Below are 57,671 nucleotides of genomic sequence, written 5' to 3'. Positions count from 1 at the left end.
GCCTATTATTACCAGGAAACATTAATTTCGGTATTAATAGAAAATGGCATTGAACCGGGGAAAATACTACAAAAACCCATTGAAGAGCTATTTAACTTTATTTTAAATAAAGAGGGGATAGTACCAACAAGCGAGTTGAAATCGAAGTCTATTTTTTAGCTGTTATAAATTTATTGTTAAAATATTCTTAAGATTGTAAACATAACAACATAAACTTTTGTTATATTTTTTAAGAGCATATAAATGCCAACACATATGAAGAGAATACTGGTAGTAGATGACGATATTGAGGTTTTAGAAACCATACAATTAATACTGGAAATCGGTGGGTTTAAAGTTTCGGCACTGAATGATGGTGAGGAAATTTTTAACAGAATTGAAAAATTTAGTCCTGATTTAATCTTACTGGATATTTCTCTTGGGCATATAGATGGACGCGTGCTATGCGAACAGCTCAAATCAATTGAAAGCACCTCTAAAATTCCAATTTTACTGATTTCTGGTTTATACGATCCAAAAGACTTTACCACATTAAACTACGGGCAAGACGATTTCTTATCAAAACCATTCCAAATGGATGTATTGCTTAAAAAGATCACTAAAATTCTTTCACTGGAAGAAGACAAACCAAGCTTTCTTTTAAATTAAGTTAATCCAACATTAAAAATATTTAGCCAGAAGAATTTTAAGTTTTCCTGGCTTTTTTATTTTATAAAAATAAATTCACCTTCCCATTGAATAAATTTAGTAATCATGATACCAAGCAATGAATGGCTAAAAACCTGGAACGAGAAACGTGCTTCGTTAGCCTGTCCCTATAACTTGAATGATTATTTTGAGGAAACAACCGTTGCTGGCAAAAAGATAGATCACCTCGAACTGGGAAGCGTTTCTATTCCAACAGGAGAAATTTTGGTTAGAGATCCGCTTGTATATGTCCAAAAAGATGCTGAGCCGTATTTAATTAAAGTGCCTAGAGGCGAATTTCCGGTAACTGCAGCTGTAGTTGTTCCCGACGATGAAGATTGTGCCAGGTATGCTGCCGTTAAAGTACAATTTACAGCTTATGATGCGATACGATTTGAAGAGGCACTAATTGGCACAGAAGATCTTGCTGATTTTAACGAAGGAGAATTTTTTGGTTTTAATGTAGATGCAGGCTTAGCTTGTGTGCTGGATAAAGAAACGTTAAACCATTTCTGTGCATTTCAAGACAGGTTTAATAAAGAACATCCTGGTAAAAACCTCTACGATGATTACTTCGCGGCACTTTTTGCAAGTAATTATGCAGAGAATCCTATTCATCAACGTGAAGGTGGCGATTGGATCAACTGGAAAATACCCGGAACCGATTACCATATTCCGTTTTTTCAAAGTGGTTTTGGTGATGGTACCTACCCTGTTTATTATGGCTTTGATGTTGAAGGCAATATCTGCTCGCTGATTATTCAGTTTATTGATATTGAACTGGCTTATGGTGAGGAGAGGTAACTTTTCAATTCACAATAATGAGGATGGATCAAAAAGTTAAATTCGATACGGATTGTTATATTGAACCGCCCGATGAATCCTAATGTGTGGACACATCTACATCAGCCTGTATTTGTTTTTAGCACATATTCCTAAGGCGATCGTCATGCTGCCCCGAAGCTTCGGGATCAGCATCTTTCCTGCTAATAACTGGTCGTGATTCCTTAAGAATAATGGTTTTTGGGCACAAATGTTGATTTTTTTCCGCTCTTTGCCGCGGGGGCATGGTACTTTGGAGCCAAAGTACCCAAAGCGCTTTGTCAATCCGGCAATGGGCCTTTTACACAATCCTACACGCATCAAAAAAACAGCGGCACTTTGTTTTGTTCGTTAGGACAGGGTGAAAGTTTTTGCAAACATGAAACACAAAATCACTGCGTGTTAGGTTTGATAGTGCCATTTGTACTGTTGTACTACTGTTTTTTTGATTTCCCGGCCCTTGGGATTGACAGCGTTCTTCGGTTAAAACAATGTGTTATTTGAGGAAGCTAGCAAAACGCCTAAAATTAACCTCAAAAAGATGTGTCCACACGATAGGATGAATCGGGACAAGTAGTCGAAATGCTCTGCCAAGGCTATTTAATCTAGGTCCTTCGACAGGCTCAGGATGACAATCTATATTAAAACTACACAGAATCAAACACGGACATGGAATAGACGGCATGAGGGGATACCTTTCCCTACTTGCACAGCACTACCTGATCTAAACCCGATGGCACGAATGCCCGATCCTTCAATCGGCAGAAGGTACAGCGGGACTAACAAGAATTGAAATACTGACTTTGCTTTCCAAATCATGATTTACAACTGTGTAATAATAAAAACAACGAGTGACCTGTGAGACACAGACCACGGAACCGAATTTAGCCATAAGAGGAAAAAAGGTCTTCGACTCCGCTCAGACTGACAATGGCTGTGCTTAACTTAACAACATACAGATTATGGAATAAGCGCATGAGTGGAAACCCATCCTACTAGCACATCACTACCGGATCTAAGCCTGATGGGACGATCCCGACGTAAGTCGGGAGAGGTACAGCGGGACTAACAAGAATTGAAATACTGGCTTTGCTTTCCAAATCATGATTTACAACTGTGTAATAATAAAAACAACGAGTAGTCTGTGAGACAGGCTCAGGAACCAGTAACGATGAACTTATAGGAACTGTCATTTTGGCAAACAAATTCTTTTGGAACAACCCTTGTTATGCAGGATGTAGATTAAACAATTTATTTACATATGAGCATACAGGAAAAAGGAAATATCTCCATACATACTGAGAATATTTTCCCGATAATTAAGAAGTTTTTATACTCTGATAACGAAATTTTTCTTCGTGAGTTGGTTTCTAACGCAGTAGATGCAGTTCAGAAAATTAAAAGACTGGGTTCATTAGGTCAGTTTAATGGCGAAGTTGGCCAACCATTGGTGCAAGTTGCGGTTGATAAGGATGCAAAAACCATTACCATTAGTGATAATGGCTTGGGAATGACTGCCGAAGAGATTAAAAAGTACATTAACCAGGTTGCATTTTCTGGCGCAAGTGAGTTTGTAGAGAAATTTAAAGATGCTAAAGATGCCAACGAAATCATCGGTAAATTCGGTTTAGGCTTCTATTCGGCCTTTATGGTTGCTGATTTAGTGGAGATTCAAACTTTATCGTACCAGGATGGCGCTGAGCCTGCACGTTGGGTTTGCGACGGCAGTACAGAATTTGAAATTACCGAAGGCACTAAAACTACTCGTGGTACGGATATTATCCTCCATGTAAACAAAGATTCGGAAGAGTTTCTAGAAGAAAGTAAACTGCAGCAAATTCTTGATAAATATGCTAAATTTTTACCAGTGCCAATTAAGTTTGGTACCAAAACAGAATCGGTTGAAGATGGCGTAGATGAAGAAGGTAAAGCAAAGTATAACGATGTTGAAGTAGATAACATCATCAACACCACCAATCCCATCTGGACAAAAGCTCCTGCAGATTTGTCAGACGAGGATTATTTAAACTTTTACCGGGAACTATATCCATTTAGTGAAGAACCATTATTCTGGATCCACCTAAATGTTGATTATCCTTTTAATTTAACCGGTGTACTGTATTTTCCTAAGTTGAAAAACGATTTCGAAATGCAGCGCAACAAAATCAAATTGTACTCTCGCCAGGTATTTATTACCGATGAGGTTAAAGATATCGTTCCTGAGTTTTTGATGTTATTGCACGGTGTAATCGACTCTCCTGATATTCCTTTAAATGTATCGCGTAGTTTCTTACAGGCCGACAGCAACGTTAAAAAGATCAACAACTACATTACTAAAAAGGTTGCTGATAAATTAGGTGAGTTATTTGCTAAAGACCGTAAAGCTTACGAAGATAAATGGAAAGACATTGGTCTTTTTGTAAAATACGGTATGATTAGCGAAGAGAAGTTTTACGATAAGGCTAAAGATTTTGCTTTAGTGGGCAACACTAAAAACGAGCTTTTCACACTTCCTGAATATAAAGAAAAGGTAACAGCCTTACAAACGGATAAAAACGGCACTGTGGTTTATTTATATACCAATGATGCTGCTAAACAAGATGCGTTTATCCAATCGGCCAATAAGAAAGATTACGATGTTTTAGTGCTGGATTCGCCGATCGATAATCACTTTATTAATCAATTGGAGCAAAAATTAGAGAAAACATCTATTAAACGTGTTGACTCGAGTGTTGCGGATAAATTAATTGAGAAAGATGAGCAGAACGAGCATGTTTTAACTGAAGATCAGGTAAAAGAAGTAACTACTATTTTTGAAAAAGCCATTACCAAACCCGGTATGCATGTAGAAGTTGTAGCTTTACACCCTGACGAATTACCAGTGACTATTACCATGGATGAATTTATGCGCAGGATGAAAGATATGGCTGCAATGGGTGGTGGAATGGGCTTTTATGGCCAAATGCCCGACAATTACAAAGTCGCCATTAATGGAAACCATAAATTGGTAAGTAAAATTTTAAAAGCTGAAGGAGAAGAGCAGCGCAACCTGGCTAAACAAGCGGTAGATTTAGCCCTTTTAGCACAAGGTATGTTAACTGGTGCAGAATTAACAGCTTTTGTAAGCAGAAGTGTAGAATTAATTTAATCAGGAAATCCTGTTATCGTTTAAAGGGAGAAATCGAATCGGTTTCTCCCTTTTTCTTTTGCGGGAGGGCATAAAAAAAGTCTTGATCAGATCAAGACTTTTAGGTAAAAATTTTCGGGACTCTTAGATTAAATTAATATTGTTAGCTTGTTGTTGCTACATTAGTTTTATGATCTACATTGAAATAATCTTTGTGATCTTCGATCATTTTAGCAATGGTAGCAGCTTTGGTATCGGTTATTTTAAATTCGAATAATGGCTCTTGATTTTTCTTTGATCTCACCATTTTCTCTGTGTAAAAGCGGTACACTAAACCATTGGTTAGTAAGCCATATTTAGCTTTTGTTTTACGGAAGTATTTAGATAGACGTGAATCGTGAATATCTAAATTATCGTTGTGGTGTTTACATTCAACAAGAATTGTTGGTTCTCCATCTTTCATAATGGTGTAATCAACTTTTTTACTTTTTTTAACCCCGAAGTCTAGAACAGCTTCAGATTGAACCTCAGAAGGATCAAATCCTAAGATTTGGATAAAAGGCATAACTAACGCATTCCTTGTTAAATCCTCAGATTGAACTTGTGGAAGCATTTTCTTAATTCTTACGGCAAACTGCCCGATTTCGTCTTTCAATTCCATGTTGTTATCTATTATAGGTGGTTAGTTTTTTAAATTGTATTGGTTAAATACCGAATTTGCAGTGATAATAATTTGATCTAAACTTTGTTTATCAAAAAAGTTTCTGTTCAACATATCAACCATATAAGTTAATTTATTGATATCAGTTGTACGCATGGTAAACTGAAAACTTTTCAAGCCATCTTTTATAGCCTGCTGAACGTAGTTACGTACAACCAAAAAAGATTTTCTGAATGCGTATTCGCCATCTAACTGGCCCTTAACAGGGTTTCGTCCATCAAGATTGCTATATTCATTTTGCATTCTCTGGTACATATCTGCGTTGATTCCCTGATTATTTAGAATCCCCTTGTAATAGATTTTATTAAGTAAATACTCGTATTCGTTGTTTTTCATGTGGAGGCTTTGTAGATGTAGGGAGAATATTTCTTTGCTTTTCGGTATTTTTGTCTTTTTTGTTTTTTAATAAATCTTTTAACCCAGTATTGTATGGCCTGTTTTTAATTTTATTATCCACAGGCTACACAAGATTGGGCAGGCAGATGTTTTTCACAATTAGTAGTTTTCACTGCTAATTATTTTGTTTTTGGCAAACAGTATAAAGATTATTAAAAGAAGGGGATTAGATAATTTTTTTACATGAACCACCCAGAATATTACACGAAACCTAGGTTTATTTTAGACGAAACCTGGAATAAGTTTTTTTGGTGCAATTGTTAATTCAATTCATTTTTATTTAACTTGCATTCAAATCAAATAAAACACACATATTTATACTCATGAATCTAAAATGCGTTGTTATAGACGACGAGCAACATGCAATTGAAGTATTAACTGACCACATTGCGGAAATGCCTGGCTTAACAGTTTTTAAAACTTTTACCAGTCCTGTCCAGGCACTTACTGAGATCAGTACTGAGGACGAAATTGATTTATTGTTTATGGATATTGATATGCCAGGAATCAATGGGTTGGAACTGGCTAAAAATATCAGAGAAAAAGCAAAATATTTGATTTTTACTACAGCGCATCCTGATTATGCCTTGCAAGCATTTGATGTTCAATCAGATCAGTACTTATTAAAGCCTATTTCGTTTGCAAAATTTGCATTAGGTATTGATAGGATTTTAAAAAAAGAAGCCAGTAATACCAAAGCTACGACGAAGGAAGCTGATCAGGTAGCGGCCCTTTATATTAAAGGCGACCACAAATATGCTTTTTCTAACATCGCCATTGATGAAATACTTTACATCAAAGCACTACAGAATTATATACAGATTATTACTAAATCTGAAATCCATACTACCTACCTTACACTTAAGGAAATTGAAAAGGCCTTAGAAAACCACGCATTTATCCGTGTTAATAAATCGAACATTGTAGCTAAAGCGGCAATTAAAAAAGTAGATGGAAATATAATCCGTTTGGTAAATAACGAGATGATTCAAATTGGCGAAGGTTATAAAGAAACTTTCTTCACTTATGTACAGAGCAGTTTGTTAAAATCAAATCGAAATCAATAAACTACTAAAGGTCTACGATCCAACTAGTCATTACTACCGTATGACTTTGGTCACCCGTTGGTGTGGTTGTATAATTATTTTGAGCTTTGATGTTTTTATAAACGAAAACAGTTTTTTTAGCAAGTTTAGTTGTGTGTTGAGCTTTCATGATATTAATATTTAATGTGATTATTAATTGTTGTTATTAATTTCTGTAAAGATGCAGCGTTAAATTAACCACAACCATTTTTTTACACAAAACCCCAATTTTAGGAGATAAAAACCCTATTTCAATAGATTTAAAGCGAAAAAATGACTTTTTCAACGTTCAAAACATTATATAAAAATTATAAACTCCACCTGCTTATCTGGAGTATTTACATCATATATGAAGTATTTATTTTAGGATATGCATCGAAACAATTCAAACCCCCTGGTATTTATCTTCTCATATATTTAACTAATATTTCTATTTTCTACCTTCATACATTTTTGCTCAAGAAAGTATTAAGTAAAAAGAATACCTCCCTCAGAATTGCAACCATTCTATTACTGATTGCGGCAATGTTAGTAATCTACATCGCAACAAGTTATGTACTCTTATTATTATTTCAAAAAATTGGGGTCATAGAATTCGACATGGCAAATTTTGTCCCTCGTGATTTCATACTATCTTGCATGTATAGATCCTTATATTTTATCGGTTTCGCAACGGGTTATGTTTATCTAATCAAATCATTCCAGGATCAGAAGAAAGTAGAAGCATTAGAACGACAGAACCTGGTTACCCAAATAGAAAAACAGGCCTTAGAGAATGATCTGGTTCAATCGCAAAACAATTATCTGCGCAGTCAGATCAATCCACACTTTCTATTTAATACTTTAAACTTTATTTATAACGACGCCCGCAAAAAGGCGCCCATGGCAGCAGATGCAATTATGAATCTGGCCGAAATGATGCGTTATGCCCTAAAACGTCCTGAAGCATCAGAGATGGTTCCACTAAGTGAAGAAATTGAGCAAATTGAACACCTGATCAATCTCCATAAACTCCGAACGGCTAACACCATTAATCTGGAACTTGAAGTGACGGGCGATATGTTCGGATTAAGATTTCCACCGCTTATCTTATTAACTTTGGTTGAAAATATATTCAAGCATGGAAATGTTTCGCACTCTACTCAACAAGCACTTATTAAAATAACTTACGAAAAAGATAGCCTTAATATCAGCACCATCAACATGATTAATGATAATAAAGGCAAGCAGACTGAAAGCCATCATGTAGGGATTGACAATATTAGCAAGCGACTTAGTAATTTTTATGGTAATGATTATATATTCAGGTATTACAAAGATCCACTTAACCGCTATATTACTGAAATAGCTGTAACTGTTGTTAATCCATTGGCCAGGTTAAACCGTTAAACTTTCATTGCATTTTGACGCTGAATATCTTTTAGCAGAAAATAGTACATTACCATTTCATGCGTTCGCTGATCTTTACTGAAAAGTCGGTTTACATGCATATGCATTAAATCGGTCAATAGTTTTATTGCATTTTCAGGAGCACATTGTTTCAGAATTTTGATAAACGATTCTGAAAACACTCCAAATCCCTGCTCCTGTTCTGCTGTTAACGCCGTCCATTCTGTTTTTCGAAACTCCTGATAATGGTTATTTAATTGTTTAAAATCAGCTGCATCTAATCGATGCTCTTCATTAAAGTTATCAGACATTAATCTCACAATCTTATTAATGATCAGCTTATCTATAATATTAGATTCGATAATCTTAGAAACCAAAAGGCTACACAATTTATATTTGTTGAAATCACCGGTCTGGGTTTCTAAAAGCGATAATACAAATTCACTATCTATAGCGAAATGCTGTTCAACATCTTCAATCATATTGCCACCATAACGCTCCAACTCACGTTTATAGGTTTTAATCTGCACGTCGGACACCAAACCTGAGTTTAAAAACAATTCCAGATCATCCATGAGTTTTGATGTTAACAGCTGCCCATCCCTGGGATTATTTAGTTGAACCCTAAACCTGATGTGGTTTCCATTTTCATTGTAACGGATAAAAAACCACGATTTTACCTGATCTGTATGAGTAGTTAGGAAGGGCGCAATTACTTCCGTCAAAATTTGATCGCTACGTTGCTGGTGGCAATAAATTTCGAAATACAGCCATTCTTTACCTGGCAGAAAAAGTCGCGTTACCCCGGCATTTGCTGATGTTTTAGCCAAACCGCGGTAAATTTGTTCGCCATGACCTATACTTAAAACAAACTGAGCTAAATAGGGTTTAGCTGCTTCATCAACCACGATACTATTTTGAGGCAATAACATTTCTTCAATGTAAGTACTGCCATGCTTTTGCATGTATTGCAGAAAGGCATTTATATCATCATCGTTTTGTAGGGCAAAGCATAAGGTTTGATCGGACATACCTGCTTTAAAATATTCGCTAACGCCTAAATTACCCAGGTACGATCTACATTCGGCGATGGATAGCAACTTTTGAGCGGGCCCTAAAAGGGATTCTTTTTTAATTTTCCATTTATTTCTGCTTAAAACTATATTTTGATATTGTAACCTTGGATAATAATCCAAATCAGGGAAAATAGTATCGAGCGGAAAGGAAAGATTGGTTTGTAAACCTTGATGTTGCAAATCGCACAATAACCTAAATACAGAAAGATCTGAACGGATATAGTTATAGGCAGAAGCCATTCTTGGCACCAGCCGTTTATTTAAATGTGCAGAGCGAAGAATAATCTCTGTGCCCCGAACTGAAATTTGTATATCATTTAAGGCAAGTGGCGATGCTGAGGTATCAAAATTTAAGATTGATAGTTGATGGCCATAAATCAATTTGCGCCTGTTCACATTATCTACATTCGCTTCTACCATGTAGGCCACATCGAAAAATAATACCTCAGGGTTTGCTTCTTGTTCTGCGGCCGCAATGTCTTTAGCATACTGCGCTACATCATCGGCTGCCATTGTAAATCTTCCACTTAAAGCATTTGATGTTGCTCCGCCTATCTGTTCGATGAAAATCAAATCATCATGAACAGACATTACCATGCTGAATGAATTGGGTAAAGATGCTAATTTCTCGTTCTGCTTTAAGGCAAGTTTGTTCAGATAAACAGCTTTACCTTTTTCGAAGTTTTGTTCAGTCAGGTAGGATTTTAACGCCGCTTTAATATTTTCTACCTCCGCTTTTTTCGGTGGTTTATTATTGAAGCGTGTGACAAACTCACTGTTTTGACCGGCTTGCTCCAACTCATCGTAGCCTACACCCATTTCTGGATCTAGGGCCAATAAAAGCGGCACTTCCTGATCTTCGAATTTCTTCTTAAACCTAACCTGGAACTGGCTCAGGGCATCACGATCTTTTGACGGCATTATATTATGAAGCATATTGATCAAGCCTGGAATAGCCTGAAGCGAACGTTCATGAATACCACCGGATAAAGCTGTGCGTTGCGCGATAAGATATTTTGGCAACTCAGCCGTAGCGGTTAGGCCTAAACGTTCAAAATAATCATCTCCTATAATATTGGGATCGTAGTTGGTAAAAACAAGCTGTAAATCGTGCATATCCTGCAGCAAACCAAACAGATTTTCAATTTCAGCATCATTTAAATTCAATTGTTTTACCAGATCGTTAAGCCTAACTGGCTTTAAGCAAGCAGCTAATATTTGCTTTACAAAGTCATCCTGATCTAACTCGGCCAGTTCAAAAACGCCATCGGTACAGGCTATATAACGAATACTGTTGGGTGTTAAATAATAACTGCTGTTACTAAATAAAAGGCAATTCTTTTGCAACAGTTCTGCCAATGGCAACTGAATATTATTCTTATAAGGCCAATCAACCAGTTCGTGTATTTTTTGGGTTTCTTCAATTACTATTTTGCTTTCTGATGGTTTAAAGGCATTGTTTAACAAACTGAAACCAGCAAAAGTGCCATAAGGTGTTGACCGGAATTTTGCACGGTTAAAATATTTCCAGATGGTAAAATAAACCTTAGGTGGAAGATCTTTCAGTTCGTTTGCCTTTACTTCTTTTATGGTTTCGTAAAAAGCTGCGGAAGATATGGAAATGGCCAATTTTAATTCCTCCCAACAATCTACCAGTTCAGATTGATATGAAAATTTAGGTGTTCTAAAAATTACGGTTGGTTGGATATTCAGCTTCATTGCATTTAAATGATAGGCGAAAATTACAAAGATTAATTTAAAAAGTGATCAATTGGCAGTTTTCAGTTAGCGGTAGCCAGTTCCATACTGCTATCAACAGTTCTATAGTTGCAGTAGCAAGCTCTGTTAATTTGGATTACAAATCCTGACCAACAATGACCAACATCGATTACAAATCCCCGACCCACATATTAAATATAAAAATTAAAAAGCCATCTTCTTTTTAGGAAGATGGCTCACCGAGATGTTATTATTTATATTTTATTTTTTGGTCACTTTAAATTCAGTTCTTCTATTTTTTGCTCTTCCTGCCGGATTGTCTTTTTTCTTGCGTTTCACTACTATTTCGTTTGGTGCAATCGGCATCGATTCTCCATAACCTTTTGAAGTTAATCTGGCAGCAGCAATACCTTTACTTTCTAAATAATCGGTACAAGATTTTGCTCTTCTGTTCGATAGATCTAAGTTATACTCATCTGTTCCAATGTTATCGGTATGAGAGCCCAGTTCGATTTCCATTTCAGGATTATCTTCCATAATCGGGATCAGGAAGTCTAATACTTTTTTAGAAGGCTCGGTAAGTTCGGCACTGTTAAATTCATAATAAACATTATCCAAAGCCATTGGGATTCCCAATTTGAAAGGGCTTAAGCAATAATCTTTATAAATCAAGGTATCTGCTTTTGCCAGTTCTTCGTAAGGATAGTTTTTAGTAATTGCGAAATAATTATCTTTTGCAAAAAGCAATTTGATCGGTCTTTTCGAATCTACTTTAAACCTGTAAATACCATCAGTACCTGTAGTTATTTTCTGTAATCCTTCGGCATTGGTTAAAGTTACATTGGCACCCGCTAAAGGTAATTTAGTTTTACAATCGGTTAAAAGGCCTGCAATAGAAAGGAATTCTTTTTTCACTTCAAACAATTCTAAACAGCAAGATGATTCGCGATCAGAACTAATGTAGCCTTTTGTTCCTTTATCATCAGTTGCGGTAAAGTAAAGATCATCTTTTGATGAGTTGAATGGATAGCCCAGGTTTTTAGGGTTTGACCAATTTACCAGATCGCCCTCTGACTCAAAGAAATCAAGGCCACCGAAACCAACTCGCCCATCGGTACTAAACAATAACTTTTTGGTTAAGGGGTTGTAGTATGGTGCACGCTCGTCATCTTCGGTATTAATGGTCGGGCCAAAATTTACCGCCTGACCTAACGAACCATCTTCTCGCACAGCACAATACCAAAGATCGAATTTACCATAACCACCACTTCTATCAGACGAGAAAAGAAGGAATTTACCATCGCTGGTGACAAAAGGCTGTGAAGAATTAAAATCTTTACTGTTTACCTGTAAACCAACAGGTTGTGGATCTGACCATTTATCACCAGTTTTTTTAGCGCTATAGATAGCATATTTTTCTTTATCTCTCCAGGTGGTAAAATACACTGTATTTCCATCTGGCGTAAAGCTGGCCGCCGCAATCTCTATATTTTTAGGAAAATTAATATCAACCTCTTTTACAGCAACATCTGTAGCGGTCAATTCGCCTTTAGCTGAATAAAGGTTATTAATAAACGGATTGGTTTTAGTTGATACCTGAACTTCTCCAGCATCAGTTTTAACTATATCTTTTTTACTTCCTACGGCAACAGGGCGCGATGAGGTGAAATAAAATTCGTTGTTAATTTTAACAGGAGCGTAATTAGAACCTAATCCATTTACGTTAGCTGGCATTTTTTTTGATTTGAACCAAACGTGGAAAACGCATTTCTTCGATCGCAAATTTGCATGATTCGATTTCCTTTTGGGCATCTTTTACCAAAGCATCACCAGGATTTTTTTGTATAAACTGCTGAAAGGCATCAATTGCCAGGTTAAATTTTTTGTTTGCCCTTAAGCTTTCGGCATAATAAAACAAGGCTTTTCTAAACCGTGTATTGGTAAAGGTTATCGCTATAGCATAATATTTTTCTGCCTCGTTAAATTCCCTATATAATCTACTGGACTCTGCTAGGTTATAAATCGATCCTTCATAATCTTCTGCCACTTTATCATCAGTCGCCGATTTTCTTTCCTTCCCATATGGTAAAATGGCCTGGGTACTGTCGCCAGTAATTTTTAAGGCTTTTTTGTAAAAAGTTGATGCTGCGTAGTAATCCTTATTCTCAAAATAAGTATCTGCAACCTTTTTATAATTCACCACATACTGCGCGTTTGCATAACTGCCAAATGCCACTAACAAAAAGAGTAATATTTTTTTCATTTGGATATCTATTATAAACGTGGACAAAAGAAGTTTGGACCAATAATTCCGTTACGGCCAATAAGTGATATTGAAAGCTCTAAACCACCGTTACTGTTTGATGCACGATTAAAGGTAGAGGTGTTTACATCATAACTTAATCCGAACACCATATTCTTTAATTGTAAACCAACAAAGGCAATTGCAGCATCTTTATTACGGTAGTTACCACCAAACAGAATGTTTGCTGATGGATTAACGTTAAGTTGTGCATAAGCGCCTACCGAAACTTCGTTTGTGTTACCCTGATACATAAACAATGCGTTGGGTACAATATCCAATAACTCTGAAGCCTTGATTCGCGCACCGCCATGTGCAGTAAAACGAACAGGGATACGTGAATTTGAACCAGAGAAACGATCCATAGGGCGGGTTAAATGCGCTGCACTTGCACCTAAGAAAACGTTTACGTTCTTGTTCGGATTACCATCAAAAAACATGATACCTGCATTTACATCAGGAACCAAAGATGATTGAGATGAAAGTGTTTCGCCGCTCATCATACCGCCATCATAGCCCGAAATTGGATTAAACTGGTTACCAAACCTGGCCTGAGAGAAATCGAAACTGCGGTTAATTACGCCGGCCTGTAAACCAAAGCTCAGCATCTGCAAGCCTTCGGCGCCAAACCTTAAACGGTACGAACCCGATACCAGGGCCGACAGGTAGTTAAAATCTAACTCCCCTGCCCTTTGGTTTAAAATGGTTGCACCAAATGCGAAGTTCTTTTTTGGCGCCATATCGAACGATGCTCCGCCTGTTAAGAAAGAACTGTTTAGTGCACTCCATTGTTGTTTAAAATTTACAGTTGCACGGTAATCGCCGTCTATCACCCCCGTTAAGGCCGGGTTAAGATATAACGGGTTTGCATAATATTGTGAAAAATGCGGATCAGTTTGTGCGAAGGACTTAGCTGTACACAGCAGCAATCCAAGCACTGCAACATATATTTTTAAAGCCGATAGTATTTTCATGGTCTTTGATTTTATCTGTTTATTATTAATCCTCTTCTTATCTAATCAGCGTTACTGTACCTTTTCTTAATGATGTTGTTCCATTTGTGAATGTAATATCAACCATGTACACATAAACACCGATCGGTTGATTTACACCTTTGAAAGTTCCATCCCATCCATTTGCTACATTATCTGATTGGAATATCAATTGACCCCACTGTGTGTAAATACTCATTTTCGCACTTGATATGGTATTGCCATAGATTAAGAAGGTATCATTCTTACCGTCGTTATTCGGCGTAAATGCATTTGGTATGTAAACCTGATCTCCAAAAGGATTAGCTGCTTTACCCGTTACCGGAGTAGAATTTGCGCTGGTTTGGCACTCAATCTGACCTCTAGCTCTTACAATGATGGTTACACTTTGATCTGGTTTCAAACCTGTAGCTAAATAGGTTGTTCCGGTTGATCCACTTGTCGGATTGATCCAGGTTAAACCATTATCTAACGAAACTTCGTAAGCCGTAGCACCTGCAACCGCAGCCCATGCAAAGGTTACACTGTTTGGTGTTGTGCTTTGCACCACTACTACTGGTTTTTCTAATACCGGCAATACATTAACCGTAACGCCTGTTCTTGTTGGGCTTGCGCAACCACCAACTGCTATTGCCTCTACATAATAGATTGTGGTAGCAGTTAAGTTTGGTGTGGTAAAGGTTATGCCTTCTGCTAATACAGCGCCTCCAGAGCTTGCAGCATACCATCTGTAAACTAATCCTGCTACCGGATTATTAACCGTTAGTATAGTTGAACTACCTGCGCAAAGTGTTCCATTTGCTGCTGTTACCGATGTCGGTGCAACTGGTACTGGTAATGCAATTACATTTACCGGTGTTCTGGATGATGAGATACAAGTTCCGTTTGCTCCTTCAACATAGTAAGTGATGTTTGCGTTAACTGCAGGTGTTGTAAAGTTTGCACCTGTTCCGGCTAACGTTCCGCCTACTGCTGCTGTGTACCAATTGTATGTTACACCCGTTTGAGAACTTGTAACTGATAATACCGCTGAACTTCCTGTACAAACATTAACCGATGTTGCTGCAACCGTTGGTACCGTAGGTTTCGCATTTACGGTTACCGTTACTTTAACACGGCCACCATTGTTATTACAACCTCCAGCACCGATTGCTACAATATAGTAATCTGTTGAAGCACTTAAAGCGGTAGTGTTGTATGTTGTACCAGTGAATAATAAATTACCAGCAACTGCTGCATTGTACCATTCGTAAGTAACACCTGCCTGTGCATTGGTTATGGTTAGTGTGGCTCCATCACCTGCACAAATGCCTCCATTCGGACCAGATACCACTGGATTGTTTGGTGCTGCATTTACTGTAATGGCTACTACCCTTGCTGTTGCAGCGGTATTTTCACATTTGTTATCACCTTTAACCGTTACGTAATACGTTGCATTTGCAGTTAATACCTGTGTAGTAAACACTGGACCTGTAAATACCACTGTATTTAAGGTAGCATCGCTATACCAGGTAAATATCGGATTGGTAACTGTTGTGCTTGTTGCTGCCAATGTTGCTGTTGTGCTTGCACAAACTGAAGTTGATCCATTTACAGTAATATCTGTTGCCACAGCACCTGGATTAACAGTAACAGTTACTGGTTTCGCATTAGCTGCGGTGTTTTCACATTTATTGGTTCCTTTAACAGTTACATAATAAGTTTTAGTAGCTGTTAATACCGGTGTGGTAAATATTGGTCCGGTAAAGGCCACACTGGTTAACGAAGCATCGTTGTACCAGGTAAATACCGGATTGGTTACAGTAGCAGAACTTGCATTGATTACCGCAGTTCCAGAACCACACACCCTAGCCGGTGTAGATAAGGTAATGTCGGCAGCTGTTGCAACTACATTTACATTAACGGTAACCACTTTAGCATTTGCAGCAGAACTTTCGCATCTGTTATCACCTTTTACTGTTAGGTAATACTTAGTTGTTGCAATTAATGCCGGTGTGTTAAATGTTGCTCCAGTAAATACTGGTGTTGTTAATGCAGCATCGCTGTACCAGGTAAATATTGGGTTGGTTACTGTTGTTGTGCTCGCTACTAAGCTGGCCGATGATCCTGCACAGATTGTTGCGTCTGTTGCTGTAACATCAGTTGCTGAAGCTACTGAGTTGACTACAATATTTACTGATTTAGCTGTGGCAGCACTGCTTTCACACTTGTTGTCGCCTTTTACAGTTAGGTAATAAGAAGTATTGGCTGTTAATGTTGGTGTGGTAAATACTGCACCTACAAAAGCTACATTAGTTAAAGTTGCGTTGGTATACCAGGTAAATACTGGGTTAGTAACTGTTGTGCTACTTGCCGTTAGTACTGCCGCAGATCCTCCGCAGATATTTGTTGATCCATTTACAACAATATCACTTGCAACTGCAATCGGATTAACTTTAATGATTACCGCAGCAGCATTTACTGCAGTGTTTTCGCATTTATTGGTTCCTTTAACGGTTACATAATAAGTTTTAGTAGCAGTTAATACCGGTGTGGTAAATATTGGTCCGGTAAAGGCCACGCTGGTTAATGAAGCATCGTTGTACCAGGTAAATACCGGATTGGTTACTGTTGATGAGCTCGCATTGATTACAGCTGTACCCGATCCACATACCAGTGTTGGTGTTGATAAAGTAATATCAGCAGCCGTTGCACTCTGGTTCACATTAACCGTTACCACTTTAGCTGTAGTACCCGAGTTTTCACATTTGTTATCGCCTTTAACCGTAACATAGTATTTGGTTGTTGCAGTTAATACAGGGGTAACGAATGATGTACCCACATAAGCTACTGAAGTTAAAGCAGCATCGTTGTACCAGGTAAATGTTGGGTTGGTTACTGTAGCTGTACTGGCTACCAAGGTAGTTCCAGATCCAGAGCAGATTGTTGCATCGGCAGCTGTTATATCAGAAGCAGTAGCAACCGGGTTAACCGTTATCGTAACTACCCTAGCTGTACCAGGTGCATTTTCACATTTATTATCGCCTTTTACAGTTACATAATAAGTGGTGGTACTGTTTAAAGCTGGTGTAGTATATGTTGCGCCAATGAAACTTACATTGGTTAAAGCAGCATCGCTATACCAGGTAAATACCGGGTTAGTTACTGTTGGTGATGTTGCACTTAATACTGCCGATGATCCTGCGCAAGCAGCTGTGCTTCCGCTAAGAATAATATCGGTAGTAGTTGCCAAAGGATTAACCGTTACGGTTACCGCTTTAGCATCTGCAGCACTATTTTCACATTTGTTCGCACCTTTAACGCTTACATAATAAGTGGTGGTGGCTGTTAATCCGGTTACCGTAAATGTAGGACCAGTAAATACTACACTTGTTAATGAAGCATCGCTATACCAGGTAAATACTGGCTGTGTAACTGTTGTACTCGAAGCCATTAACATTACAGTAGAACCCGAACAGATGTTAGCGTTGCTTACTGCAATATCTGCAGCTGTTGCAAAATCTTTAACGGTTACAGTAACCACCTTAGCGTTTGCGGCTAAATTCTCACATTTATTATCCCCTTTAACGGTTACATAGTAAGTAGTGGTGGCATTAAGTGCAGGTGTAGTAAAGCTAGCACCTACATGAGCTACAGTAGTTAAAGCCGCATTGCTGTACCAGGTAAATACCGGGTTAATTACTGTTGTTGCTGAAGCAGACAGCGCAGCTGTAGATCCTTTACAGATCGAGGTAATACCATTAACTGCAATATCTGAATCAGTAGCAGCAGGATTAACCGTTATGGTAATCGATTTTGCGCTTGCTGCTGTATTCTCACATTTATTATCGCCTTTAACCGTTACATAATAAGTGGTGGTTGCATTAAGTGCAGGAGTAATAAAGTTAGCTCCTGTAAACGCTACAGTAGTTAAGGCAGCATCGCTGTACCAGGTAAATATTGGGTTGGTTACTGTTGTGCTTGTTGCATTTAAAGTAACAGAAGAGCTACCGCAAATAGTGCTTGTTCCTGCTAAGTTAATATCGGCTGAGGTAGCAACAGGATTTACCGTAATGGTAACCTCTTTTGCATTACCTGCTGTATTTGCACATTTATTCGTACCGCTAACGGTAACATAGTATTTGGTAGTTGCGGTAATTGCTGGTGTATTAAATATTGCGCCAACAAAAGCAACTTGTGTTAAAGCAGCATCGCTGTACCAGGTAAATACCGGACTAGTTACTGTTGTACTGGCTGCAGTAAGTACTGCTGTACCAGAAGCACATAATGATGTTGTTCCGGTTACCGTTACATCGGCAGCAACTGCTGAAGGATTAACCGTAATAGAAACCTTAGTGCGTGATGAGTTTGAACAACTCGCTCCACTTACTGCTTCAACGTAATAATCGTATGTTCCTGCTGCAAGTGATGCAGATGTAGTAAAGCTACTGTTGTTGGTTACCAACATATTTCCGGCTACAGCGGCATCGTACCAGTTATAAGTAATACCTGCCACTGCCTGTACACTTAAGGTTGCAGGTGAGCCGATACAAGTTGTAGTTGGGTTGGTAGTTGATGGAATCGGTGTTACTGGTGGAGGTAAAATAGTTACCACTACTTTGGTTCCTAAAGTTTCACAACCATTAGCTGTTGCCGTTACCGAATACGTATAAGTACCAGCAGTTAAAGTTGGATCTGTTGTGAAAGTTGTTCCATTTTTTCCTGCCTGATAAGTTGAGCCTAAGTACCATTTGTACACCACGCCTGCTTGTGGGTTCTGCACACTCAATGTTGCAGATGAACCTTGACAAGCACTTGCTGTAGCGGCTGTAACTGTTGGTGTGGTGATTACGCGCTGTGCATAATCTAAATTAACAGATGTTAATGCCCCTAAAAGACCTGAGCTTAATCTTAATTCTGCTCCATCAAATTTACTGGTTGGTACGAAAGTTAATATGGCCGATGTTCCGCCTGTTAATAATTTTAAGCTAATTAATGGGTTAGATATAGAAACCGCATCGTTATTACTGGTTGTACCCTGGAAAGTAGTTACCGTTAAATTGTTTAATACTCCAACCGAAAGCAATGCACCTGGAGTGGTAATTTTCACCCTTAAAGTGTCGCCTACGTTTGATAATCCTGTAAAGCCAACCTGATGATAAACAGATGCACCAAGTAATCCCACTGGAATAACCAAACTTGATCCTGTATTGATATCGTTATCAACCGCAAAAGTAGGGTTGAAAACACCAGCTAGTATAGCCACCCCAGTTACGCCACTGGCAACTGTTGTTGTAGCCGCTCCACAAGGCGTAGTTACCGGTGTACCATTAGGAATTACAGTAACCGTTACGGTTGCTCTGCTTGTTGCAGTACATCCTCCAGGTATGGTAGCTTCTATATAATAAGTTGTTGTTGCACTTAACTGTGGTGTTACATAAGTTTCGCCAGTAAATACCGGAACTACTCCATTTGCAGTAGTGTACCAGTTAATGGTTGCACCAGCTGTACTCGACGTTGCTTTTAGTACCGCAACTGAACCTTCGCTGATGGTAATTGATGGTGGTGTAATTACCGGAACATCAATAGTTCCTAATATAATTTTACCTTCTGTTCTGGCTGATGACGAACCACAACCATTAACTGCTGCTACAAAATAACTGGTATTAGCAGTAATTAAAGGTGTTGTAAAATTATCACCTGTAAATACTAAATTTCCACCTGTTGCAGCATCATACCAGTTATAAGTTGTGCCTGCAATTGGGTTTTTAACCTGGAAAGTAACTGATGTATTCGGACAGGTATTAACAGATGCTGAAAGTAGATCTGGTGCTACCGGCGCTGGGTTCGTAGTTACATTAACTACAGTTTTATAACTCACACAACCAGTTGCAGAAACTGCAGCAACATAGAATTTAGTATCGCCTGTTAACACTGGTGTGGTAAATATGATACCGTCTTTACCAGTTAAATAAGTGCCTGTGGCATCGTACCATCTGTAAGTTAAACTTGCTGATGGGTTGCTTACTTCAAGCTGGGCAGTTTGGCCCACACAAGCCGTAACATTTGCTAATGCTACAGTTGGTGCCACCAAAATACGTTGGGCGTAATTTAAGTTGATTGATGTTAAAGCACCTAATAAACCAGAGTTTAACCTTACTTCTACCCCATCGAAAACATTCGTTGGTACAAAAGTGATGAGCGCCTGGGTATTACCACTTAACAATTGAATATTGATTAAGTTATCATTTAACAATCTCGAATCACCGTTGCTGTTGGTTCCAACATAAGTGGTAATTGAAGCATTTCCTAATAACGAAAGCGATAATAGTTTTCCTGGAGATGATACTAAAACACGTACAGTATCGCCAATTTTAGATAACGAACCAAAACCAACTCTTTGATAAACTGATGCACCAAGTGCTCCAACTGGCATGACCAATGAAGATGCTGTTTGTGTATCGTTATCAATAGCTAATGTTGGGTTAAACACGCCCGATAATAAAGCTACACCTGTAACGCCACCAACTTGAGTTGTTGCCGCCTCGCATGGTACCGGGTTTGGAGATCCATTTCCATCAACTGTGATGGTAACCTGTACGCGACTTGCAGAAGTACAACCATTGGTAGAAACAGATTCTACATAATAAGTGGTAGTAGCCAATAGTGGTGGTGTAACATAAGTAGCACCTACATAAACTGGTGTAGTTGAAGTGTTAGAAGTATACCAATTGAAAGTATTGGTTGGGTCTGGCGAACTAGCCGTTAAAATGGCCGTTTGACCTGCACTTACTGTTGATGAACTTGCAGTTACTACTGGTAAAACCGGACGAGGATTTACTGATACAGCTGCGGCAGCACGTGCAGCGCTTGTACAGCTTCCTTTAGAGGCCTCTACATAATAGGTAGTAGCCGCTGTTAATGCTGGTGTTGGGAATACTGCGCCTGTGAAAACCAGGTTTCCACCTACTGCAGCATCATACCATTTATAAGTTACTGTGGCATCTGGATTAGCAACTGATAAAGTTGCTGATGATCCCTCACAAACATTAGCAATTGTTGCCAATACGGGTGTTGGTAATGCTGGTGTAACTGTTACAGTTACCGGAATCCTGGTCACATTTGCACAGGTTCCTTTGCTTACTTGAATATAATAAGTTGTGGTAGCTGTTAAAGCTGGTGTAGTAAATGTTGCGCCAGTGGCCAATTGTGTACCACCAGTTGCAGCATCGTACCAAGCTAATGTTGTACCACCATTTGCTGTTGCAGTTAAAGTTGCTGTACTTCCGGCACAGATGGTTTGTGCACCTGCTGTTACCGTTGGGTTAGGATAAATTACCGTTGCACCATAAACATCTAAACTGGTTAAAGCCGTAACTAACGCGCCGAAGCTAACCTGTACCCTATCGTAAGCGCCGCCTGCCAATATAGTTGCAGCGAAACGGTTACCTGATAATAGCTGAAGATTTAATAGTCCGCCGCTTAATTGTACTGTTTTTACAACTGTAGTACCATTTAATACGGTAACAGTTACATTGTTTAATAGGCCAACATCTGCTAAACCGGTTGGTAATGCTAAGTCTAAACGAAGACTATCTGTGGCTGTTCCAACCGTAGGGAAAATTAATTGTTGATAACCCGATCCACCTACACCAACTGCCAGAGATATTCTGGTAAAATTAGAAGGATCAGCATCAGTAGAATTTCCTGCGCCAGTTATACCGCACAATAAACAAATTCCGTTTATACCGGAGTTTTGCGAATTAGCAGCGTTACAGGCAGTACCACCACCGTTATTTAATACCGTAACAGTTACTGGTACGCGGCTTGCACTTTTACAACCACTGGCATTTGTAGTTTCTACATAATAAGTGGTAGTTGCCGATAATGTTGGCGTAGTGAATGAAGTACCTGTACCTACCTGAGTTCCGGCTGTAGCAGCATCGTACCATTGAATGGTATTTCCAGCATCAGCCGTTGCCAATAAAGTAGTAGACTGTCCGGCATTAATTACCTGGTTGTTGGTGGTTACCGTTGCAGCAGTTGCTGGTGGGTTAACCGAAACATTAACGGCAGTTCTTGAACTTACAGCCGTTCCTGATACCGCCTCAACATAAAATACTGTTGGAGCAGTTACTGCAGGCGTTACAAAAACACCAGTATTATTAGTAACCAATGGTGTACTTCCGGTAGAAGCATACCAGTTATACGTTACACCAGCCTGCAAATTGCTAACGCTTAATGTAGCTGGGCTTCCAGCACATACTGTAGCTGCGGCAACCACTGGTGCATCAACCGTTACAGTTAAGCTATAAGCTGTTGTTGCTTTGTTTCCGTTTGCATCTGTCGCAGTTAAAGAGATGGTAAAAGTTCCACCTAAAGTTGGTGTTCCTGTAATTTCTCTTGTTGCAGTATTAAAACTTAATCCCGGAGGAAGGTTTGTTGCTAAATAAGTATATGGCGCTGTTCCACCTGTTACCGCTGGCAAAGTTTGCGTTGGGTATGGTGTACCTACAATACCGTTTGGTAAAGTTGCGCCAGGTAATGATAATACACCTATTACTTTAAGTGCATAAGCATTACTTGCTGTTCTGCCTTCACTATCAGTTGCAGTTACGCCAATTGAATAATTTCCGGCTTGTGTAGGTGTACCCGAAACTTCTCTTGTTGCCGGGTTAAACGTTAATCCCGCCGGAAGATTAGTTGCTACATAAGTATATGGACCAACACCACCAGTTGCCGAAGGCAAGGTTTGCGTAGCATAAACTGTTCCCTCAGTTCCATCAGGCAAGGTTGCTGCTGGTAACACTAAAGGATTAACAACTGTAATGCTGTAATTATTGGTTGCTGTTTTTCCGTCCACATCAGTCACTGTTACCGGTACAGTAAATGTTCCAGCTTGTGTTGGCGTTCCTGAAATTGCTCTTGTAGCCGGATCAAAAGTTAATCCCGCAGGAAGACCAGTTGCCGCATAAGTATAAGGTGTTGTTCCACCCGTTGCAGATGGAATCGTTTGAGTAGGATAAACAGTCCCTGTAGTTCCGTTAGCCAAAGTTGCCGGTGGTAACAACAAAGGATCGGTTACTTTAAGTGTATAGTTAGCTGTAATGGTATTGCCATTAGCATCTGTTACGGTTACCGGAATAGTAAATGTTCCGATTTGGGTTGGCGTACCAGTAATTTCTCTTGTAGCAGGGTTAAAGGTTAATCCTGGAGGGACACCTGTCGCCGAATAAGTATAAGGGCCTGTTCCGCCTGTTGCAGCTGGAATTCCGTTTGAAGTATATGGTGTACCTGTTACACCGTTAGGCAATGCTCCAGGAGCCAAAGCCAATGCTGGTGTTACGGTTAAAGTAAATGTTGCTGTTGTGCTACAGCCTTTAGTATCGGTTGCCACAACATCGAATGTTGGGTTTCCGGTTGCAGTTGGTGTTCCACTTACCAGGCCACTAGGCGATAAAGTTAAACCAGCTGGTAAAGTACTGCCAGCAGCTAAGGTATATGTATAACCTGGTGTACCGCCAGTAGCTACCGGAAGTTGTTTACTATAAGAAGATGCAATTGTTGCATTGGTTAACGTTGTACCTGCGAATACAATTGCCGGGTTAACCGTAATCGTTACCGGAACCCTTGTTGTATTTGAACAGGTTCCCTTAGTTACCTGAACATAATAAGTAGTAGTTGTTGTTAGTGCCGGAGTAGTGAAGTTTGCACCTGTTCCTACTTGTGTTCCGCCTGTTGGTGCATCGAACCAGGTTAGGGTTGTACCACCATTTGCAGTTGCACTTAACGTTGCTGTACTGCCCGAACAAATAGATTGAGCACCAGTAATAAATGTTGGATTAGGATAAACTACAGTTGCACCATAAATATCTAAGCTGGTTAAAGCTGAAACTAATGCCCCAAAGCTCACCTGAACCCTATCGTAAACACCACCTGCTAAAACAGTTGCGGCAAAACGGTTACCAGATAAAAGTTGAAGGTTTAATAATCCACCGTTTAATTGTACTGTTCTTACTACGGTAGTACCATTTAATACAGTTACGGTTACATTGTTTAAAAGACCAACATCAGCTAAACCAGTTGGTAAAGCTAAATCTAAACGGATGCTATCAGTAGCAACACCTGTAGATGGGAAAATTAATTGTTGGTAACCTGTTGCTGCAACACCTACAGCAAGAGAAATCCTGGTGAAGTTACTGGCATTAGCATCAGTAGAGTTACCTGCGCCATTTACAGCACATAACAAACAGATTCCATTAATACCTGTATTCTGACTATTAGCTGCATTACAAGCAGTTGCGCCACCACCGTTAATTACGGTTACCGTTACCGGAACGCGGCTTGCGCTTTTACAGCCATTGCTGCTTGTGGTTTCTATATAATAAATTTTAGTTGCAGTTAAGGCTGGCGTAGTGAACGAAGTTCCGGTTCCAACCTGTGTTCCTGCTGTTGGCGCATCAAACCAGGCGATGGTATTTCCAGCGTCGGCAGTTGCAGTTAATGTGGTGGTTTGTCCGGAGTTGATTACCTGGTTATTAGTCGTAACTGTTGCTAAAGTTGCAGGCGGATTAACCGAAACAGTAACCGATGTTCTTGAACTGATTGCTGTTCCAGAAACGGCCTCAACATAAAACACTGTTGCCGAATTTACAACAGGCGTTACAAAAGTACCGTTATTGCCAGTTACCAAAGGAGTACTTCCTGTTGATGCATACCAGTTATAAGTTACACCAGCTTGAAGGTTACTAACGGTTAAAGTTGCAGTACTACCTGTACATACAGTAGCGGAAGCTACAACCGGCGCATTTACCGTTACCGTTATTGCGTAAGTGGTAGTTGCTTTATTATTGTTAGCATCTGTCGCAGTTAAAGAAACATTATAGGTACCACCTTGTGTTGGCGTTCCGGTAATCTCTCTTGTAGTTGGGTTGAACGATAATCCCGGAGGAAGGTTCGTAGCTACATAAGTATATGGCGAAGTACCACCTGTTACTGCAGGTAATGTTTGTGGTAAATAAGAAGTACCAACAATTCCGTTAGGTAAAGTTTTTGTTGGTAAGGTTAACGTACCATTTACTTTAATCGGATAGGTGTTGCTTGCTGTTTTACCTTGGCTATCGGTAACTGTAACACCAATTGTATAATTACCTGCTTGTGTTGGTGTACCGGTAACCTCTCTTGTTGTTGGGTTAAATGATAATCCCGCAGGGAGACCAGTGGCAACATAAGTATAAGGACCAACACCGCCTGTTGCAGCTGGCAGAACTTGTGTAGCATAAGCCACACCCTCTGTTCCATCTGGAAAAGTTGCCGCTGGCAATACCAATGGGCTATTTACAGTAATGCTATAATTGGTCGTTACCGTTTTTCCATCAGCATCTGTTACCGTAACTGGTACAGTATATGTACCGGCAGTTGTTGGCGTACCGGTAATGGCTTTGGTTGATGGATTAAAAGTTAAACCCGGAGGAAGACCTGTTGCCGAATAAGTATAAGGCCCTGTTCCCCCAGTTGCACTTGGAATAATCTGCGTAGGATAAACTGTCCCTGTTGTACCATCAGCTAAAGTGGCTGGAGGTAATAATAAAGGATCAGTAATTTTTACAGTATAATTCGAAGTAATGGTATTACCGTTCGCATCAACAACCGTAACTGGTATGGTATATATTCCAGGTTGAGTTGGTGTTCCGGTAATTTCTCTTGTTGCTGGGTTAAATGTTAAGCCTGGAGGAACACCAGTTGCAGTATAAGTATATGGTCCTGTTCCACCGGTTGCAGCCGGAATAGTTTGCGTTGGATAAACCGTTCCTGTTAAACCATCAGGCAGTGCACCTGGCGTAAGCACCAATGAGGCTGTTACCGTTAAATTATAAGTTGCGGTTGCATTACAGCCTTTGCTATCAGTCGCAACAACTGAAAAAGTGTAAGCATTGGCTACAGTTGGTGTTCCGGTAATTGCACCTGTTGATGATAAAGTTAAACCTGCTGGTAATGTACTCCCTGCTGCTAAAGCATAAGTATAACCTGCTGTTCCGCCTGTAGCTACATCCAGTTGTTTAGAGTAAGCAAAGCCTGGTGTAGCATTGGCTAATGTTGCCCCATTAAAAATAATTTGCGGGTTTACTGTAATTACAACAGGAATCCTTGTCGATTCGGCCGTACAGCCCAATCTTCTGGCAGCAACATAATAAGTTTTATTAGCGGTTAATGCAGGTGTAGTAAAAGTACCATTAAAAGCAACTGTTTGTAATGCCGTTCCTCCTTCAATGGCATCATACCATCTCAGCTCGTTGGTATTTGGCGTAGTTGCATTTAAAGCTACTGTACTATTATAACATGCAGCAATTGCAGTATTTGCTGGCGTTGGCCTGCCCGCAGAGCGGATTACACCATAAACATTAAGGGTTTGTGTAAGGTTTAATGTTACCACCGAACCTAGTGTTACCTTCACCCGGTCGTATACCACATTTGCACCTGGAGAAAAAGGTATCGACACCGCTTGCCCACTATTTAATAAACCCAGTAAATCTAGATTTAACGTAGTTGGAACCGATCCCGTATATACCTGAGTACCGCCGTTGTATGCTGTTATTGAAATATTCTGTAAAAGCCCTGCAGTTAGTAAAGCGGGGGTTGAACTAAATCTAAGGTTAATATCGTCACCAGGATTTGATGGCGTTGCAAAATAAAAATTTTGGCTAATGGATGAACCCACGCCTAATATACCTAAACTGAGTTGAGAAAAATTATTTGGATCTGAATCGATTGCCCTTTCACTATTGGTTACCCCCGAACTGCCTAATTGTAAAGCATCGAGTGTAATCCCAGTGCCTTCGTACCCTGTAGTAAATGCCTGCGCACAAGGATCATTACCAGAAGTATAAAATGAATAATAAACCTTTGTACTATTATTAGTTCCAAGTAAAAGTGCATTGGTTACATCTTTTACAAACACCCTGTCGTAAGCCTGTGTAGGGGTTATTGCAATATAAAAGAAACCATTTGCGTCTTTTACCAAACGCAGATTATCAGAAGAAAACCCATCTACGCTATTACCGCCGGTTGGGGGTACTGCTGAAGCGCCGTTTCTGGCCCCCACCTGGAATGAATGGTTTCCAAGAATTACCGTTCCACCCACATTGGCCAGTATGGTACCTAAACTACCACCTAGTAACCTGTTCAGGATATCCCCATCAAACTCTATTCTGACATAAGAGGTAACTCCCGCAGCTACAGAAGCCGGATATTTTAATTCCAGCTCTCCACTGAATGCACCTATACCCAGTAGCGCTCCACCATACGAATTAACGGAGGCAAAAGTGTTGTCGTTTAAGGTTGCATTTGTTGCGTTAGTTACATGATCCGACTTGGTTGCTGTATTTGCAAAAATTTTAGTTTGCGCATACGATTTAGCGGAGAAGAGCGTTAATAGAATGATGATTGCAACACAAGTATTGCGGAATATCCCTATTCGGGACGAGAAAGTATGAGTTTTCATCATGTCAGGCGTTATTTTAGGAGACTTACTATGTGCTAATGCAGTTGTTTGGTAAATGTTTTTTCGCGCATTATATAATTATGACAAATCTATATCTAGAATAGCATCCTATCTTATCCATTGCTATTCATTTTTATGCATTTCATTTCATTCATTTTATTCATACAATGGATTCTTAGAGAATAGATTTCTTCAACTGTGAAATTATGATGACATTAGCGCTAGTCATCCCATCTGTTAATTAATGAATGCTAACGATCTCCTTATCGAACTCAGAAAGTTTGTCCTTATAAAATCTGGCTTAAGAAATATCGACCCGGCTCATTGTAAGATTATCTCCGAGTATGTATTTCAAGAAACCAAAAACTATGTAAGTGAAACAACGATCAAGCGATTCTTTGGCTTTGCGAACACTTTACATAAATTTTCTTTATTTACTTTAAATAGCCTATCACAGTATATAGGTTATAACGACTGGGATTCATTTTGTAAAGACAAGGAAAATCAAACTACTTCTGTTCAAAGTATCTGGCAGGATTTAAAGCTAAAAGCACATGCCATTACCGAGATATCGTTAATTGCCAATAAAAACAATTCGGGTGTTCCATTTCATGCTACGGCCAACAGAAGTTTTTTTTACCCGGACTTTGATTATTTCTTAAAAAACAACTATCAGTTTACAACCATAAGTGCGCAACCAGGTCAGGGAAAATCGATATTGCTTGCCCACATGGTAGAGTATTTTTTCTTATCAGAAAATGCCCTCTACAAAAATGATATTGTTTTATTAGTTAACTCCACCAGTATTAATACCATTATCCAAAATGGAGATACTTTAAAAGACTGGTTTTTAAAAGAATTTAAATTCGGGAGTCTTACCGAGTTAATTAGTTTTTTTAAAAAAAATCCCGAAAAGAGAGAAGGCCGTTTTATTCTTATTGTTGATGGTATTGATGAACATTTAGCCAGAAGTAATTATTTTAAAACGTTTATCGACTTTTTATATAGCATAGAAGAAAACAATTTTGTTAAACTCATATTCGGATTGCGAACAGATAGCTGGATTAATCTTCAGCCCGCTATTTATGGTTCTGCATCTTTAACTAAAGCCTGGTACACGGGCTTGTTTTATGATGAGGAAACCCTAAGTAATGTACCATCGTTAAATATTGATGAGATACTCTACACCTTAAGCCATCTAGAAAATAAAATTATCAATCGGGCAGACTTAAGCCCTCCCCTATTAATCCAGTTTAAAACACCATTCTGGTTACAGGTTTATTTCAAGCTCAAAGATGAGCACCACCATCTTGAGCTGAGTAATCCCCTATTATGTTATGAATTAATTAGTTATTTCTTAGAAAGGCGCGTATTTCTGGCAAAAAAAAGCACCGAAAAAATATTTCTCCTTAAAAAAATAAGCGATTGCATTTCAGAAGGAAATAAGAAATTAAGGGTTTCTAAAGAAAAGATCCTGAGCTATATCAATTGTTATCCCGATGCATATGAAGAACTTTTACATGCCGGTATTATCATCGAAGAAAAAAGGTTAAGTACAACCATTCCTACAGAAATTGTCCGTTTTTTAAATGACGACATTTATACCTATTTCCTATTTATACAAATCACGGATAAGTTTGAATATAGACCTTGTAAATCATTTTTCGAATATATCTTAAACAGTTTCCCTGGTCACACCTCCCGAAGAGATCATATACTTAACTGGGCAATCAGATTCTGTATCAACCGGAACGAAATTGCAGCTTTAAAAAACATTTTCAGGCTCCCATTTACCAACAGCGAAAAAAACAGTGCTTTCGATTTTATCTGTTATGTATCTAAATACGAACTTAGCAAACCCAATTCTAACTTCAATAAGTTAAGCATTGGTGTCGATTTTATCGACCTTATGGCTACAGGGCGAACCATGAGCAATCTGTATAAAGAAACCATCAAAACAATTTCGGAGAATGTACTAAATGAAGACATTCAGATTATGCTGCATGTAATAGAATGCAATGTTAATCTTATTGATGTGGATAAAGTGGCTTTAGCCAATACCATGCAGCTGTTAAAGAGAAATTATAAAAGATTAAACGAGCTTTTTCCAATTAATCCGTACGATTTACTTCTTTATTTTTACAATAACCTGGTTAACAAACCTAACGAGAGCAAAAGCCTCGAAGATAAAATAATAAAACTTTGCCAGGAGATAGATCAGAGTAAGCCACAGAAAAACGAAGAGATCACCTCTGCCGAAATACTCTCTTACCGGTTGGTGTTGATTACCTTATTTTCTCAGAAAAATTATGCAGAATGTCACCGTTTTATTATGGCCATATTGAGTAAGTATCCCAATATATTTTATGTGCGACATTCGGTCTTCTCTCCCTTTTTATTACTTCATTTAGGTCAAACCTATATCAAGCTCAATTATTTTAAAAAAGCGCAACGCATTATACAATTCGTTGATAAAATCATCAGTAGCGATTATACCTATTATACCAATTTTATATTGGCCAGCTTTAGTGTTTTTAAAGCCAACTTTTACAACGTCACACATCATTACGAACAAGCGCTTATAGAAATTAATATTGGCCTGGATATTACTAAAAAGAATGATTTTAAGATATTCGAAATAGCCTTATTATTAAGTAAGATCGATACCCTAAAACATACTGAAGAATCAGAAGAAGTATCAAACGTAATTAAAGAACTGCTAAACTTTTTAACGGTACATAAACTCTCTATGCCCGATTATTCTAACTTAAGCAGTCATGAGTTCGAACATACCTTTAAGATTCTAAAATCTTACCGGCGGCATCAAAGCCTATAAAAAGGTTGTGTCCAAAAGTTAAATTCGATTCGTATTACCACGTTGAGCTTGTCGACGAATCGGGATAAGTAGTCGAAACGCTAAGGATATTAAGCTAGTCCTTCGACAGGCTCAGGATGACAATCTATATTTAGGATACAACTTCTTCGACAAGCCAAGCATTTCCTTATATCAAAAAATACTTTTCCCATTTGGAGCGCAAGGCCTGTACAAAACAATAAATTTCTTCCCGTTTTTCGCTTTTACGCTTCGCTTCCTCGTACCTCGTTGCTGCAGGGTAACACTGCAACCGGGGCTAGATGGCTAAAGCAGTATTTCATTTTTGGGGTTGTTGGGTGCACCTTACACCATGGACTGTGTCCTCACAGACCATTTAATTTAAGATTCAGAACCAAATAAGACATATAAAGCTAATATGTTATTAAAGTCTCTATAGTTAAATTATATGTTAGTAGCTAAATGATCACAAAAAAGTTAAATCATTAATAATGCTTTGTTGGTATCTTCAAACCCATTTTAGGTTTCGCCTATGAGGACACAGGCCGAGGAGAAGGCGTAAGGCGGGACCAGCGGCCTACAAGAACCACAAGCCAAGCATTTCCTAATATTAAAAAATACTTTCCCATTTTGGAGCGCAGTACCTGTGCAAAACAATAAATTTTCTCCCGTTTTTCGCTTCTCTTCCTCTTACCACGTTGCTGCAGGGTAACACTGCAACTGGGCTAGATGGCTAAAGCAGTATTTCATTTTTGGGGTTGTTAGGAGCACAAACCTTTGTCTCTAAACCCGATAGAGCGGAATAGCCCGGAGCGCAGCGAGGACTATAAGCGAAAGCGGGACTGAAACTGCCAAGAACTGCTGCACCTTCATTTTCTAACCATAAAGAAATTATCCTTAAAATGTCTTTAATTTCGGTTGGTTAGACACCAACCGATAGCGTATTATATCTTATTTAATCAAGTTATAAAGTTCATCCAGCTTAGGCGAAAGTACAATCTCTATCCTTCTGTTTTTGCTTCTTCCATCTGCATTTGTGTTGGTACCCAAGGGTTGGAATTCGCCTTTACCTGTAGCCGTCATCCTTACACTTTCTACCTTTTCGTTCTCTGTTAAATAACGTACAACAGAGGTAGCCCTCAACACACTTAAATCCCAGTTATCTTTAATCTGCCCCAGGTTATTTATTTTCTGGTTATCGGTATGGCCTTCAACAGCAATGTTTATTTCTGGCTGTTGCTTTAATACATTCGCCAATTGGGTAAGGGCCTGTTTTCCTTTTTCATCAATAATAATACTTCCCGAAGGGAACAACAGTTTATCGGTTAGCGAAACATAAACTTTACCATTTTTAATCTCTACGGTTAAACCATTCTTGGTGAAACCCAATAAAGCCTGTTGAAGTTTTTCTTTCAGGGCATTGGTTGCTTCATCACGTTTACGCAAAACTTCTTCTACTTCCTTTAAACGCTTTTCGCGAGCAGCTAAATCGCCTGATAGTTTCGTAATTTCTGATGAGGAATTATTTTTAAGCTTTTTATAGCTTGCATCCATTTCATTGTAATTGCTCTGCAGATCGCGGAGTTCTTCAGCCATTAATGTGGTATCTTTTTTAAGCTTATTTGCTTCTTTTTCTAAGTTTTCGATCTTAATTAAGCCTTCGTTAAAAGCAGTATACAGCGAATCTTTAGTACCCAATAAAGCCTTATACTTTTTAGGAGATAGAATAACACATGATGTTAGGGAAGAAATAAACAGAAGAACGGCAAATGCAAGAAAGGTATTTTTCATTTTTTATTATCAAGTGTTTGGTATCGAGTATCAAGATTACTTATAGCTCGAAGATTAATTGTTATTTTTTGGTTATTGCTCAATAGCGTTCCGTAAAAATGCAACTAATGGTTGTACTATTTTGAAAGAACTTATCAACTTATTAACGAGGTCTGGTTTTAAAAATTCTTCATCATCGATTTTCGTAGTGGCTTCGAAACTTTTCAACTTTAAAAATTCGATGTTTGGATCTGCTGGATCATAACCCTTAGGGGCATTTTTAAGTGCATTATCTACACCTAATTTAAAGTTTTTCTTAAAGGCTGTACTGTTGATAATTTCTTTAAAATCGCCAATATTATAATCAATTTCCTGTCTGATCAGTTTTAAATGAGGTGCTTCGGGCATCCAGTAACCACCAGCGATAAAACTTTTCCCTGGTTGGATGTGGAGGTAATAACCCGGTTCATTTCCTCCCTTGCCTTTTGCCGAAAACCAAACACCGAAATTATTTTTATAAGGATCTTTATTTTTACTGAAACGCACATCGCGGTAAATACGCAGCAAACTCTTTTTAGGATCTGCCTCTGCAGAAATCAACGGATCTACTTTTGCCAACTCTGGAATAATACTTGCTACAAGTTCGAGTACATCGGCCTTGGCATTTTCATAAACTTCTTTGTTGGCGGCAAACCATTCGCGGTTGTTATTCTCCGCTACGTCTTTTATAAAACTTAGGGTTTCTTTTTTTAACATACTTAAGGGTTAATTGGTTAACTGTTTAAATCGGTTAACTGGCTCAAAGGCCCAGCCACAAATTTCAACTCGTAATCGTTTAATCGCTGAATTTAACAGTTAACCAGTTTATACGATTTAAACGATTAACCAATACTACTTATCGTAATATGGCTTATACTTAATATTCGGCGATAAAACATGGAGTAGAATAATTCTTGAATAGCGATAGTTAAACGGATACAGGATAAAACAACCGGCAAAAATAACGATCAGGTAAGGCCAGAAAGTTTCATCAGTAAGCGGACCAAAAATTAAATAGGTGATAAAACTGGCGAAAAGCATTTCGATTACATTCATCGCATAACTTACATACATGGCTGCGTAAAAGTAACCAGGTTCAATTTCTATGCGCTGTGCACAATGTCCACAGATTTCTTTGGTATGCTGAATGTTCCAGCCGTACATACTGCCTGTAAAAATATCTCCCCTGCGGCAATGCGGACACTTACAATGTACAATGGCATACAACTTTGAGGTAGTTTGATCAGACATGCTTTTAATTTAAATTAAAAGGTTCCTTTTTCATATTAAGGTGCACATTCTTTTTGCGGTATTTTTTATACCACACCACGCCAACAATTACAGCCATTAAATAGGGAAGAGATAAAAGATACAATACGCCTGTGTTTAAGCCTGCAGTTTGCGTATTCCCGTTTTTAACACCTTGCTCGGCATTAATGGTACACATAGAGCATTGGGCATTAACATTAGGACTTACCGCAAACGTAAATACCAATACAAACAGGATAAAAATTGCTTTCTTCTTCATGGATTACAAATATAAGCATAAACGGTTGGAGGGGTTTAAAAATTATGTCATAAAAAAACCCTTGCTTTTTAGGGCAAGGGTTACGGGAGAGAGAATAATTTCTATTGTGCAATTAATGCGGCATTATTACTTGAGTTTAAAGTTAAAGTTATCGAAAAACTAGAACTGGAAGTGCCATAAATTGATCCATCAAAATGAGTAACCTGGTTGTTAATCAATGAACGTGAAAGGTTTCCACTTACCGAATTAATTGTATACATTCTATAAGCCCCGCCTCCATTTGGGATCGCCTTACTCACACTTCCACTTAAAAATTGGTCGGTACTATCATCAAAGTATAGTTCACCGTAGTATCCATCAGTATTAACCACAATAATAATCGGATCGTCCTTAGTGCATTGCACCATTTTTTCTGAAGCCGGTTGAAATGAGGATAATCCAATTACAGAAAATACGCTCAAAGCAAAAAGTAGCAATAATTTTTTCATAGTTATAAATTTTACAAAGGTTTAAAATATAGATATATTACTTACTATAAATAAAAAAGGCATCAGTATGTATAAAAAACCTCACTTTTTAAGGTGAGGTTTAAGAGCACGTATTAATTATTGCAGCGCACCTGTAAAAGTAAAATTTGGATTTTCAATACTTTTAAACTGTCCAAGAGTGGCGCCAGTAGTAGGATGTGTAAAAAATTCCAGTCTAAATCTGTCAGTATTTATACGTTGAGTAGTAAGTGGTGCCATTTGGGTAACGATTAATGCAGCATTGCCACTTGGTGAGCCTATCGTAAATTTATAAATACCATCTGTTGTCTTGGTAAATGTATAAGGGAAATCAGCAACAAACCTATTTGCACCTTGATACACATCTGCAGATAATAACATTGTATTATTAATGGTATTAATACCAAAAATCATTCTATCAAGTCTTAAGCCATAAGATGATGCTAAAGTGGCGGCTGCAGCTGATGCTCTACGGGAAACAAATTCAGTTCCCCAACCTGGATAATTCGTAGCATTGGGAACAACTATTGCCGAATACTGTATACCCAAAAGAAGATGCAATGGATATAGTGTAGATGCTGAAACCTGTATCTCTAGTCTGTTTCCATCAACTGTTGTATAAAAAAGGTTCTTCGCAGGATCCCAAGTTAATTCACTTATGCTTTTTCCTTTATAAATTAATGGCTCTTTTAACCTTATGCCTGTAAGTGTAAAAGCAAATCCTGTAGTTGCAGTTGCAACACCTCCATTACCATTATCCCAAATCAGTGTAAAAACCTTATCAATATAATTTATAGAAGTCTGAACTTTAACTGCATCGACTAATGTAAAATATAGATTTTTATTTTCATCAACATAATCAATTGTAGTTCCTATAGAATTCACAAATCCTAGGCTATTATATGAACTCTGTTCCGCTCGTGTAGCTTTAACTAAAATCATTTTGCTTCCAAGTAATTTACCAGAAAGTTTCAGCGTATCGCCTACTTGCTGATCAAAAGTAAATTCGAAATCGGAATACAAACCCCAACCCGCCGCACCGCCAAAAGCGGTTGGATTTGGATCCGCTAAAACATGCATATAACTATAAGTATCGAAAGAAAGTGTAGGATTTTGAAGTGCCTTAACACGATAAGTGGATTCCATACTCTCTGTAGCAGGATCATAATCTAAATCTGCATACATGGTAACTTTATTTTCTTTATTAAAGTTAAGGTAAAATGAATAACCGCCTCCCCCATCTGGGTATAAAAAAGCTTTCCATCCATAAGTACTTCCAGTTAAAACATTGGTATATTTTAATACCGCCTCAGTAACTCTTTCTTCAGGTCTTTTTCCATCAACCAAAATCTCATCTTTTTTACAGCCTGTAAAAAGGGCAAAAGATAAAAGTGAATATAATAATATTTTTTTCATATTAGTTTCTTTTAAATTAATGCCCCATCGTTCCATAAAAGTATGAATTGGCATTTGTTGATTTATAGAATGCGCCCAGTGAACCTACAAAACCAATTTCTCCAGGTATAATCTGGTTGATCCAATTAGCTCGAAATGAACCTGTTTTAAAATAATTATTGACACCTGCCATCCAAGTATTAACAAATGTCATATTAGCATAAGTGGTGGTGGTTGGTTGGGTTGCCAATAATGTAAAAGTTGTTACACCAGTATTTACATTTAATGCCATTGTATAATCAGCATCAGCAAAATAGGTTACAGAACCAGAACTATTTGTAAAACTATACCTTAATGTCATTAAGTTATTAGCTTTAAATGTCATCATATAATCTTTTAAAATAAATCCATTCGTTTGTAAAAGTACTTTTGATGCATTCCATAATCCTAAAAATTCTACGGATTGGCTAGGATCGGTTAGTGGGTTAGAATAAAGTGTGGTATAACCAACCCCATTTCCAATCATTCTTGAGAAAACTGGTGCCGAAATCTTAAACAGTGCCTTTTGTACTTCAGTTTGTAACTTGTAAAAATCAATATTAAAAGCGGTCTTAAAATAATCAACCACGTACTGCTCTTTCTTTTTCAGTTTAACTTGAGCATCAGCTGGTACAGAAGCCACAATACCATTATATTGTACTCTACCCATCATCAGCATATTCGATGATTGTTCTGCAAAATCCTCTATAGGCGATACTCTGGAGTATTGCGTGATAAAACCTAGGGAATATGCTTCTGAAAGTGGTCTTTGAGTCCAATTTGCTTCGTAACCACCGCGAGATACGGTTTGGTATTCTGGTGAAAAATCGACGGTTTGATTTAGAATATGGGTATACTCATGTTGTATTACCTGAATCATCTGCTTAACAGATCCTATATTAGTTTTATCAAATGAATTGATTACGTATAATACGATTTTTCGCCCACCTTCTGCAGTTCCCAGGGTTATCGAGCCATTACTATTGTATTCGGCACTACCGGCCAATACAAACTGCTTAGGAGATATTTTCTTAATAAAATCTGCTCCTCCTGCTGCTTCATAAGGTTTAATCCAAACATCACGCACCATTTCCATTGCAGGTATAACCTGATCTACTAATGGAGGTGTGATGTTTTTTCCAGATGGAAGTTCGAAACGATCAAATCGATATTTCGTTTCTATATTATATGGATTTAAGAAGTTCTGATCCAACCAGATATCAGTGGAATTTTTATCCTTAATTATATTTTGATCAATTACATCTAAATTTGCGTTTAGTGTACCCTCTTTTTTGCAAGACGCTAAGACCGTCAGCATCACTAATGCGACAAATCCATTTTTTAATATCTTTTTCATAATTATCTTGGATTTTGTTGTATACCAGATAGGGTTACTTGTGAAGGAATTTGGAATAATTTACGAGGATCGTCAGCAGCAAGCTCTATTGTTTGGAAAGAGCCGTTTACAGCAAAAATTTTGTGTTGAACCGGCAATTTGTATCTCAATATATCAAACCACCGTAAACCTTCCTGTGTAAATTCTTTTTTCTTAAAATCTAAAATAGTGGCAATTAAACCTAATTTAGGATCGGCTATACCATAGAATGCAGAAATCTTAGCCAATGTTATCGCATTTGCAGTTGGGTTATAGTTCAAGATTCTTGTACTAGCATAAGTATTTAAATCTTGTAGTGCCAAGGCATTTTGCCCGGTTGATGCATATGCTTCAGCACGATTAAGCAAGGTTTCATCTGCAGTTAGAACAGGTACCATTGTATATGGCTCCCCAATAGTTGCATTTTGACTTGTTTTAACAAAATACTCATTCCATTTAAGCATACTATAATGTGGTTGACCATAATAAGCAGATTTATAACACCAACGGGCGCCAGTTACATTAACAGTAAAAACCTCATTATTAATAATCTGTCCATAACCATAGCGTGGTGTACGTGTTCTTGCCCATGAAGAAGCTGTTTCTATCAGTAATAATGTAGAAGGCTCAGATGCTTGTGTAAAATATAAATACATTTCATCTAGCGTATACAAGTTATAGCGAGTGTTCCAAGGCCTTAAAATATTAGCAAATGAATTGCTAGGTGATACAGCGCTTGAATATTGAATTACTTTGTCATATTCTTTTTTGAACAAGAAAAACCTTGCCGCAAATGCATTTCCTGCCGAAACATTGAAGTGATATTTTGGGATTTTATAGGCTGTATTTTTTAATAACGGTAAACCTGCTAATAAATCCTTTTCTATGCTAGCATAAACAGATGCTACTGTTCCTCTTGAATATTGACCTAGTACAACCTTTTCTGGTTCGGTAACATAAGGAATACCTGGAGAATCGTTAGCTGCACCCGCTTCATAAGTTTTAGCATAAAGAGTAACTAACATAAAGTGCGCATAAGCTCTAGCCACTAAAGCTTCGCCTTTATAAGGTAAATACGCTGCTTGATCGGAGGATGCCCTATCAATAGCTTCCAATGCTGAATTTGCAGCAGCGATTGCAGTATAACAAGCATTCCAATAATTTGTTGGAGTATCTTCAGTGTAATTATCGTTGTCTTTCCACATATAAGGAAAAACGATCTCTCTTTCTTCATCTCCGATACCAGGACCTTTATCTTCCACATTATCTGAAGATGTTTCTGTAAAAGCGATGTAATTACCCTCTGGATAGGCACTAGTTAGCAGTTCTGCTACCTTATCTACAGAATTTAATTGAGTCCGCTGATCTGGAGCTTGCTCTAAAAATTTCTTGCATCCCAAACTTAAAATAAGGGATAGTACAACAATAGATATATAAATTTTTTTCATGATATTTTATTTAGAATCCTACCTTTAAAGACAATGTGAACTGACGAGGGATTGGTAACGCAACGCCGCCTGAACCAAAAAACTCAGGATCTTGTCCATTCAATTTTTTATCTGAATAGATTAAAAATAGATTGTTTCCTACGGCACTAATCGAAGAATTGGTTAAGCCAAGCTTCTTTGTATACTTAGAAGGAATATTATAACTTAATATTATTTGCTTCATCCTCACGAAGCCTCCATCAGCAACCCTTTCAGTAGAGTAGTTATAATTATTATAAGCATACACACTTCTAAAATCTATTGCTTCTAATGCATCTAAAATAGAAGGTACATTCGTTTTTAACTCGTCACCCTGCATTTCCCAACGGCTCAAAAATGCTTTAGGCATTGCATCTAAATCAGTATAGCTTGTTTTAAATGCTGGAGATAAACGAACCTTGTTTCCTGCAGCAAAAGTAACAAGGGTTGACAAAGTAAAATCTTTATATTTAAATGTATTTGAGAAACCACCGGTATATTTTGGATCAACAGGCCCTTCATATTTCAGGTATTTCACAATATTACTTTGAAGGTAAACATCACCACTTAATACACCTTCGTTATTAATAAACCTAGGAGAGCCATTAACAGGATCCAAACCTTGAAAATCGATTGAGAATAAACCTCTCTGTGCATAACCTTCCAGTGCACCACCATCCGCGCCAATAAGATCAAATATTAATGGCTGGTTTTTAAGATTTGTAATTTTGTTTTTATTAAATCCAAAAATTAATTGGGTAGACCAGTTAAAGTCTGTTGTTTTTAAAACGCGGGCACCTAATGAAGCTTCAATACCCTCTGATTTCATATCGGCATAATTGGCCAATTTAACTGATTCACCACCAATGCCACCATTTCTAAATGCACCAATTAAATCAAAACTTTTTCTTTTGTAGGCATCAACAGTTAACGTTAGTCGATCCTTAAATAAACCTAAATCTAAACCAACGTTTAATTCGTTAAGTTTCTCAAAGGTTAACTCAGAATTTTCTAAACCATCGATATATAATTTAGTTTCCTTTTCTGGAATATATGGCCTGCGGGTAGCCATGCTTCTTAACACTAAGCTAGAGTTGGTGGCAGACCCCATACTAGCCACCAAACCGTAAGTTGCACGTAAAGTTGCACGGTTAACCACATTTTTAATTCTTTCACTTTGCATGAAATTTTCTGTATCAATATTCCAAGCTCCTGAAACATTCCATGTTGGCAGCCATCTTGCCGTTGGAGATTCACCTAATAAGTTAGAACCATCATACCGCCCAGTTGCATTAAAACTGTATTTACCTTTATAAGAATATGCCGCTCTTAGCGAGTAATTTAGATAGCGCTCATAGCGGTAATTCATACTATAATAGTTAAAACCACCTTCAACATTTGATTTAACAATGTTTGGATCAATAAATGGTACACCACCCTTATCATATTGATATCCATAACCATCAAAAACTTTATTCTGACGATCGATATAGCGCAGTTCCTGAGCTGCAAAGACGTTAAATAAATGATCTTCGTTAAAAGTCTTATCATATTCTAAACTGTTACGTACGTAATAGTTAACAATATTATCATCATTAGTTTTATAAAAACCACCATATGGCAACACAGATACAGGCAATGCATTCGGATCATCAGGATTGCTGTACAAGAATTTATTATTACCTCTAACTGTAGCATCATTAGGGCTTATACCTGCACGGTAAGCCTGGGCCATGTTCGATTTCTCAGTAATCTTATGTTCCTGACTCGTTTTTGCATATCTGTATGCCCCATCAAAAGAGTATTTAATATTATCGGTAATCTTGTATTTTAATCCACCTTGAACTTTGAAATCAATGAGATTCAATTCTAATGTATTGTTTTCTAATTCGTTTAAGATATTAAATGGTGCATAGTTTTGAGTAAAAAATTCGCGATTGCCATTGGCATCATAAGGTGTTAAAGTACGACTTGTATTTAATGCATAACTAAAAGGATTGATATCAAAATCACGGTCATATGTTCCATAAACAGGATTACCATTCCTACCTAGCGTACCGGGGGCTTTTTGATCACGTATTGATCCTTGGGTAATCAATTCCAAAGTTAGTTTATCACTGATATCAAAATTCCCACGGAGATTTCCTGTAAATCTTTTAACATTATCACCAACAGTCCATCCATTATCTTGTAGAAAACTTGTTGATGCATATATTTTCGATTTGGCCGTACCTGTTGCTATGCTTAGCGAATGCTCCTGCATTAATGACTGCTTAAACAATACATCGAACCAATCAGTGTTGCTATCAGCATATCTTTGCAGAAACTGTTTTTGGCTTTGTGCATCATTTCTAAGTGCATAGGTACCTGTTGTCGAATCATAAATGTACATCTCGTTATACATTTTAGTAAAAACACCTCCATTTGCACTTCTCGAAGAACTAGAGTGGTTTAACCAGCCCTTATTTTGCATTTCGAGATACACATTCATCTGATCTGCTGAGTTAAGAATATCGAAGTTATTATATGATGGTTTCATATAACTAGAGAAGTTACCTGTATAAGAAATTAATGGCTTTCCATCCGTATTCTTACCTTTTTTGGTGGTAATAATTACGACACCATTCATTGCTCTCGCACCATATTGAGCTGTTGCAGCAGCATCTTTTAAAATATTAAAGCTTTCAATATCGTCAGGGTTTAACCCTGCTACTGATGATCCTACTAAGGTTGATGGATCTCCTGTTGATAACTGTTCATTGGAAATATTAACCACATCTTCTAAAATGATACCATCAACAACCCATAATGGTTTATTATCACCAGAAATGGATGTAGCACCACGCACACGAATTTTTGGTGCTGCACCAAAAGTACCAGAAACATTTTGTACCGATACACCAGCAACACGCCCCTCAAGCATCCTACTTACATCGGCTATACCATCTCTCTTTACATCAGAAGCTTTTAAAGAAGTTGCTGCTCCGGTAAATAATTTCTTATTTAGTTCTTGATAACCTGTTGAAACTACATTTACTTCTTTAAGCTGGGCGGCATCTTCTTCTAAACTTACATTTATGATTGTTTTTCCACCTACTTCTACCTCAAGTGTTTTATAACCAATATAGCTAAACACTAAAGTAGCGCCATCTTTAACAGAAATTGAGTAATCACCGCTGGCACTTGTAGATACAGCGTTAGCTACTCCTTTTTCTCTAACGCTTACGCCAGGAAGTATTGCGCCATTTTTATCTTTTACTTTTCCGGTTACTTTAACAGCAACAAAATATCCTAAAACCTGATCAAAAACTGACTTTTCTTTTAATTTAATTAGAATGGTTCTGTCTTCTACTGTATAGCTTAAATCTCTACCTGAAACAATTTTGTTCATCACCTCTTCCACAGTAGAATTATTAAAATCTACATTTAAAGTGGTTGAGGTTTTAATTTTATTGGTTGATAAAAGAACATCATAACCAGATTGTTTTCTGATCTCTCTAAAAACCTTTTCTAATGTTACATTCTTTTCTTTTAATGTAACCAGCTGGCCAAATGAAGCTGCACTTACCTGCACGAGCGAAGCAAGCAGTATGACCGTAATTAACTTCATCATTCGTAAAAATTTAGGTATGTAGCCGGGCGGCGTACATAAATTTTTAATATAAATTTTGTACATTTAATAGTCTGTTTTTGTGCGAAGCGCAATTAAGTTTAGACGCCAAAAAGCGTTTCGCGGTTATCCAAGAAATAATTGATTAATCGGTTCCGGTGTACCGGAACGAATGAACAGATAAACAGAAGGGGTGTTAGCAGCACTCCTTTTTTGTTACCTCAGTTCTTAATAAGGCTAGGTGTTTTGTCGAGGTATCTTCATAGTTTTGATTAGGTTAATTAGTTGATTAATTTTAAGATTTTTTATTTTAAGACAAAGGTTAGTCATGCCCCTGTCTGCTGGTTCTATTCTTTATAAACTATAATTTTATTGGCCTTAATATCAAAGCGAACCTGGCCAGTTTGTTCCAACTTTGTTAATACTTTCGATATTTTCTCAAAACGGCTTACCGTTCCATAATACATTACATTTTTTGCATCTACATCTGCATATTCCACCTCGACATTATACCAACGCGCAACTTTACGCAGAATACTTTCCTGCCTTTCATTGTCGAACATAAAGTACCCATTTTTCCAGGCTATTGATTCATCTACATTCACTTCCTTTACATCCATGCCCGAGACAGATACTAAAGATTGCTCACCGGGTTTAAGCACTTCGCTCTCATTGGTATTTTTATGCGAAACCCGCACACTCCCTTCAAGCAAAGTAGTTTTAGTTACCCTTTCATCTTTATAGCTATTAATATTAAAGTGCGTACCCAATACCTCAACAGATTGTTTATCTGTTTCCACAATAAAAGGATGTGCTGCATTCTTAGCGACTTCAAAGTAAGCCTCCCCATCCAATTTTACCAAACGCTGTTTAGCCGTCCCCATATTTAAAGAATACTGAATAGAAGAGGCCGCATTAAGCCAAACCATAGAACCATCCGGTAGTTTAACCTGCCATTCACCACCGTTAGGCGTAGATATCGTGTTTAATCTGGTATCCTTTACATTTTCTGATCCAGCAACATTATACACCAACTGGCCATCAGCAGTTTTGGTGATAGAGAAACCGGCTTCTTTGGCAACATCGCCATTCATCGCATCTGAAAGTGAAATTTTCTTTCCATCGGCCAAAGTAAGAATAGCTTTATTTTTCCCGGGCGCTACGTCAGTAGCAAAAACATGTTCTTTCTTTTTATGTAAAGAGAGGTAAGCAGTAAACGAAAACACGATAAAAACAACTGCAGCGGCAGCCCATTTTAAGCTCTTCATTAAAATCCGCTTAGGCGATCGGGTTGGTTTGTCAACCGCCAGAATTTTATTCAGTACCGGATTCCATTTTTCCTCAACAACATTAACCGTATGTTCTTCTTCTGCGATAATCATTTTCACGATTTCGTCAGAAAGCAATGAAGTGCTGTTTTCTGCCAAGATTAAAAGTTCTTCCCTCTCGGCCTGACTTAAGGTCTTAGCTGTAAACTGTTGTAAGAGATAATGTATACGTTCTTCCATAAAGATTCTGATACTAAGAAGCAGCAAAAGAAAATTAGGACTATCGGAATATTAATTTTTTCTATTTTATTTTCAGAAAGAAAAAAAGTAGTGGAAAAAAGAACACAATCCCATGTTGATCGAGATGTATGCGTATCGATTTCAGGGCAATTACAAGGGCGTTTTTAACAGTATTAGGCGAAATATTAAGTATTTCTGCTATTTCGGGAATGGTTTTGCCATCCCGTCTACTCAATTGATATATAGATTTGCGTTGATCCGGTAATTTTTCGACAGCAATAGCAATAATTTTCGTTACCTCGTTCAAATTAATAGTTTCTACAGTATTGTTATGGCTATTTTGTTGTTTGGCCACAAATGTATCTACAATCCTATCTTCTTTTAATTTTTTGCGCAGATAGCTTAAACATTCATTAGAAACATATTTATATAAGTAGGCCTTCACATTATCTACTTCTGCCAATTTATCACGATTCAGCCAAAGCCTTAAAAAAGAATCTTGAATAACTTCTTCTGCCGCATCATCAGATTTAGTAAATTTAGTTGCAAAAATTTGGAGGACAGGAAGGTATTTGAAGAACAGAACAGAAAAAGCCTGCTCATCCCCCTCTACGATTTTTTCTATAAGCTTACGTTCATCTTCTATCCTTCCTGGCGCCATAAATTAGTCGATCTGCCTACTCACTTACAAATTTATAAGTGTTTTTTTGTGTGATATAATATACATAAAAGTGGCAAAAAAAATGGGTTAAAACAAATGGTTGTTAAGATCTAACCAGGGTGTAACTAAAAAAGCCTCACATTTTAATGCAAGGCTTTTTTAGATATCTTTTAACAATCAGTACTTAATGCTGATAATATGGCGAAATCATCAGATAAACCACCACACCGGTTATTGCTACATATAACCATAATGGGAATGTGATCCGTGCAATTTTTCTGTGACGATCAAAACGCTCTGCTAATGCCCTTACATAAGTAACCAATACCAATGGAATAATGGCTATTGACAATAGGATATGCGTTAACAAAATAAAGAAGTATACATATTTAATGGCACCATCACCTCCAAATTTTGTCGATGGGGTAGTCATATGGTAGGCGATATACATGACCAAAAATAATAGCGAACAGCCGATTGCGGTTTTCATCAGGTTTTGATGTAATTGTATTTTACCATTTTTAATGGCCCATACCGCAACCACTAGCAGTACCGCTGTTATTCCGTTAATGGTAGCGTATATCGGTGGTAAAAAAGGTAAAGTTGGGGCATTAATTCCCAAATCCTTTAACTTTACTACAAACAAAAAGGCTACCGCTACCGGTATTAAAATGGAAAGAATAATGATCCACTTATTATATTTTTTCTCGATCGGACTATTTTCCATGAGTATTTAAATCTTTTCTGTTTTATTAAATCTTTTCAATCAACGACTGTGGACTTCGGACTCCCGACTTAAGACTTCGGACTAAACTACCTACCGTCTTTAACATTCCTTAAATACTCTGCAATAAGTACCTTTATTTCATCTTCCAACCTGGCATTAGCTCCAGCATCGTCAGCCTCATAAATGCCACGTATCCGATGTAAATTATCGATCAGGACAATCTTATTGCTAAAGATGAAGTTGGTTTTCGCTTTCGTTTCATCTGCAACTACATCGAGTAATAAACCCTTTCTAATTAGCGGATAGGTTTGAATGGTATCGCCAGCGAGAAAATCCCATTTTCCAGCCTTTGCTTTAAACTTAGCCGCAATATCTTTGATCTTATCCCGATCAGTCGGATCAACAGATAAGCTTAAAAATTTAACAAGTGGCTTTTGTTCATAACCATCAGATAATTTCTTGATGTATTTACTTGTTTCCTGGTTATTAGCACCGGTATAAAATAAATTTAGTACCACAATCTTATTCTCTAATGATTTCCATGTAATGGTATCATTTTGCTGATTTACGAGTTTAAAATCAGGAATTTTATGGTAAATGGTATCTGGGATTTTCTCTCCCTTTACACTATGAAAGGTTGATGCAACAACTTTCTCTCCAAAGATGGGTAAACTCTTATACCTGTTTTTTGCAAAGTGTGGCAATAAGTAAAAAAACAAAAATCCCGGTATAGCTAAAATGCTTACCAGGATTATTACCTTTTTTATAGGACTTCTTTTCATTAATGATTCATCATGTGGATGTTTAAAAACCCACCTTCTATCAGCATTAAAACAATAAAGTAAATAATGAAAATAAATGATACAGTTAATGCAAGCTGTAAGCCTAATTTCTCATACTTTAAGTGCATAAAATAGGCTACAATATAAAATGCTTTTAATAAAGTTAAACCGATGTAAATGTAGTTACCCACATGCTGCGTCATAATTCCTTTTGGAATTAATACTAACGCTATGATAAACTCAATTACGGTGATTAATAAAAGGATACCGAAAACTTTCCAGATTTTACCTTTTGATAAACCAGCATGTTCATCGTGTCCGTGCTCTTCTGTTGTATGTGTATGCTCTGACATAAAAATATTTTTATAATATGATAAATTAAACCAAATAGAAGAATGTAAATACAAACACCCAAACTAAATCAACAAAGTGCCAGTATAAACCAACTTTTTCTACCATTAAGTAATGTCCTTTTTTCTCAAAAGTTCCATTAATTGTCATGATTAAAATGATGATGTTAATAATTACACCACTAAATACGTGGAAACCGTGGAAACCGGTAATTGTGAAAAATAAGTTTGCAAATTGTTGTGAAGCAACTAATGATACATCTTCTGGTTTAAGGAAGAAGTGTTTTAATTCTTCTGCTGAAGGAATATGTCCCCACCAGAAACCATCGTGGTGTAAGTGAGTCCATTCAATTGCCTGACAGCCTAAGAACATGAAACCACCGATAATGGTTGCAATCATCCAGCCGATAACCTCTTTTTTAGAACGCCTGTGACCTGCCTCCACCGCTAAAACCATGGTTACCGAACTCATGATTAAGATAAAGGTCATGATACCTACGAAAACTAATGGAGCGCCATGTTCAGCGATACCTGGAATAGATTGGAAAACCTTATCTGGAGCTGGCCATGTTAATTTAGAAAAACGCTGAGCGCCGTAGTAGATCAATAAAGATGAAAAGGTAAAAGCATCTGACAAAAGGAAAAACCACATCATGATTTTACCATATTCTACCGACCACGGAGAACGACCACCATTCCATGGTCCGGTTTTAACTTGATCTAATTGTGATACTGCATTCATTTGGAAATAGTATAATAGTTTGTTAACAAATTTAACGGTTCAAAAGTAAAAAAACATACAGATATATCCATAATATATCTATAAAATGCCAAAAAATAGAAGCAATTTCCATTCTATACTGGACTTTGGCAACAGGGAGGCTTTTATAGCTACCTGCTAAAGCATTAATAATAAGGGCAACACCACCAATAATGTGCAAAAGGTGCATACCAGAAACCACATATATAAATGATATGGCTGCGTTGTTTCCTACCAGGGTTGCTCCGGTTCTAACCATACTTCCCCATGCATTAAACTGCATTACACCAAAAGCGATGGCTAATATTACGGTAATCCATAGCATATTGCGCTGTAAGCTGAAGTTTAGTTTCTTTAAAGCCTTAGAAGCAAGTACCAGAGTAATACTACTGGCAATAATAACCAGGCTAGAGTAAATAAAAGCATCGGGTAGCACTAAACCATGCCCTTTTCCTTTCGAAGCGGCAAATACCAGGTAATAACTGGTAAAACCACCAAACATAATTGTTGATGATACGACAAATAACCAAACAATAAATTTCCTTGGTTTAGGGTCAAACGTATCCTGCATCTTTTCCATTGTTAGCACCATAAATTATTTTGCTATAAAATTTAATAATAAGCCCAACTGTACGGCCGGGATGTAAAAAAACGAACAGAACATTACTTTCTTGGCATCGGCCAGTTCTCTGTTCATTAAAAGTTTAAAAGCGAGCCAGCTAAATATCAGCCCAGCGATTAATGATAAACCTGCGATGTAATAACCACCGAAACCATAAATGGTTGGCAATAAACTTACCGGAATTAAAACCAGCGTACTTAAAAAAGTTAGTAGTGCTGATGTTTTATCTCTTTTCTTGGTTGGCAGCAATCTAAACCCCGCTTTCTTATAATCATCGTCCAACACCCAGGCAATGGCCCAAAAGTGTGGAAACTGCCAAACAAACTGGATCAGGAATAAAATAACTGCTATATTGTAGTCAATTGCTTGAAACATTTCGGCTTTTAAGCTACCAAAAGCAGCCAAATAACCGATAAGCGGTGGTAACGCACCTGGAATAGCACCTACAAAAACAGCAATCGGCGATTTTCTTTTCAATGGCGTATAAGCAAAAGCATATAGCAGAATCGAAAATACAGAAAGCAAACCTGTTTCGAGGTTCAACTTCCCTAATAGCCAGGTACCTAAAAATGCCATAAAAACACCTAAAATCAGTCCCTGTCCGGTAGTCATTCTACCTGCAGGCATCGGGCGGTCTTTGGTTCTCGACATTAATTTATCCAGGTCTTTCTCTATAATCTCGTTAAAGCAGTTTGCTGCCGCAGTAACTAAAAATCCACCAGCAATTAAGATCAACCAATTTCCCCAATTAATAGAGTGGACAATGTTAGTTTCACCTAAAGCCATCATCTTCTTTACCCAAGCTGGATCATTACTCCTTGCAACCTGCATTTTCTGACCGATCAAAAAAGAGATTGATGCCGAAAACACCACCGTAAACGATAGTCTGAATTTGATCAGTTTAGAAAAATCTGAAAGATATTGTTTCAATTTTCTTAAATATTATTGTTTATATGTACTTGTTCGGTAAACCAATAAGTACAGGTAAAACTGTAAACTAAATAACAACGTAGAGAACAAAATATGCAATGCCTGCGCTGCCGGTGGGAAAGCTATATATGCTAATGCAAAACCACTTAATAACTGTATGAGGAGCGCTATTAACATAAACCTTGCCGTTAACAACGGAGCTGCTTTACCACTAAAACGGTCGATAACCATTTTATACACTACTGCATTGGCAATTACCACGAGTATAGCTAAATCGCGGTGATAAGAGAATACTTCTCCTACCTTCGAAATCCAGGTATTTTTGCTTCCATAAGACAGCGCCTTCGCAATAACATCTACCGCTTCTCTAACCTCGGTTCCTAAAACAATTTGAACGGTACTAATTACAAGGGTAAAGAACAAAAATCCTTTTAGCCAGGCAATGCGGTACATAATTACAGAAGGTGTCTTATTCAATTGCTTCGCATAATTGTAGGTATAAATAGATATCGCTAAAATAACCAGCGCCAACAACATGTGTACGGTTACCACCCATTGCGCCAGATTAGTAGAGACCACTATAGAGCCTAACCAGCCCTGGTATCCTACTACAAAGAGATTCAGGATGCTGAGTACAATAATGCGTTTAGCTGTTTTGCGGTAGGTAAAAGAATAAACTACTGTTAAAAACAGGAATATTCCCGCGGCTACCCCAGCCAGTCTGTTCAAGTATTCTGTCCAGGTTTTAGTTGGATTAAACTCCTCAGGTATCGTGATACTCTTATCATGCCTGATACTATCAGCCAAGGCTACTTTGCCTATGCTTTCCAGATATTTGGCAAATTTTTCATTCTTTTTTAACCTACCTGCTACATACTTTTCTTTGTAATTGGCAGGCAGTTGCGATACATCAGTTGGCGGAATATAGCGATCGAAACATTTTGGCCAATCCGGACAACCCATGCCCGATCCGGTACTGCGTACAATACCACCAGCTAGTATAACCAATAGCGTAACTATGATGGTTATAAGATTAACTCTAATGAAACGTTGTTCTGATCTGCTGACCATATATCTATTAAGATGAAAAGGGTATCCGGATAAGCAGAAACTTAATCAGATACCCCTTTTAAAATTGTATTTAAGCTTATAAACTAGCCTTTGTTTTCTGCAACAGGGTTAGCTAGTTCCCAATCTTGTTGTATTTTTTCTGCTTCTGCATTTCCTTCAAAATCGTGAGGCAAGTTAGAGCTCATGGTTTGAGAGAAAGGAACTGTTTGAGGAATAAAATCTGCATCATGACCAGGTTTGCTATAATCATATGGCCATCTGTAAACCGTAGGAATTTCTCCCGGCCAGTTACCGTGAAGGTGTTCTACTGGTGCAGTCCATTCTAAAGTATTAGATTCCCAAGGATTTTGAGGAGATACTTTTCCTTTAAAGATTGAATAGAAGAAGTTAAACAAAAACGCTACCTGAGCAAGTGCTGCCATAATAGCTGCCCATGTTACAAATACGTTAACGGTTAACCATTTCTTCATAAATTCGAACTCGGTAAATGCATAGTAACGACGAGGTACACCATCTAAACCTAAGAAGTGAAGCGGAAAGAATACCAGGTAAGCTGCAATGAAAGTTAACCAGAAGTGTAAATATCCTAATTTGGCATTCATCATTCTACCAAACATTTTAGGAAACCAGTGATAAACACCCGCAAGCATACCGAAGATTGCTGCAGATCCCATTACCAGGTGGAAGTGGGCAACAACAAAATAGGTATCGTGTAAGTTAATATCCAATGAAGCATTTCCTAAGAAGATACCAGTTAAACCACCAGAGATAAAGAATGAAACTAAACCAATAGCAAATAACATTGCCGGAGTGAAACGGATGTTACCACGCCATAATGTAGCTAAGTAGTTAAATGTTTTTACAGCCGATGGTACAGCGATAATCAAGGTGGTAATCATAAACACACCACCCAATAATGGATTCATACCTGTTACAAACATATGGTGACCCCATACGATGAACGATAATACCGTAATACCAATTAAAGAGTAAACCATCGCATGGTAACCAAAGATTGGTTTACGTGAATTTACAGAGATTACCTCAGACGAGATACCCAATGCAGGCATAATTACAATATATACCTCAGGGTGACCTAAGAACCAAAATAAGTGTTGCCATAAAATTGGAGAACCACCTTCATTTGGTAAAATATCGGTACCAAATACAAGATCAGATAGGTAAAAACTTGTTCCAAAACTACGGTCGAATACCATTAACACCACACCAGCTACAAGAACAGGGAATGATAAGATACCTAAAATAGCAGTCAAAAAGAAAGCCCAAATGGTCAATGGCATTTTCCAAAGGTCCATACCTTTAGTACGCATATTTAAAATTGTACTTACATAGTTAATACCACCCATTAAAGACGATGCTACGAAAAGTACCATACTGATTAACCATAAAGTCATACCTAAACCAGAACCTGGCATTGCTTTAGCTACAACCGATAATGGCGGATAAACCGTCCAGCCACCTGATGCAGGTCCTGTTTGGATAAAGAATGATGACATCATTACCACACAAGCAGTAAAGAAGAACCAGTATGAAAGCATGTTTAAGAATGGCGATGCCATATCTCTAGCTCCAATTTGAAGCGGAATAAGTAAGTTACTAAAGGTACCGCTCAATCCGGCGGTTAGTACAAAGAATACCATGATGGTACCATGAATGGTTACCAAAGCCAGATAAAAGTCGGGTTTAATACGACCACCTTCAGCCCATTTACCTAAAAATGTTTCTAAGAAAGGGAAGTTTTGATCTGGCCATGCCAATTGAATACGGAATAAAATTGATAAGCCCATTGCTATTACCGCCATAATAATACCGGTAATCAAAAATTGCTTGGCAATCATTTTATGATCCATACTAAAGATATACTTTGAAATCAAAGTCTCTTTATGATGCCCATGATCAGCGTGATCGTGATTGTGTTCGTCGTGTAATGCTATTGTTGACATAATTCGTTCGCTCCTGCTTAATATTATTTATTTAAAGCCATTTGGTTAGTTTTCGCAGCTACTGAATCTGTTGCTGCTGAATCTGCTACTGATTTTACAGGTGCAGGTGCCACTGGCAAATTAAATTGTTTTCTTAAATCGTCGTTTAAGTATGTTTTTTGTTCTGCAATCCAGGTTTTGTATTCAGCCTCAGAAACTACGCGTACCACTTTTTGCATGTTGTAGTGCCCAGCCCCGCAAATTTTAGCACAGAAGAAAAGGTACTTAAAGTTAGGATCGTTGGTTTCTTGCTGCATTTCTGCAGTAGTTTTTGTAGGCGTAAACTCAAATATAGTTCTCATGCCCGGTACGGTATTTAACTGTACTCTGAAGTGTGGCATATAAAAACTGTGAATTACATCTTTACTGGTTAAAATCAGTTTAACTGGTTTGCCCACAGGAAGCACCATCTCATCAGCCATTTCATCATCACGAGAGTTTATATCTTTAAAATCGATACCCAATGTATTGCTAGCTGTTGTTAGTTTGTAATTTTTATTACCTACTATTCCATCAGCTCCAGGATAACGGATAGACCATTTAAACTGCTCAGAAGTAACTTCAATCTGTAATGGTTTGTTATTTGGATCTTCAACTTTGAAGAAAATAGATCTCCAGGTTAAGAAACCCATTAATACCAAAACGGTTAATACTAAAGCCGGAACAATCGTCCAGATTTTCTCAATCGTATTATTGTGTGGGTAGTAGTAAGCTTTTCTTTTAGCTGAGTATTTATAGATATAAGAAAATCCGAATAATAAAATGTGTGTAACTACAAACACAATAGTGGTAATGATTAATGTTAAATTAAACATTTCATCAATTTTCTTTCCGTGCTCAGATGCTGCATCGGGAAGTAACATGGCACCATGCACCGTATATTCCCAATATACACCATATAAACCGATCACTAAAAACAGCGCAAATAAACTTGCGTGTACCCTGTTCCAGTTAATACCAACAGGCTTACCTTGTGCTTCACGGCTTAATTCATATACTTTTATTGCTTTACCAATAATTGCAATGAATAAGCATATGGCAAGGAAAACCAGAATATAAAATATTACCGATTTATAAACCTCGCCCATATCAACTTTCGGTGCCGCGGCAGCACCTGTTGCTGCATCTTGCGCAAATACGCTAGTGTTTGCAAAAACAGTAATCAATACTGCTAAAGCTGCGGTCGTTTTATTCGTTATAAACTTTCTTAAACTCATTTTCTTAAAAGTAGTACGCTGTACTGCTAATTATAATAATAATTAAATATTTGCTTTATCTTATCACCACTACAGTTGATGATGCAAACTTTCTTGTAATAATGGGTGATTCTTGGCAATTAAAGGTTTTTTGCTTAATGATGTTAAAACCGTAAAGGTAAACAATCCTACGAAACCTAATGCTGTACCAATTTCAATAATACCGAAACCATTATGTCCTTCTTCTACCGCTCCTGGCATAATCATTTGGTAATAATCTACCCAGTGACCTAAAAGTACCACGATAGAAACGAACAATAATTTCGCATCAGTCCTTTTGTTGTCTCTATCCATTAATAATAATACTGGCGCTAAGAAGTTCATGGCCAGGTTTAAGAAAAACCAGAACTTGTAATACTCGAAGCGTTTGTAAAAATATACAGTCTCTTCAGGCATGTTTGCATAGTAGATCAATAAGAATTGAGCAAACCATACATATGTCCAGAAGATAGAGAAACCAAAGATAAACTGACCTAAATTGTGCAAGTGGCTATTATTAACCCATTGCATATAACCTGCTCTTCTTAATAAGATAAGAATAATAGCAATAGTAGCTAAACTGCTTACCCACATAGCGGCGAAGTTATACCAACCGAACATGGTGGAGAACCAGTGCGCTTCTAATGACATTACAGTATCGAAAGCAAAAATCGGCGTTGTAAAACCGTAAATTACAAGGAAGATACAAGCATTTTTAAAGCTTTTTCTGTAAGAATTTAAACCGCCTGCTAAATCTTCATTATAAGAAAATTTAACAAACATGATCGAAAATATACTGTAAATACCTAAGAACACCACCTGGCGGCCTAAGAAAAAAGGTACATTTAAGAACACCGATTTACCAGCAATTAATGAATCATAATTAGGGCTGTTTGGATCTGTTAGTCCTTCAGCATGCCAGTGGTGGTATAAGTTATGTGTGTACAAACCAGCCGAAATTACGACAATAAGTATTACGGCTGCAATAGGCAATGTTTTTGCCATAGCCTGTGGTACACGTAAAATTGATGCAGACCAACCTGCTTGAGCTACATATTGAACAGCCAGGAAAAATGTACCCGACATACAAACGCATGCAAAGTAATATGCCATAAGCAACAGGTTAGCAAAAGTACGCTCGTGCATTACTTTATCGCCGGCTAAGAAACCGAACAACACAGCTGCAACACCGATAACGATACCAACAATGCTTAAGGTTTTTACTTTACCTGTAAACTCAAACTGTTCACTAAAATTAATATTGTGAGTTCCCATTTATATTCTGCTTTACTATTGTCCTTTTTGTAATTGTTGAACATACATCACCACTTTCCAACGATCTGTTGGTGAGATTTGCGAAGCATGCGAGCCCATGTTATTTACACCGTATGTAATGGTGTGGTAAATTTTACCTGCGGTAAGATCAACCATGTTACCACCTCTGGATGATGCGCCTGTTTGATAAGCAGGTACCCCACTAAATTTCTCAATTTTAACTAAGTGTCCTTGTCCATCACCTTTTTCTCCGTGGCAAGGGCTACAGAAAACGGTAAATAAGTGTTTACCCTGAGCTAAATTAACAGTATCTACTGGTAAAGGGTTAACCATGCTCACTCCTGCTGCTTCATATCCTTCTTTTGTATTAGGATACTCATCATATTCAGTAAAACCTACCGGTTTAGTATGTGCAGGTGGCAACTGAGCTGTTTTACCATCTTTAAAATTTTTGTTTGGTTGATCCGGATTGTAAGCAATCGGATCATACATGTTTCTGGCATATTCTAAGCCAGTACTGCGTTTATCTTTACAGGCAGAAAAGGTAGCTGCAAAAGCGATAGCTAAAAACGCTGTGTAAACAAATTTATTCTTATTCATAGCTAATGTACTTCCTTTCATTATACTTTATTTCTAAAGCACCTGCATCTTTTAATAATCCATCAATTACAGTATGTTCTACATTGTCTTTTGCATCAACTGCAATAACAAAACGATCATCAGTAGCACGTAAATCCATCACTCTTGGTGCTCTTCCCGGAAATAAGTGAGTAGATGCATAATAAGTTAACACCATACCGAAAGCACAGAATAATACTGTAAGCTCGAACATTATCGGAATAAAATCCGGCAATGCAAACGATGGTTTACCACCGATGTTTACTTTCCAATCGATTACTGCGCAGAAATAAATCAAAGCAAAAGCTGCACAAGTTCCTGTTATACCAAAGCAAAAAGCTGCGATATCGATTCTAGATCTTTTAATTCCTAATTTGGCTTCTATTCCGTGTATAGGCATTGGTGTATATACATCATGAATGCTGATGTTATTTTCCTGAAGTTTGTCGATGCCATGCATCATTTCATCAGGATCGCCAAAGCTGCCTAAAATATATTTGATATCACTCATTGTTATATTTTTGCGTAATCTTCTTGTTTAACACTATCAAATTTCTCTAAAGACTCTACGTATTCAGCAACGTATTCTTTATTCTCATGCCCTTCTTTAATCTGTTTCATTTTAGCTTGCTCACTTGCAGTTTTTAATAATAATTTAACCTCTGCGATAGCGATTGAAGGCAATACCCTTAAGAATAATAAGAATAAAGTAAAGAACAAACCAATTGAACCTACGAATACACTGATATCAACCCACGTTGGATAGAACATTGCCCAACTTGATGGAATATAATCCCGGTGTAACGAAGTAACGATAATTACGAAACGCTCAAACCACATACCTACGTTTACTACGATTGATAGTATCCAGGTAGCACGGATGCTTAAACGGATTTTTTTGAACCATAATAGTTGTGGTGAGATTACGTTACAAGTCATCATCATCCAGTATGCCCACCAGTATGGACCGGTAGATCTGTTGATGAAGGCGTATTGCTCATACTCAGAACCTGAATACCAGGCGATGAAAAACTCTGTTAAATAAGCTACACCTACAATAGATCCTGTTAAGATGATGATTTTATTCATCGACTCGATATGGAACATGGTGATGTAGTTCTCTAAACCCAATACTTTACGTGCAACCAATAATAAGGTTAATACCATCGCAAATCCAGAGAAGATCGCTCCAGCAACGAAGTATGGAGGGAAGATGGTAGTGTGCCATCCTGGAATTACCGATGTTGCAAAGTCCATTGATACAATGGTGTGTACTGAAAGTACCAATGGTGTAGAAATACCTGCTAAGATTAACGACACCGCTTCGAAACGTTGCCATGTTTTAACGCTTCCACTCCATCCAAAAGAGAAGATAGAATAGATTTTTCTACGTGTACCCACTGCACGGTCGCGGATGGTAGCGATATCTGGTAATAAACCCGTGTACCAGAATAATAATGATACAGAGAAGTAAGTCGAGATCGCAAACATATCCCATACCAATGGTGAGTTAAAGTTTACCCAAAGTGATCCAAACTGGTTTGGTAAAGGTAAAACCCAATAAGCTAACCAAGGACGGCCCATGTGTGATACAACGTAAGTTGCTGCGCAGATAACCGCAAAGATAGTCATTGCCTCTGCAGAACGGTTGATGGAGTTACGCCAGTTCTGACGGAAGAGTAATAGTACTGCTGAAATTAGTGTTCCAGCGTGACCGATACCTACCCACCATACGAAACCGGTGATATCCCAAGCCCAACCTACTGTTTTATTTAAACCCCAAGCTCCGATACCGTTCCAAAAGGTGTAGCTTACTGCAACCACCCAAAGTAAAGCGCCTAATGAAGCAAAGGTGAAACCAATCCACCAAGCCTTGTTCGGCTTGTTTTCTACCGGGCCTAAAATATCATCCGTAATTTTTGCATACGTGATGTTATCTCCGGTAATTAATGGTTCTCTAAGTATTGATTCGTTATGTCCTGACATAATTTGTATTTTCTTTATACTAAAGCTTACGCTTGTACTGTTGTATCTGTATTTCTAATTTTTGTCATGTAGCCGATACCCGGTTTCACATTGATTTCTTCTAATACGTAGTAGATACGCTCAGAACGCAATGCTTTTGAAACCTCTGAATTTGGATCGTTTGCATCACCAAATACAATCGCATTTGCTGAACAAGCTTCCTGACAAGCCATTTTAATATCGCCATCTTTTAATGGACGTTTCTCCATTTTAGCTTGTAATTTGCCACCTTGTATCCGTTGGATACACATAGAGCATTTTTCCATCACACCACGTGAACGTGTAGTTACATCAGGATTTAAAACCAATTGGGTAAACTCGTTATTTAAATAGTTATCGAAACGTGAATCGTTCCAGTAGTTAAACCAGTTAAAACGACGTACTTTATACGGACAGTTGTTTGCACAATAACGTGTACCTACGCAACGGTTATAAGCCATGTGGTTTAAACCATCACTTGAGTGTACTGTTGCCAATACCGGACAAACGGTTTCGCAAGGTGCGTGATCACAGTGTTGGCATAACATGGGCTGGTGAACCACAGAAACATGATCTAAGTCTTCTAACTTAGCAATTTCTTTCTCTCTGGTTACATCACCTGTTGGGGTTTCGTAGCTGTAATAACGGTCGATACGGATCCAGTGCATTTCACGACGACGGCGAACCTCATCGCGGCCTACAACAGGAATATTGTTTTCTACGTTACAAGCAACAATACAAGAACCACAACCCGTACAGGCATTCAAA

Annotated in this window: 39 protein-coding genes (2 of these 39 cut by a window edge); 7 read left to right on the top strand and 32 right to left on the bottom strand. The window is 37.8% G+C overall.

Features of this window, described 5'->3' with window-relative positions; genetic code table 11:
* The 4 genes from QF042_RS04765 to htpG form a co-directional block, all read left to right on the top strand.
* Window positions 1-159, top strand: the 3' end of a protein-coding gene (locus tag QF042_RS04765) for an N-acetylglucosamine kinase (RefSeq protein ID WP_307525861.1). 726 nt of this gene lie to the left of the window's left edge; the window shows 159 of its 885 coding nt (coding positions 727-885); its start codon lies off the left edge, out of view; it ends in the stop codon at window positions 157-159.
* A 96-nt stretch (window positions 160-255) separates the two neighbouring features.
* Entirely contained in the window at window positions 256-648 is a 393-nt protein-coding gene (locus QF042_RS04760; protein ID WP_051691826.1) for a PleD family two-component system response regulator, read from the top strand.
* A 105-nt stretch (window positions 649-753) separates the two neighbouring features.
* Window positions 754-1,491, top strand: coding sequence for a DUF4241 domain-containing protein (locus QF042_RS04755; protein ID WP_307525858.1), 738 nt, complete (start codon window positions 754-756; stop codon window positions 1,489-1,491).
* 1,279 nt (window positions 1,492-2,770) lie between these two features.
* A complete protein-coding gene (gene htpG, locus QF042_RS04750; protein ID WP_373459061.1) occupies window positions 2,771-4,657 on the top strand; it encodes a molecular chaperone HtpG in 1,887 nt (628 codons plus the stop codon).
* 142 nt (window positions 4,658-4,799) lie between these two features.
* Here the strand turns inward: htpG and QF042_RS04745 are convergent, their stop codons facing one another.
* Both QF042_RS04745 and QF042_RS04740 read right to left on the bottom strand, forming a co-directional pair.
* Complete coding sequence (locus tag QF042_RS04745; protein WP_307525857.1) at window positions 4,800-5,297, bottom strand: type I restriction enzyme HsdR N-terminal domain-containing protein; 498 nt, start codon at window positions 5,295-5,297, stop codon at window positions 4,800-4,802.
* A 21-nt stretch (window positions 5,298-5,318) separates the two neighbouring features.
* Complete coding sequence (locus QF042_RS04740) at window positions 5,319-5,693, bottom strand: hypothetical protein (protein ID WP_307525855.1); 375 nt, start codon at window positions 5,691-5,693, stop codon at window positions 5,319-5,321.
* A 383-nt stretch (window positions 5,694-6,076) separates the two neighbouring features.
* Here QF042_RS04740 and QF042_RS04735 point away from each other — a divergent pair, with 383 nt between their 5' ends.
* Both QF042_RS04735 and QF042_RS04730 read left to right on the top strand, forming a co-directional pair.
* Window positions 6,077-6,820, top strand: a complete 744-nt coding sequence (locus tag QF042_RS04735) for a LytTR family DNA-binding domain-containing protein (RefSeq protein WP_307525853.1) — start codon at window positions 6,077-6,079, stop codon at window positions 6,818-6,820.
* A gap of 657 nt (window positions 6,821-7,477) precedes the next feature.
* The gene (locus QF042_RS04730; protein ID WP_307525852.1) at window positions 7,478-8,227 is read left to right on the top strand and encodes a sensor histidine kinase; all 750 of its coding nucleotides are present in this window, start codon (window positions 7,478-7,480) and stop codon (window positions 8,225-8,227) included.
* On the opposite strand, the gene QF042_RS04725 is transcribed toward QF042_RS04730, so the two are convergent.
* The 5 genes from QF042_RS04725 to QF042_RS04705 all read right to left on the bottom strand — a co-directional run bounded on the left by QF042_RS04725 (window position 8,224) and on the right by QF042_RS04705 (window position 27,799).
* Window positions 8,224-11,022: a lantibiotic dehydratase gene (locus QF042_RS04725; RefSeq protein WP_307525850.1), complete on the bottom strand. Its 2,799-nt coding sequence runs from the start codon at window positions 11,020-11,022 to the stop codon at window positions 8,224-8,226. The genes QF042_RS04730 and QF042_RS04725 overlap by 4 nt on opposite strands.
* A gap of 261 nt (window positions 11,023-11,283) precedes the next feature.
* Entirely contained in the window at window positions 11,284-12,756 is a 1,473-nt protein-coding gene (locus QF042_RS04720) for an OmpA family protein (RefSeq protein WP_307525848.1), read from the bottom strand.
* Complete coding sequence (locus QF042_RS04715; protein WP_307525846.1) at window positions 12,746-13,285, bottom strand: tetratricopeptide repeat protein; 540 nt, start codon at window positions 13,283-13,285, stop codon at window positions 12,746-12,748. The genes QF042_RS04720 and QF042_RS04715 overlap by 11 nt, the downstream gene beginning before the upstream one ends.
* Before the next feature lie 11 nt (window positions 13,286-13,296).
* Window positions 13,297-14,298 carry a PorP/SprF family type IX secretion system membrane protein gene (locus QF042_RS04710; protein WP_307525844.1) on the bottom strand — a complete coding sequence of 334 codons (1,002 nt, stop codon included), beginning with the start codon at window positions 14,296-14,298 and terminating at the stop codon, window positions 13,297-13,299.
* Window positions 14,299-14,335: 37 nt separating this feature from the next.
* On the bottom strand, window positions 14,336-27,799 hold the full coding sequence (locus QF042_RS04705; protein ID WP_307525842.1) for a putative Ig domain-containing protein: 13,464 nt from the start codon (window positions 27,797-27,799) through the stop codon (window positions 14,336-14,338).
* Between the two features lie 241 nt (window positions 27,800-28,040).
* Between QF042_RS04705 and QF042_RS04700 the strand changes: the two genes are divergently transcribed.
* Window positions 28,041-30,632 (top strand): hypothetical protein, encoded by a 2,592-nt coding sequence (locus QF042_RS04700; RefSeq protein WP_307525840.1) that lies wholly within the window; start codon window positions 28,041-28,043, stop codon window positions 30,630-30,632.
* Between the two features lie 948 nt (window positions 30,633-31,580).
* On the opposite strand, the gene QF042_RS04695 is transcribed toward QF042_RS04700, so the two are convergent.
* The 25 genes from QF042_RS04695 to QF042_RS04575 all read right to left on the bottom strand — a co-directional run.
* Entirely contained in the window at window positions 31,581-32,420 is an 840-nt protein-coding gene (locus tag QF042_RS04695; RefSeq protein ID WP_307525838.1) for an OmpA family protein, read from the bottom strand.
* A 72-nt stretch (window positions 32,421-32,492) separates the two neighbouring features.
* Window positions 32,493-33,155, bottom strand: coding sequence for a DUF2461 domain-containing protein (locus QF042_RS04690; RefSeq protein WP_307525836.1), 663 nt, complete (start codon window positions 33,153-33,155; stop codon window positions 32,493-32,495).
* Window positions 33,156-33,290: 135 nt separating this feature from the next.
* Window positions 33,291-33,689: a DUF983 domain-containing protein gene (locus tag QF042_RS04685; RefSeq protein ID WP_168202505.1), complete on the bottom strand. Its 399-nt coding sequence runs from the start codon at window positions 33,687-33,689 to the stop codon at window positions 33,291-33,293.
* A 4-nt stretch (window positions 33,690-33,693) separates the two neighbouring features.
* Complete coding sequence (locus QF042_RS04680; protein ID WP_057931686.1) at window positions 33,694-33,966, bottom strand: hypothetical protein; 273 nt, start codon at window positions 33,964-33,966, stop codon at window positions 33,694-33,696.
* Window positions 33,967-34,067: 101 nt separating this feature from the next.
* Window positions 34,068-34,454: a hypothetical protein gene (locus QF042_RS04675; RefSeq protein ID WP_307525833.1), complete on the bottom strand. Its 387-nt coding sequence runs from the start codon at window positions 34,452-34,454 to the stop codon at window positions 34,068-34,070.
* A 117-nt stretch (window positions 34,455-34,571) separates the two neighbouring features.
* Complete coding sequence (locus QF042_RS04670; RefSeq protein WP_307525830.1) at window positions 34,572-35,888, bottom strand: DUF4302 domain-containing protein; 1,317 nt, start codon at window positions 35,886-35,888, stop codon at window positions 34,572-34,574.
* Between the two features lie 16 nt (window positions 35,889-35,904).
* Window positions 35,905-37,263: a putative zinc-binding metallopeptidase gene (locus QF042_RS04665; protein WP_307525829.1), complete on the bottom strand. Its 1,359-nt coding sequence runs from the start codon at window positions 37,261-37,263 to the stop codon at window positions 35,905-35,907.
* Between the two features lie 2 nt (window positions 37,264-37,265).
* Window positions 37,266-38,729, bottom strand: a complete 1,464-nt coding sequence (locus tag QF042_RS04660) for a RagB/SusD family nutrient uptake outer membrane protein (protein WP_307525827.1) — start codon at window positions 38,727-38,729, stop codon at window positions 37,266-37,268.
* A 10-nt stretch (window positions 38,730-38,739) separates the two neighbouring features.
* Window positions 38,740-42,360, bottom strand: coding sequence for a SusC/RagA family TonB-linked outer membrane protein (locus tag QF042_RS04655; protein WP_307525825.1), 3,621 nt, complete (start codon window positions 42,358-42,360; stop codon window positions 38,740-38,742).
* Window positions 42,361-42,704: 344 nt separating this feature from the next.
* Window positions 42,705-43,865, bottom strand: a complete 1,161-nt coding sequence (locus QF042_RS04650) for a FecR family protein (RefSeq protein ID WP_307525823.1) — start codon at window positions 43,863-43,865, stop codon at window positions 42,705-42,707.
* A gap of 61 nt (window positions 43,866-43,926) precedes the next feature.
* The gene (locus tag QF042_RS04645; protein ID WP_307525821.1) at window positions 43,927-44,526 is read right to left on the bottom strand and encodes an RNA polymerase sigma-70 factor; all 600 of its coding nucleotides are present in this window, start codon (window positions 44,524-44,526) and stop codon (window positions 43,927-43,929) included.
* Between the two features lie 184 nt (window positions 44,527-44,710).
* Window positions 44,711-45,253 carry a DUF420 domain-containing protein gene (locus tag QF042_RS04640; RefSeq protein WP_307525819.1) on the bottom strand — a complete coding sequence of 181 codons (543 nt, stop codon included), beginning with the start codon at window positions 45,251-45,253 and terminating at the stop codon, window positions 44,711-44,713.
* 86 nt (window positions 45,254-45,339) lie between these two features.
* On the bottom strand, window positions 45,340-46,035 hold the full coding sequence (locus tag QF042_RS04635) for an SCO family protein (RefSeq protein ID WP_307525817.1): 696 nt from the start codon (window positions 46,033-46,035) through the stop codon (window positions 45,340-45,342).
* Entirely contained in the window at window positions 46,035-46,388 is a 354-nt protein-coding gene (locus QF042_RS04630; RefSeq protein ID WP_307525815.1) for a cytochrome C oxidase subunit IV family protein, read from the bottom strand. The genes QF042_RS04635 and QF042_RS04630 overlap by 1 nt, the downstream gene beginning before the upstream one ends.
* A 25-nt stretch (window positions 46,389-46,413) precedes the next feature.
* A complete protein-coding gene (locus QF042_RS04625) occupies window positions 46,414-47,127 on the bottom strand; it encodes a cytochrome c oxidase subunit 3 (protein WP_215130621.1) in 714 nt (237 codons plus the stop codon).
* A 31-nt stretch (window positions 47,128-47,158) separates the two neighbouring features.
* Window positions 47,159-47,725 (bottom strand): cytochrome c oxidase subunit 3, encoded by a 567-nt coding sequence (locus QF042_RS04620; RefSeq protein WP_307525809.1) that lies wholly within the window; start codon window positions 47,723-47,725, stop codon window positions 47,159-47,161.
* Between the two features lie 15 nt (window positions 47,726-47,740).
* The gene (gene cyoE, locus QF042_RS04615) at window positions 47,741-48,697 is read right to left on the bottom strand and encodes a heme o synthase (protein WP_307525807.1); all 957 of its coding nucleotides are present in this window, start codon (window positions 48,695-48,697) and stop codon (window positions 47,741-47,743) included.
* A 12-nt stretch (window positions 48,698-48,709) separates the two neighbouring features.
* Window positions 48,710-49,768, bottom strand: a complete 1,059-nt coding sequence (locus tag QF042_RS04610; RefSeq protein ID WP_307525805.1) for a heme A synthase — start codon at window positions 49,766-49,768, stop codon at window positions 48,710-48,712.
* Window positions 49,769-49,851: 83 nt separating this feature from the next.
* Window positions 49,852-51,732 carry a cbb3-type cytochrome c oxidase subunit I gene (locus QF042_RS04605; protein WP_307525803.1) on the bottom strand — a complete coding sequence of 627 codons (1,881 nt, stop codon included), beginning with the start codon at window positions 51,730-51,732 and terminating at the stop codon, window positions 49,852-49,854.
* Between the two features lie 23 nt (window positions 51,733-51,755).
* Window positions 51,756-52,988: a cytochrome c oxidase subunit II gene (locus QF042_RS04600; protein ID WP_307525801.1), complete on the bottom strand. Its 1,233-nt coding sequence runs from the start codon at window positions 52,986-52,988 to the stop codon at window positions 51,756-51,758.
* A gap of 69 nt (window positions 52,989-53,057) precedes the next feature.
* The gene (locus QF042_RS04595) at window positions 53,058-54,281 is read right to left on the bottom strand and encodes a quinol:cytochrome C oxidoreductase (RefSeq protein ID WP_307525799.1); all 1,224 of its coding nucleotides are present in this window, start codon (window positions 54,279-54,281) and stop codon (window positions 53,058-53,060) included.
* 15 nt (window positions 54,282-54,296) lie between these two features.
* The gene (locus QF042_RS04590) at window positions 54,297-54,902 is read right to left on the bottom strand and encodes a cytochrome c (RefSeq protein ID WP_057931704.1); all 606 of its coding nucleotides are present in this window, start codon (window positions 54,900-54,902) and stop codon (window positions 54,297-54,299) included.
* On the bottom strand, window positions 54,874-55,410 hold the full coding sequence (locus tag QF042_RS04585; RefSeq protein WP_307525797.1) for a DUF3341 domain-containing protein: 537 nt from the start codon (window positions 55,408-55,410) through the stop codon (window positions 54,874-54,876). The genes QF042_RS04590 and QF042_RS04585 overlap by 29 nt, the downstream gene beginning before the upstream one ends.
* 2 nt (window positions 55,411-55,412) lie before the next feature.
* Entirely contained in the window at window positions 55,413-56,885 is a 1,473-nt protein-coding gene (gene nrfD, locus QF042_RS04580; RefSeq protein WP_307525795.1) for an NrfD/PsrC family molybdoenzyme membrane anchor subunit, read from the bottom strand.
* 26 nt (window positions 56,886-56,911) lie between these two features.
* On the bottom strand, window positions 56,912-57,671 hold the end of the coding sequence (locus QF042_RS04575; protein ID WP_307525793.1) for a TAT-variant-translocated molybdopterin oxidoreductase. It continues 2,273 nt past the right edge of the window; only the last 760 of its 3,033 coding nucleotides appear in the window; its start codon lies off the right edge, out of view; it ends in the stop codon at window positions 56,912-56,914.

Origin of the sequence: Pedobacter sp. W3I1 (assembly GCF_030816015.1) — a bacterium.
Classification (GTDB): domain Bacteria; phylum Bacteroidota; class Bacteroidia; order Sphingobacteriales; family Sphingobacteriaceae; genus Pedobacter.
This window is presented reverse-complemented; position numbering and strand designations above follow the sequence as displayed.

Excerpts from the sequence above, each read along its gene's own strand:
- QF042_RS04700 (WP_307525840.1), top strand. The coding sequence starts at position 28,041 with ATGAATGCTAACGATCTCCTTATCGAACTCAGAAAGTTTGTCCTTATA.
- QF042_RS04605 (WP_307525803.1), bottom strand. The coding sequence starts at position 51,732 with ATGTCAACAATAGCATTACACGACGAACACAATCACGATCACGCTGAT.
- htpG (WP_373459061.1), top strand. The coding sequence starts at position 2,771 with ATGAGCATACAGGAAAAAGGAAATATCTCCATACATACTGAGAATATT.
- QF042_RS04740 (WP_307525855.1), bottom strand. The coding sequence starts at position 5,693 with ATGAAAAACAACGAATACGAGTATTTACTTAATAAAATCTATTACAAG.
- QF042_RS04760 (WP_051691826.1), top strand. The coding sequence starts at position 256 with ATGAAGAGAATACTGGTAGTAGATGACGATATTGAGGTTTTAGAAACC.
- nrfD (WP_307525795.1), bottom strand. The coding sequence starts at position 56,885 with ATGTCAGGACATAACGAATCAATACTTAGAGAACCATTAATTACCGGA.
- QF042_RS04675 (WP_307525833.1), bottom strand. The coding sequence starts at position 34,454 with ATGAAAAAATTATTGCTACTTTTTGCTTTGAGCGTATTTTCTGTAATT.
- QF042_RS04745 (WP_307525857.1), bottom strand. The coding sequence starts at position 5,297 with ATGGAATTGAAAGACGAAATCGGGCAGTTTGCCGTAAGAATTAAGAAA.
- QF042_RS04680 (WP_057931686.1), bottom strand. The coding sequence starts at position 33,966 with ATGAAGAAGAAAGCAATTTTTATCCTGTTTGTATTGGTATTTACGTTT.
- QF042_RS04725 (WP_307525850.1), bottom strand. The coding sequence starts at position 11,022 with ATGAAGCTGAATATCCAACCAACCGTAATTTTTAGAACACCTAAATTT.
- QF042_RS04715 (WP_307525846.1), bottom strand. The coding sequence starts at position 13,285 with ATGAAAAAAATATTACTCTTTTTGTTAGTGGCATTTGGCAGTTATGCA.
- QF042_RS04730 (WP_307525852.1), top strand. The coding sequence starts at position 7,478 with ATGTATAGATCCTTATATTTTATCGGTTTCGCAACGGGTTATGTTTAT.
- QF042_RS04635 (WP_307525817.1), bottom strand. The coding sequence starts at position 46,035 with ATGAAAAGAAGTCCTATAAAAAAGGTAATAATCCTGGTAAGCATTTTA.
- QF042_RS04640 (WP_307525819.1), bottom strand. The coding sequence starts at position 45,253 with ATGGAAAATAGTCCGATCGAGAAAAAATATAATAAGTGGATCATTATT.
- QF042_RS04705 (WP_307525842.1), bottom strand. The coding sequence starts at position 27,799 with ATGATGAAAACTCATACTTTCTCGTCCCGAATAGGGATATTCCGCAAT.
- QF042_RS04710 (WP_307525844.1), bottom strand. The coding sequence starts at position 14,298 with ATGAAAATACTATCGGCTTTAAAAATATATGTTGCAGTGCTTGGATTG.
- QF042_RS04585 (WP_307525797.1), bottom strand. The coding sequence starts at position 55,410 with ATGAGTGATATCAAATATATTTTAGGCAGCTTTGGCGATCCTGATGAA.
- QF042_RS04695 (WP_307525838.1), bottom strand. The coding sequence starts at position 32,420 with ATGAAAAATACCTTTCTTGCATTTGCCGTTCTTCTGTTTATTTCTTCC.
- QF042_RS04600 (WP_307525801.1), bottom strand. The coding sequence starts at position 52,988 with ATGAGTTTAAGAAAGTTTATAACGAATAAAACGACCGCAGCTTTAGCA.
- QF042_RS04690 (WP_307525836.1), bottom strand. The coding sequence starts at position 33,155 with ATGTTAAAAAAAGAAACCCTAAGTTTTATAAAAGACGTAGCGGAGAAT.
- QF042_RS04685 (WP_168202505.1), bottom strand. The coding sequence starts at position 33,689 with ATGTCTGATCAAACTACCTCAAAGTTGTATGCCATTGTACATTGTAAG.
- QF042_RS04735 (WP_307525853.1), top strand. The coding sequence starts at position 6,077 with ATGAATCTAAAATGCGTTGTTATAGACGACGAGCAACATGCAATTGAA.
- QF042_RS04670 (WP_307525830.1), bottom strand. The coding sequence starts at position 35,888 with ATGAAAAAAATATTATTATATTCACTTTTATCTTTTGCCCTTTTTACA.
- QF042_RS04720 (WP_307525848.1), bottom strand. The coding sequence starts at position 12,756 with ATGCCAGCTAACGTAAATGGATTAGGTTCTAATTACGCTCCTGTTAAA.
- QF042_RS04620 (WP_307525809.1), bottom strand. The coding sequence starts at position 47,725 with ATGGAAAAGATGCAGGATACGTTTGACCCTAAACCAAGGAAATTTATT.
- QF042_RS04590 (WP_057931704.1), bottom strand. The coding sequence starts at position 54,902 with ATGAAAGGAAGTACATTAGCTATGAATAAGAATAAATTTGTTTACACA.
- QF042_RS04655 (WP_307525825.1), bottom strand. The coding sequence starts at position 42,360 with ATGATGAAGTTAATTACGGTCATACTGCTTGCTTCGCTCGTGCAGGTA.
- QF042_RS04665 (WP_307525829.1), bottom strand. The coding sequence starts at position 37,263 with ATGAAAAAGATATTAAAAAATGGATTTGTCGCATTAGTGATGCTGACG.
- QF042_RS04610 (WP_307525805.1), bottom strand. The coding sequence starts at position 49,768 with ATGGTCAGCAGATCAGAACAACGTTTCATTAGAGTTAATCTTATAACC.
- QF042_RS04595 (WP_307525799.1), bottom strand. The coding sequence starts at position 54,281 with ATGGGAACTCACAATATTAATTTTAGTGAACAGTTTGAGTTTACAGGT.
- QF042_RS04650 (WP_307525823.1), bottom strand. The coding sequence starts at position 43,865 with ATGGAAGAACGTATACATTATCTCTTACAACAGTTTACAGCTAAGACC.
- QF042_RS04755 (WP_307525858.1), top strand. The coding sequence starts at position 754 with ATGATACCAAGCAATGAATGGCTAAAAACCTGGAACGAGAAACGTGCT.
- QF042_RS04630 (WP_307525815.1), bottom strand. The coding sequence starts at position 46,388 with ATGTCAGAGCATACACATACAACAGAAGAGCACGGACACGATGAACAT.
- QF042_RS04660 (WP_307525827.1), bottom strand. The coding sequence starts at position 38,729 with ATGAAAAAAATTTATATATCTATTGTTGTACTATCCCTTATTTTAAGT.
- QF042_RS04645 (WP_307525821.1), bottom strand. The coding sequence starts at position 44,526 with ATGGCGCCAGGAAGGATAGAAGATGAACGTAAGCTTATAGAAAAAATC.
- QF042_RS04625 (WP_215130621.1), bottom strand. The coding sequence starts at position 47,127 with ATGAATGCAGTATCACAATTAGATCAAGTTAAAACCGGACCATGGAAT.